General features: G+C 54.4%; 51 protein-coding genes, 1 tRNA gene and 1 pseudogene (1 of these 53 running past the window's edge). 34 read left to right on the plus strand and 19 right to left on the minus strand.

The genetic code is table 11. The features are described 5' to 3' along the window. Position 1: 1 nt before the first annotated feature. A tRNA-Gln gene (locus ACCW76_RS16755) sits at positions 2–76 on the plus strand. Between the two features lie 85 nt (positions 77–161). On the opposite strand, the gene ubiF is transcribed toward ACCW76_RS16755, so the two are convergent. Continuing rightward, positions 162–1,334, minus strand: coding sequence for a 3-demethoxyubiquinol 3-hydroxylase (gene ubiF, locus ACCW76_RS16760; protein ID WP_436339323.1), 1,173 nt, complete (start codon positions 1,332–1,334; stop codon positions 162–164). 169 nt (positions 1,335–1,503) lie between these two features. Here ubiF and miaB point away from each other — a divergent pair, with 169 nt between their 5' ends. The 9 genes from miaB to ACCW76_RS16805 all read left to right on the plus strand — a co-directional run bounded on the left by miaB (position 1,504) and on the right by ACCW76_RS16805 (position 10,939). After that, on the plus strand, positions 1,504–2,928 hold the full coding sequence (gene miaB, locus ACCW76_RS16765; protein ID WP_436339324.1) for a tRNA (N6-isopentenyl adenosine(37)-C2)-methylthiotransferase MiaB: 1,425 nt from the start codon (positions 1,504–1,506) through the stop codon (positions 2,926–2,928). 332 nt (positions 2,929–3,260) lie between these two features. Next, positions 3,261–4,334, plus strand: a complete 1,074-nt coding sequence (locus ACCW76_RS16770) for a PhoH family protein (RefSeq protein WP_058960793.1) — start codon at positions 3,261–3,263, stop codon at positions 4,332–4,334. Next, positions 4,331–4,804 carry an rRNA maturation RNase YbeY gene (gene ybeY, locus ACCW76_RS16775; protein WP_436339325.1) on the plus strand — a complete coding sequence of 158 codons (474 nt, stop codon included), beginning with the start codon at positions 4,331–4,333 and terminating at the stop codon, positions 4,802–4,804. The genes ACCW76_RS16770 and ybeY overlap by 4 nt, the downstream gene beginning before the upstream one ends. 84 nt (positions 4,805–4,888) lie before the next feature. After that, a complete protein-coding gene (gene corC / locus ACCW76_RS16780; RefSeq protein WP_034829075.1) occupies positions 4,889–5,770 on the plus strand; it encodes a CNNM family magnesium/cobalt transport protein CorC in 882 nt (293 codons plus the stop codon). A gap of 4 nt (positions 5,771–5,774) precedes the next feature. Continuing rightward, positions 5,775–7,301 (plus strand): apolipoprotein N-acyltransferase, encoded by a 1,527-nt coding sequence (lnt, locus tag ACCW76_RS16785; RefSeq protein ID WP_436339327.1) that lies wholly within the window; start codon positions 5,775–5,777, stop codon positions 7,299–7,301. Between the two features lie 439 nt (positions 7,302–7,740). Next, a complete protein-coding gene (locus ACCW76_RS16790) occupies positions 7,741–8,634 on the plus strand; it encodes a glutamate/aspartate ABC transporter substrate-binding protein (RefSeq protein WP_200573141.1) in 894 nt (297 codons plus the stop codon). 161 nt (positions 8,635–8,795) lie between these two features. After that, positions 8,796–9,536, plus strand: a complete 741-nt coding sequence (locus ACCW76_RS16795) for an amino acid ABC transporter permease (protein ID WP_034829069.1) — start codon at positions 8,796–8,798, stop codon at positions 9,534–9,536. Further along, positions 9,536–10,213 (plus strand): glutamate/aspartate ABC transporter permease GltK, encoded by a 678-nt coding sequence (gene gltK / locus ACCW76_RS16800; RefSeq protein WP_436339330.1) that lies wholly within the window; start codon positions 9,536–9,538, stop codon positions 10,211–10,213. The genes ACCW76_RS16795 and gltK overlap by 1 nt, the downstream gene beginning before the upstream one ends. Next, the gene (locus ACCW76_RS16805; RefSeq protein WP_038648298.1) at positions 10,214–10,939 is read left to right on the plus strand and encodes an amino acid ABC transporter ATP-binding protein; all 726 of its coding nucleotides are present in this window, start codon (positions 10,214–10,216) and stop codon (positions 10,937–10,939) included. It abuts the gene before it with no gap. Between the two features lie 85 nt (positions 10,940–11,024). Here the strand turns inward: ACCW76_RS16805 and ACCW76_RS16810 are convergent, their stop codons facing one another. Continuing rightward, positions 11,025–11,507 (minus strand): zinc ribbon-containing protein, encoded by a 483-nt coding sequence (locus ACCW76_RS16810; RefSeq protein ID WP_038648301.1) that lies wholly within the window; start codon positions 11,505–11,507, stop codon positions 11,025–11,027. A gap of 343 nt (positions 11,508–11,850) precedes the next feature. On the opposite strand from ACCW76_RS16810, the gene leuS reads away from it, so the two are divergent. From leuS to lipA, 13 genes are all read left to right on the plus strand, one after another. Continuing rightward, on the plus strand, positions 11,851–14,433 hold the full coding sequence (gene leuS / locus ACCW76_RS16815; RefSeq protein WP_436339332.1) for a leucine--tRNA ligase: 2,583 nt from the start codon (positions 11,851–11,853) through the stop codon (positions 14,431–14,433). Positions 14,434–14,447: 14 nt separating this feature from the next. Next, positions 14,448–15,047, plus strand: a complete 600-nt coding sequence (gene lptE / locus ACCW76_RS16820) for an LPS assembly lipoprotein LptE (RefSeq protein ID WP_436339334.1) — start codon at positions 14,448–14,450, stop codon at positions 15,045–15,047. Continuing rightward, the gene (holA, locus tag ACCW76_RS16825) at positions 15,044–16,075 is read left to right on the plus strand and encodes a DNA polymerase III subunit delta (protein ID WP_436339335.1); all 1,032 of its coding nucleotides are present in this window, start codon (positions 15,044–15,046) and stop codon (positions 16,073–16,075) included. The genes lptE and holA overlap by 4 nt, the downstream gene beginning before the upstream one ends. Then, a complete protein-coding gene (nadD, locus tag ACCW76_RS16830; protein ID WP_436339336.1) occupies positions 16,068–16,712 on the plus strand; it encodes a nicotinate-nucleotide adenylyltransferase in 645 nt (214 codons plus the stop codon). Before holA ends, nadD begins: the two co-directional genes overlap by 8 nt. A gap of 91 nt (positions 16,713–16,803) precedes the next feature. Continuing rightward, positions 16,804–17,121, plus strand: coding sequence for a ribosome silencing factor (gene rsfS, locus ACCW76_RS16835; RefSeq protein WP_038648315.1), 318 nt, complete (start codon positions 16,804–16,806; stop codon positions 17,119–17,121). Positions 17,122–17,124: 3 nt separating this feature from the next. Continuing rightward, positions 17,125–17,595 (plus strand): 23S rRNA (pseudouridine(1915)-N(3))-methyltransferase RlmH, encoded by a 471-nt coding sequence (rlmH, locus tag ACCW76_RS16840; RefSeq protein ID WP_038648318.1) that lies wholly within the window; start codon positions 17,125–17,127, stop codon positions 17,593–17,595. Positions 17,596–17,629: 34 nt separating this feature from the next. Beyond that, entirely contained in the window at positions 17,630–19,534 is a 1,905-nt protein-coding gene (gene mrdA / locus ACCW76_RS16845; protein WP_038648321.1) for a peptidoglycan DD-transpeptidase MrdA, read from the plus strand. 8 nt (positions 19,535–19,542) lie between these two features. Then, positions 19,543–20,655, plus strand: coding sequence for a peptidoglycan glycosyltransferase MrdB (gene mrdB, locus ACCW76_RS16850; protein WP_038650220.1), 1,113 nt, complete (start codon positions 19,543–19,545; stop codon positions 20,653–20,655). A 10-nt stretch (positions 20,656–20,665) separates the two neighbouring features. After that, positions 20,666–21,772: an endolytic peptidoglycan transglycosylase RlpA gene (rlpA, locus tag ACCW76_RS16855; protein WP_045833502.1), complete on the plus strand. Its 1,107-nt coding sequence runs from the start codon at positions 20,666–20,668 to the stop codon at positions 21,770–21,772. A gap of 122 nt (positions 21,773–21,894) precedes the next feature. Next, on the plus strand, positions 21,895–23,106 hold the full coding sequence (gene dacA, locus ACCW76_RS16860; protein ID WP_200538786.1) for a D-alanyl-D-alanine carboxypeptidase DacA: 1,212 nt from the start codon (positions 21,895–21,897) through the stop codon (positions 23,104–23,106). 160 nt (positions 23,107–23,266) lie between these two features. Next, the gene (gene ybeD / locus ACCW76_RS16865; RefSeq protein ID WP_034829045.1) at positions 23,267–23,530 is read left to right on the plus strand and encodes a DUF493 family protein YbeD; all 264 of its coding nucleotides are present in this window, start codon (positions 23,267–23,269) and stop codon (positions 23,528–23,530) included. Positions 23,531–23,599: 69 nt separating this feature from the next. Continuing rightward, positions 23,600–24,250, plus strand: a complete 651-nt coding sequence (lipB, locus tag ACCW76_RS16870; RefSeq protein ID WP_436339340.1) for a lipoyl(octanoyl) transferase LipB — start codon at positions 23,600–23,602, stop codon at positions 24,248–24,250. A gap of 176 nt (positions 24,251–24,426) precedes the next feature. Continuing rightward, on the plus strand, positions 24,427–25,392 hold the full coding sequence (gene lipA / locus ACCW76_RS16875) for a lipoyl synthase (RefSeq protein WP_436339341.1): 966 nt from the start codon (positions 24,427–24,429) through the stop codon (positions 25,390–25,392). Positions 25,393–25,524: 132 nt separating this feature from the next. Here the strand turns inward: lipA and tatE are convergent, their stop codons facing one another. The 6 genes from tatE to ACCW76_RS16905 form a co-directional block, all read right to left on the minus strand. Next, positions 25,525–25,728: a twin-arginine translocase subunit TatE gene (tatE, locus tag ACCW76_RS16880; RefSeq protein ID WP_034829040.1), complete on the minus strand. Its 204-nt coding sequence runs from the start codon at positions 25,726–25,728 to the stop codon at positions 25,525–25,527. A 107-nt stretch (positions 25,729–25,835) separates the two neighbouring features. Next, a complete protein-coding gene (locus ACCW76_RS16885; protein ID WP_038648340.1) occupies positions 25,836–26,606 on the minus strand; it encodes an amino acid ABC transporter ATP-binding protein in 771 nt (256 codons plus the stop codon). Further along, the gene (locus tag ACCW76_RS16890) at positions 26,603–27,553 is read right to left on the minus strand and encodes an amino acid ABC transporter permease (RefSeq protein ID WP_436339343.1); all 951 of its coding nucleotides are present in this window, start codon (positions 27,551–27,553) and stop codon (positions 26,603–26,605) included. The genes ACCW76_RS16885 and ACCW76_RS16890 overlap by 4 nt, the downstream gene beginning before the upstream one ends. Further along, positions 27,550–28,437, minus strand: a complete 888-nt coding sequence (locus ACCW76_RS16895; RefSeq protein ID WP_436339344.1) for an ABC transporter substrate-binding protein — start codon at positions 28,435–28,437, stop codon at positions 27,550–27,552. Before ACCW76_RS16895 ends, ACCW76_RS16890 begins: the two co-directional genes overlap by 4 nt. Before the next feature lie 21 nt (positions 28,438–28,458). After that, the gene (locus tag ACCW76_RS16900) at positions 28,459–29,253 is read right to left on the minus strand and encodes a deaminated glutathione amidase (RefSeq protein WP_034829032.1); all 795 of its coding nucleotides are present in this window, start codon (positions 29,251–29,253) and stop codon (positions 28,459–28,461) included. Between the two features lie 2 nt (positions 29,254–29,255). Beyond that, complete coding sequence (locus tag ACCW76_RS16905) at positions 29,256–30,215, minus strand: ABC transporter substrate-binding protein (RefSeq protein ID WP_038648351.1); 960 nt, start codon at positions 30,213–30,215, stop codon at positions 29,256–29,258. A gap of 135 nt (positions 30,216–30,350) precedes the next feature. Here ACCW76_RS16905 and ACCW76_RS16910 point away from each other — a divergent pair, with 135 nt between their 5' ends. Beyond that, positions 30,351–31,706, plus strand: a complete 1,356-nt coding sequence (locus ACCW76_RS16910; protein WP_436339346.1) for a PLP-dependent aminotransferase family protein — start codon at positions 30,351–30,353, stop codon at positions 31,704–31,706. Here ACCW76_RS16910 and ACCW76_RS16915 read toward each other — a convergent pair. From ACCW76_RS16915 to pagP, 3 genes are all read right to left on the minus strand, one after another. After that, entirely contained in the window at positions 31,684–32,115 is a 432-nt protein-coding gene (locus tag ACCW76_RS16915; protein WP_436339347.1) for a GNAT family N-acetyltransferase, read from the minus strand. The genes ACCW76_RS16910 and ACCW76_RS16915 overlap by 23 nt on opposite strands. Before the next feature lie 357 nt (positions 32,116–32,472). After that, positions 32,473–32,682 carry a transcription antiterminator/RNA stability regulator CspE gene (gene cspE, locus ACCW76_RS16920; RefSeq protein WP_034829024.1) on the minus strand — a complete coding sequence of 70 codons (210 nt, stop codon included), beginning with the start codon at positions 32,680–32,682 and terminating at the stop codon, positions 32,473–32,475. A 150-nt stretch (positions 32,683–32,832) separates the two neighbouring features. Further along, positions 32,833–33,354 carry a lipid IV(A) palmitoyltransferase PagP gene (pagP, locus tag ACCW76_RS16925; protein WP_436339415.1) on the minus strand — a complete coding sequence of 174 codons (522 nt, stop codon included), beginning with the start codon at positions 33,352–33,354 and terminating at the stop codon, positions 32,833–32,835. 999 nt (positions 33,355–34,353) lie between these two features. Between pagP and ACCW76_RS16930 the strand changes: the two genes are divergently transcribed. Together ACCW76_RS16930 and ACCW76_RS16935 are read left to right on the plus strand one after the other, a co-directional pair. Next, positions 34,354–34,599, plus strand: coding sequence for a hypothetical protein (locus ACCW76_RS16930; protein ID WP_008103719.1), 246 nt, complete (start codon positions 34,354–34,356; stop codon positions 34,597–34,599). Positions 34,600–34,707: 108 nt separating this feature from the next. Beyond that, complete coding sequence (locus ACCW76_RS16935; protein ID WP_436339349.1) at positions 34,708–35,790, plus strand: malate/lactate/ureidoglycolate dehydrogenase; 1,083 nt, start codon at positions 34,708–34,710, stop codon at positions 35,788–35,790. A 47-nt stretch (positions 35,791–35,837) separates the two neighbouring features. Here ACCW76_RS16935 and gntT read toward each other — a convergent pair whose 3' ends face one another. Further along, entirely contained in the window at positions 35,838–37,154 is a 1,317-nt protein-coding gene (gntT, locus tag ACCW76_RS16940) for a gluconate transporter (RefSeq protein ID WP_436339351.1), read from the minus strand. Positions 37,155–37,279: 125 nt separating this feature from the next. Here gntT and ACCW76_RS16945 point away from each other — a divergent pair. Next, a pseudogene (locus ACCW76_RS16945) lies at positions 37,280–38,592 on the plus strand (iron-containing alcohol dehydrogenase). A 158-nt stretch (positions 38,593–38,750) separates the two neighbouring features. On the opposite strand, the gene ACCW76_RS16950 reads toward ACCW76_RS16945, so the two are convergent. The 4 genes from ACCW76_RS16950 to ACCW76_RS16965 all read right to left on the minus strand — a co-directional run bounded on the left by ACCW76_RS16950 (position 38,751) and on the right by ACCW76_RS16965 (position 41,345). Beyond that, the gene (locus ACCW76_RS16950) at positions 38,751–39,578 is read right to left on the minus strand and encodes a Cof-type HAD-IIB family hydrolase (RefSeq protein WP_436339417.1); all 828 of its coding nucleotides are present in this window, start codon (positions 39,576–39,578) and stop codon (positions 38,751–38,753) included. Between the two features lie 108 nt (positions 39,579–39,686). Further along, entirely contained in the window at positions 39,687–40,160 is a 474-nt protein-coding gene (locus ACCW76_RS16955) for an RcnB family protein (protein WP_038648374.1), read from the minus strand. A gap of 102 nt (positions 40,161–40,262) precedes the next feature. Then, positions 40,263–40,730 (minus strand): hypothetical protein, encoded by a 468-nt coding sequence (locus tag ACCW76_RS16960; RefSeq protein WP_436339354.1) that lies wholly within the window; start codon positions 40,728–40,730, stop codon positions 40,263–40,265. A 375-nt stretch (positions 40,731–41,105) separates the two neighbouring features. Next, entirely contained in the window at positions 41,106–41,345 is a 240-nt protein-coding gene (locus tag ACCW76_RS16965) for a DUF1272 domain-containing protein (protein WP_436339355.1), read from the minus strand. 182 nt (positions 41,346–41,527) lie between these two features. Between ACCW76_RS16965 and ACCW76_RS16970 the strand changes: the two genes are divergently transcribed. Further along, positions 41,528–42,631 carry an AI-2E family transporter gene (locus ACCW76_RS16970; protein WP_436339357.1) on the plus strand — a complete coding sequence of 368 codons (1,104 nt, stop codon included), beginning with the start codon at positions 41,528–41,530 and terminating at the stop codon, positions 42,629–42,631. Positions 42,632–42,694: 63 nt separating this feature from the next. After that, complete coding sequence (locus ACCW76_RS16975; protein WP_436339359.1) at positions 42,695–43,696, plus strand: AI-2E family transporter; 1,002 nt, start codon at positions 42,695–42,697, stop codon at positions 43,694–43,696. A gap of 1 nt (position 43,697) precedes the next feature. Here ACCW76_RS16975 and ACCW76_RS16980 read toward each other — a convergent pair whose 3' ends face one another. Beyond that, positions 43,698–46,397, minus strand: a complete 2,700-nt coding sequence (locus ACCW76_RS16980; RefSeq protein ID WP_436339360.1) for a cation-transporting P-type ATPase — start codon at positions 46,395–46,397, stop codon at positions 43,698–43,700. A gap of 741 nt (positions 46,398–47,138) precedes the next feature. On the opposite strand from ACCW76_RS16980, the gene ACCW76_RS16985 reads away from it, so the two are divergent. Beyond that, positions 47,139–47,762, plus strand: a complete 624-nt coding sequence (locus ACCW76_RS16985; RefSeq protein WP_045816367.1) for a response regulator — start codon at positions 47,139–47,141, stop codon at positions 47,760–47,762. 7 nt (positions 47,763–47,769) lie between these two features. After that, entirely contained in the window at positions 47,770–51,378 is a 3,609-nt protein-coding gene (locus tag ACCW76_RS16990) for an ATP-binding protein (RefSeq protein ID WP_436339361.1), read from the plus strand. A gap of 14 nt (positions 51,379–51,392) precedes the next feature. Here the strand turns inward: ACCW76_RS16990 and ACCW76_RS16995 are convergent, their stop codons facing one another. Further along, the gene (locus ACCW76_RS16995; RefSeq protein WP_436339363.1) at positions 51,393–52,019 is read right to left on the minus strand and encodes a response regulator; all 627 of its coding nucleotides are present in this window, start codon (positions 52,017–52,019) and stop codon (positions 51,393–51,395) included. Positions 52,020–52,269: 250 nt separating this feature from the next. After that, positions 52,270–53,154, minus strand: coding sequence for an alpha/beta hydrolase (locus ACCW76_RS17000; RefSeq protein WP_436339365.1), 885 nt, complete (start codon positions 53,152–53,154; stop codon positions 52,270–52,272). A gap of 101 nt (positions 53,155–53,255) precedes the next feature. Between ACCW76_RS17000 and ACCW76_RS17005 the strand changes: the two genes are divergently transcribed. From ACCW76_RS17005 to ACCW76_RS17015, 3 genes are all read left to right on the plus strand, one after another. After that, entirely contained in the window at positions 53,256–54,185 is a 930-nt protein-coding gene (locus ACCW76_RS17005) for a LysR family transcriptional regulator (protein WP_436339366.1), read from the plus strand. A 383-nt stretch (positions 54,186–54,568) separates the two neighbouring features. Then, entirely contained in the window at positions 54,569–57,106 is a 2,538-nt protein-coding gene (locus ACCW76_RS17010; protein ID WP_436339368.1) for a type VI secretion system Vgr family protein, read from the plus strand. After that, positions 57,103–57,671, plus strand: partial view of a T6SS effector phospholipase Tle3 domain-containing protein gene (locus ACCW76_RS17015; RefSeq protein WP_436339369.1) — the 5' portion only. The gene runs 1,576 nt beyond the window's last position; the window shows 569 of its 2,145 coding nt (coding positions 1–569); the start codon lies at positions 57,103–57,105; its stop codon lies off the right edge, out of view. Before ACCW76_RS17010 ends, ACCW76_RS17015 begins: the two co-directional genes overlap by 4 nt.

Here is a 57,671-nt window from a genome sequence, read left to right on the forward strand (position 1 = left end):
TTGGGGTGTCGCCAAGCGGTAAGGCTCTGGTTTCTGATACCAGCATTCCGGGGTTCGAATCCCTGCACCCCAGCCAAATTGCACAATAAAGCCCGCTTTTGCGGGCTTTATTGTTTTCTGCTTCCGGTTAAAACAAAGAGCGCCTTGCGACGCTCTGACACCTATAAGCCCAACGCGTACTTCAGCGCCTTACGTTTCAGCGCTCCGGCATTCTCCGCTGCAATCAATCCCAGATTACGCACAAAACGCAATGGGGCCAGCGTGTTGCTAAAGGCAAAATAGAACAGATCCATCCCGCCCTGCATCAGCAAATTATCTTTATAACGTTGACGATGATAACGCTGTAACACCGCGTCCGATGACCACAACTGTGCCTGGCTGCGCGCTTCCACCAACGTATTGATTAATGCATCAACGTCACGATAGCCGAGGTTGACGCCCTGTCCCGCGAGGGGATTGATGGTGTGTGCCGCATCGCCCACCAGCGCTAATCCTGGCAAGACATAGCGGGTAGCGTGGCGACGAACCAAAGGGAATGAGGCTGCTTTCTTCACCTGAACCCGCCCAGCGCGTGCCGGGAAATGGGCGTGAATCTCTCTTTCAAGCTGTGACAATGGCAACGCCTGTAGCTGGCGAATACGCGCCGGTGCGTCATACCACACCAGAGAAGCATGGCGATCAAACAGCGGCAGAAAAGCACGTGGCCCCTCCGGCGTAAATTGCTGCCAGGTCGAATCCCCCGCATCATGCTCACATTCGACGCTAATCAGCATGCAGGACTGCGCGTATTGCCAGCCACGCACCCCAATTCCCGCCAGCTGGCGCACGCGGGAGTTGGCGCCATCCGCGCCAACCACCAGCCGCGTATCCAGCGTGGTGCCATTATCCAGCTGAACCTGCCAGCCGCCGCGATGCGATTGAAGCTGTTGCAGGCTGGCGGGGCAGATCAGCGTGATCCCCTCTTCCTGCATCTTTTCCCACAGCGCACGTTGCAGCACGCTGTTTTCCACCATATATCCCAGCTCAGGCAAGCCCAGCGAGGCGGCATCAAAGGTCACATGTGCACTTTGCCACTCCCAGGTTTCGAGCTTGCGATAAGGCGCACAGCGCATCGCCTGCACGCGTTCCCACACATTCAATTGACGCAGCAGTGCTACCGACGAGGCTCCAATCGCGGAAATGCGGACATCGGGCGGGCTTGCGGCGTCAAACGCTGCGGGTTCGGCACGTTCAATCACCGCCACACGAAATTGCTGCTGTGCCAGTCCACAAGCCAGCGCGGCACCGACCATACCGCCGCCCACCACCACCACATCAAAATGTGAATCCTGCATTGACTCTAATCCTTCTGCTTGCCGTGATAGCTCACGTCATCACGTTGATAGATAAAGTGTACCGGAAATTTGCTGCACAATCTCAGGCCCTGCTGTGCTGGTCACAACAGCAGCAAAGCATTACAATACGCGCCCTGCACTTCCCTGCTCTGAATCAATGGCTAGTTCGATGATCAAAAAACTGCATATTAAAACCTGGGGCTGTCAGATGAATGAGTACGATTCATCAAAGATGGCCGATCTGCTGAACAGCACGCACGGTTACACCCTGACCGAGGATGCTGAAGAGGCGGATGTACTGCTGCTCAACACCTGCTCGATCCGTGAGAAGGCGCAGGAGAAGGTTTTCGCCCTGTTAGGACGCTGGAAGAAATTGAAAGCGATAAATCCTGACGTGATTATTGGCGTCGGCGGCTGTGTCGCTTCGCAGGAAGGTGAACGCCTGCGTGAACGCGCCAATTGCGTGGATATTGTGTTTGGTCCACAGACGCTGCATCGCTTGCCAGAGATGCTGAATCAGGTGCGCGGGACGAAAAGCCCGGTGATTGACATCAGCTTCCCGGAAATCGAGAAATTTGACCGTCTGCCAGAACCGCGTGCAGAAGGCCCGACGGCCTTTGTCTCCATTATGGAAGGCTGTAACAAATACTGTACTTTCTGCGTGGTGCCTTACACCCGAGGCGAAGAAGTGAGCCGCCCCTGTGACGATATTCTGTTGGAAATCGCGCAACTGGCTGCGCAGGGCGTGCGAGAAGTGAATTTACTGGGCCAAAACGTCAACGCCTATCGCGGCACGACCTTTGATGACCAGCTTTGCAGCTTCGCGGAACTGTTGCGTCTGGTGGCGGCCATTGATGGCATCGACCGCATCCGCTTTACCACCAGCCATCCGATTGAATTCACTGATGACATTATTGATGTCTACCGTGACACGCCAGAGTTGGCGAGCTTCCTGCACTTACCCGTTCAGAGCGGTGCCGATCGTATCCTGACGCTGATGAAGCGTGCGCATACCGCGCTGGAATATAAAGCCATCGTCCGCAAGCTGCAGAAAGCACGTCCTGATATTCAGATGAGTTCAGATTTCATCATTGGTTTCCCTGGCGAAACGCAGCAGGATTTTGAGCAGACCATGAAACTGGTGGGCGACGTGAATTTCGATGTCAGCTTCAGCTTTATCTACTCGGCCCGTCCGGGTACGCCTGCCGCTGATTTGCCTGACGATGTTTCGGAAGAAGAGAAAAAGCAGCGCCTGTATATTCTGCAGGATCGCCTCAATCAGCAGGCGATGGCGTGGAGTCGTCGCATGCTCGGCACCACGCAGCGTGTGCTGATTGAAGGTATCTCACGTAAAAATGTCATGGAACTCACCGGGCGCACCGACAACAACCGCGTGGTGAACTTCGAAGCGCCTGTTGAAATGATCGGTAAGTTTGTCGACGTGGAAATTGTCGATGTTCATGCCAACTCGCTGCGCGGCAAACTGATCCGCACCGAAGATGAAATGGCCTTGCGTGTCAGCCAAAGCCCCGATGCCGTCATAGCCCGTACGCGCCGTGAAAATGACATCGGTGTCGGTCTCTACCAACCTTGATTTCCCACGCTTTGCGCGGCAGTGCACAAGATGCTGCCGCCCGTTTCATCCCGTGCCCCTTGCATTCCACCTGCAACGCCCAAATATCGCTTTTGCAACTTGCAGCCGGGCCTTGCCCCATAAATAATTCCGTATATACCCTAAATCATTCAAGGTTCAGGAAGGCGGCAAGGGAATGAATCCCCTGGAGCTTACTCCGGTAAGTGACTGGGGTGAATGAGTGCAGCCAACGCACCTGCACCTTGAAATATGACGGGTATAGATGCTTATGTCTGTAATGAAGCATTGGATACACCTTCTTCAACTGGCCCTGAGTGACCCAAAGGATTCATTTGAATATCGAAACTCGTGAAATCGCCCTTGAACCGGCTGATAACCGCCGGCTGATGAGCCTGTGCGGTCCGTTTGATGACAATGTGAAGCAGCTGGAAAAACGCCTCGGTGTCGAAATCAACCGTCGGGACAACCATTTCAAACTGGTGGGCCGATCGCTCAGCGTTGATGCGGCCATCAACATTCTGCGTGACCTGTACGTGAGCACCGCCCCTGTGCGTGGCCAAATCCCGGATATTGAACCGGACCAGGTGCATCTGGCGATCAAAGAGAGCCGTGTACTGGAGCAAACCGCCGAAAGCGTGCCGGAGTTTGGTAAGGCGATACACATCAAAACCAAGCGCGGTGTGATTAAACCTCGTACGCCAAACCAGGCACAGTATGTGGCGAATATCCTCGACCATGACATCACCTTCGGTGTGGGCCCAGCCGGTACCGGTAAAACCTATCTGGCGGTGGCCGCTGCTGTTGATGCCCTCGAACGTCAGGAAATCCGCCGTATTCTGCTGACGCGCCCTGCGGTAGAGGCCGGTGAGAAACTGGGCTTCCTGCCGGGTGACCTGAGCCAGAAAGTCGATCCTTATCTGCGTCCGCTCTACGATGCCTTGTTTGAAATGCTCGGCTTTGAGCGCGTGGAAAAGCTGATGGAGCGCAATGTCATTGAAGTGGCCCCGCTCGCTTACATGCGCGGCCGCACACTCAATGACGCCTTCGTGATTCTCGATGAGAGTCAGAACACCACTATCGAGCAGATGAAGATGTTCCTGACACGTATCGGTTTCAACTCCAAAGCGGTGATCACCGGTGACGTCACACAGATTGACCTGCCGCGCAGCACCAAATCCGGCCTGCGTCATGCCATTGAGGTTTTGGCGGAAGTCGATGAAATCAGTTTTAACTTTTTCCACAGCGAAGACGTGGTGCGTCATCCGGTTGTCGCACGCATCGTGAATGCTTATGAAGCGTGGGAGGAAGCCGATCAGAAACGCCGTGACAAACTGGCAGAAGAGCGCAAGCGAGAAACGCTGGCGTCTCAACTTGCCGCCCCATCCAGCCCGCAGGAGCCTTCATGAGCGCGGTGATTTTAGATTTACAGTTGGCCTGTGCCGATGAAAATGGCCTGCCAGCCGAACCTGCTTTCCAGCGCTGGCTCGAAGCCGCCGTTACGCCTTTCCAGCCGGAAAGCGAAGTCACCATCCGTCTGGTGGATGAAGCGGAGAGTCATGAGCTTAATCTGACTTATCGCGGTAAGGATAAGCCGACCAACGTGCTCTCTTTCCCGTTTGAAGCGCCACCCGGGATTGAGTTGCCACTGCTGGGCGACCTGATTATTTGTCGTCAGGTTGTTGAGCAAGAAGCGGAAGAACAAGGCAAAACCGTTGAATCCCACTGGGCTCATATGGTGGTCCACGGTACGCTACATCTGCTGGGCTATGACCATATTGAAGACGAAGAAGCCGAAGAAATGGAGGCGCTGGAGACCGAGATAATGCTTGCTCTTGGTTATCCTGACCCGTACATTTCGGAGAAAGAAGACGCCTGATCCCCTTAGGTTCAGGTTATTGCGCTGCTGGCGCGGATGCCAGCAGTTCCTTTCCCTCACCAGAGAGAACGAAATAAAAACGCCATGAGCGACGACCATTCTCAAAACAGCGACGCACCCAGTAGTAAAAAGGGATTTTTCTCCCTGTTAATTAACCAACTTTTTCACGGTGAACCTAAAAACCGTGATGAGCTACTGGGACTGATCCGCGATTCTGAGCAAAAAGAGCTGATCGATCAGGACACCCGCGACATGCTCGAAGGGGTTCTGGATATTGCCGAACAGCGTGTGCGTGACATCATGATCCCGCGCTCCCAGATGATCACCCTTAAACGCAACCAAAGCCTTGAAGAGTGTCTCGCGGTCATTATTGATTCCGCTCACTCACGCTTCCCGGTGATCAGCGAAGATAAAGACCACGTCGAAGGCATTTTGATGGCCAAAGACCTGCTGCCGTTTATGAGCAGCGCGTCTGAACCTTTCAGCATTGAGAAAGTGCTGCGCACCGCCGTTGTCGTGCCTGAAAGTAAGCGTGTCGACCGCATGCTGAAAGAGTTCCGTTCCCAGCGCTATCATATGGCGATCGTCATTGACGAATTCGGTGGCGTTTCCGGGCTGGTCACGATTGAAGATATCCTCGAATTGATTGTCGGTGAAATTGAAGATGAATATGACGATGAAGAAGATCGTGATATCCGTCAGTTAAACCGCCATACCTATACCGTACGTGCGCTTGCGCCTATCGAGGATTTTAACGAGGTATTTGGTACCAGCTTCAGTGATGATGAAGTGGATACCATTGGCGGTCTGGTGATGCAGGGATTCGGCCACCTTCCCGCGCGCGGTGAGAGCATCGACATTGATGGTTACCAATTCAAAGTCGCGATGGCCGACAGCCGCCGTATCATCCAGGTGCATGTGAAAATTCCGGAAGACTCTCCACAACCGCAACTGGAAGACGAATAATTTTATGGCTTTAGCCTCTCTATACTCGCAGCAGCGGGTTCGCCTGCTGCTGGCTTTGATTACGGGTGCCGTTGGCACCCTTTCCTTTTCTCCCTACGATTTTTGGCCTGCCGCATTAGTTTCCCTGGCGGGACTGCAGTTGCTGCTACTGGATCGCCGCAGCCCACAAGCCGCCGCGATTGGCTTCGTCTGGGGCTTTGGTCTGTTCGGCAGTGGCATTAATTGGGTTTACGTCAGCATCGCCACCTTCGGCGGTATGCCCGGCCCGGTTAACGTCTTCCTGGTGATATTGCTGGCCGCTTATCTCGCCATCTATCCGATGCTGTTTGCGGCGGTACTTAATCGCCTGTGGCCCCGCGCGACCTTGTGGCGTCTGGTGTTAGCTGCACCGGCATTGTGGCAAATCAGCGAATTCCTGCGTGGCTGGATTCTGACCGGATTCCCCTGGCTGCAGTTCGGCTATAGCCAGATCGACGGTCCGCTCAAAGGCCTTGCGCCGCTGGCAGGCGTCGAAACCATCACTTTCCTGTTAATGATGATCGCCGGTCTGCTGGTGCATGCGCTTTATCATCGCACGGTGAAGAGCCTGGTGGCCGCCGCAGTCTTGTTGCTGCTGCCATGGCCACTGCGCATGTTGCAATGGTATCAGCCGTTGCCGGAACGCAGCGTGGATGTGGCGATGGTGCAAGGCAACATTCCACAGTCGATGAAGTGGGATCCGCAGCAGTTGCTGAATACGTTGCGCGTGTACACCTCTTACAGCCAGCCTTTTATGGGCAAAGCACCCATCATTATCTGGCCTGAATCGGCGATTACCGACCTGGAAAGCAATCAGCAGCCATTCCTCAAAGCGCTGGACGCAGAACTGCGCGAGCGCGGCAGCTCGTTAATTACCGGGATTGTCGATTCACGCGTTGAAGGGGATAACCGCTACCACGATTACAACTCCGTGATTGTGCTGGGCGGCGAGCAACCTTACAGCTACCAAAGCCATAACCGTTATCAGAAAAACCATCTGGTGCCGTTCGGGGAGTTTGTGCCGCTTGAAGACTTGCTGCGTCCGCTGGCGCCGTTCTTCGATCTGCCAATGTCGTCGTTCAGCCGTGGCGCCTATGTGCAGCCGCAGTTGAAGGTGGCGGGTTATGACCTCACCAGTGCCATCTGCTACGAGATTGTGTTGGGCGAGCAGGTACGCGCTAACTTCCGCCCCAATACCAACTTCCTGCTGACGGTCTCTAACGATGCCTGGTTTGGTCACTCCATCGGCCCATGGCAGCACTTCCAGATGGCGCGTATGCGTGCACTGGAACTGGGCCGTCCGCTGTTGCGATCCACCAATAACGGTGTTACGGCGGTGGTGAATGCCAACGGCGAGGTTGAAAAAGAGATCCCGCAGTTCACGCGTGACGTGCTGGAAGCCAGGGTGACACCCACCACCGGTGAGACCCCTTATGCCAAAGCAGGAATCTGGCCGGTATGGATTCTGACGTTGATCGGCATCGTCCTGGCGATTATTCGTCGCCGCCACTGACACCCCGATCACATTCTGACAGGCGAAGTGCTCACTTCGCCTTTTTTTTGCGCTGTTTTCCGCTCCCATCGGCTACGCTTTACCAGATTCTCTGCTGGCTTTTTCGCGCATTTCACCGTGCTGGCACGATCATTGCTAATTATTTCAGTGATTTTATCAACATCAGCGTTTTGTCAGCGTAATGCCATGTTCACGCACTATTATTTGGCACTGACACGCACCGAAACGGCGCAATGGCTTTTCATTGCCTCTTAATGGTGCGGAGCGGCTCGCAAAAAACAAACTTTTTTGTTTCATTGCGTTAACAATTCGCTATGTTAATCACTATCCTGCGCGCAGTTGCGCTAAGGGATAACTAAAAAAGCAGCACGAAATACACACAACATCACAATCTGCGCAGTTTATGTTCTGCGCGACATCCATTCAAAGGAGTAGGAACATGCAGACACGCAAAGTGGCATTATCTCTTCTGCTGTTGGGAGCAGCAGCGGGAGCGGCCCAGGCGGAAGATCTCACCGGCACCCTGAAAAAAATTAATGATAGCGGCGTGATCGTCGTTGGGCATCGTGAGTCATCAGTTCCCTTTTCTTACTACGACAACCAGCAAAAAGTGGTTGGCTATTCACAAGACTACTCAAACGCCATCGTAGCGGCGATCAAAGCCAAGCTGAACAAGCCTGATCTGCAGGTGAAAATGCTGCCGATCACCTCTCAGAACCGTATCCCACTGCTGCAGAACGGCACTTACGATTTTGAATGTGGTTCTACCACCAACAACCTGGAGCGTCAGCAGCAAGCCGCCTTCTCCGATACCGTATTTATCATCGGTACGCGTCTGCTGGTGAAGAAAGGTGGCGACATCAAAGATTTCGCGGACCTGAAAGGCAAAACCGTTGTCGTGACCTCTGGTACCACTTCTGAAGTTCTGCTGCACAAGCTGAACGATGAGAAGAAAATGGACATGCGCATCATCAGCGCCAAAGACCATGGCGATTCTTTCCGTACGCTGGAAACCGGTCGTGCCGTGGCCTTTATGATGGATGATGCTCTGCTGGCGGGTGAACGTGCTAAAGCGAAGAAACCAGACGACTGGCAGATCACTGGCACACCTCAGTCGAAAGAAGCATACGGCTGTATGCTGCGTAAAGAAGACCCGCAGTTCAAACAGCTGATGGATGAAACCATCGCGAAAGCGCAGACATCGGGTGAAGCCGCTAAGTGGTTCGATACCTGGTTCAAACAGCCGATTCCACCGAAGAATCTGAACATGAACTTCGAACTGTCTCCAGATATGCAGGCGCTGTTCAAAGCACCAAACGACAAAGCACTCTGAATTAACAATGAAAACAAGGGCAGTTAGGCTGCCCTCTCGATTGCTGAACACGCGGTGCGGACAGACAGACTGCAACAGGTCGTTCCCCTGAAGCAGGACGCAAGACACCGCTCAACAATCTTATGGGTAGCCTCGCTACCCTTTTTTTACCGGAGCTCGTTATGGGTATCGATTGGAACTGGGGCATCTTTTTACAACAGGCCCCGTTCGGCAATACGACTTACCTCGGCTGGCTGTGGTCCGGATTTCAGGTTACCGTTGCGGTTTCCTGCTGCGCCTGGATTATCGCCTTCCTGGTAGGTTCCTTCTTTGGCATTCTGCGTACCGTGCCCAATCGACTGCTGTCGACCATTGGTACCTGCTACGTGGAACTGTTTCGTAATATCCCGCTGATCGTCCAGTTCTTCTTCTGGTATCTGGTGGCACCAGAACTGGTTGGCGAAAAACTGGGGATGTGGTTTAAAGCAGAACTGGACCCCAATATTCAGTTCTTTGTTTCCTCAACTATTTGCCTCGGCTTGTTCACTGCTGCCCGTGTTTGCGAACAGGTACGTGCCGCGATTCAATCACTGCCACGCGGTCAGAAAAACGCAGGGTTGGCGATGGGACTGACGCTGCCGCAAACTTATCGCTACGTGCTGCTGCCTAATGCCTATCGCGTGATAGTGCCGCCGATGACCTCGGAAATGCTGAACCTGGTGAAAAACTCTGCCATCGCTTCGACCATTGGTCTGGTGGATATGGCGGCGCAGGCCGGTAAGTTGCTCGACTACTCGGCGCACGCCTATGAATCCTTCACCGCCATTACCCTGGCTTACGTGGGTATTAACCTGGTGATCATGCTGATTATGAGTTTGGTAGAACGTAAAATTCGCCTGCCCGGCAATCTGGGAGGCAAATAATGTACGATTTTGACTGGAGTTCGATTCTTCCCAGCCTGCCCTATTTGTGGAATGGCTTGATCATCACCTTCAAGATTACCGCCGTCGCCGTGGTGTTCGGCATTATCTGGGGCACGATTCTGGCCGTGATGCGTCTGTCACCGTTCGCGCCGATTCGCTGGTTCGCTAAGCTGTACGTCAACCTGTTCCGCTCCGTGCCGCTGGTGATGGTGCTGCTGTGGTTCTATCTGGTGGTGCCTGCATTACTGCAACAGGTATTGGGACTTTCCCCCAAAACTGACATTCGCCTGATTTCCGCCATGATCGCTTTTGCCCTGTTTGAAGCGGCCTACTATTCGGAAATCATTCGTGCGGGTATCCAGAGCATCTCACGTGGACAGTCGAATGCTGCGCTGGCGTTGGGTATGACGCACTGGCAATCAATGAAATTGATCATCCTGCCGCAGGCGTTCCGCGCCATGGTGCCACTGCTGCTGACGCAGGGCATTGTGTTGTTCCAGGATACGTCGCTGGTGTATGTGTTAAGCCTGGCTGACTTCTTCCGTACCGCCTCGACGATTGGCGAACGTGACGGTACCCAGGTTGAAATGGTTCTGTTTGCCGGTCTGGTCTATTTTGTGATCAGCCTGAGCGCTTCGCTGTTGGTTAGCTATCTGAAAAGAAAGAGGACGGTTTAAATGATTAGCCTGAAAAATGTTTCTAAGTGGTATGGTCACTTTCAGGTGCTGACCAACTGCTCCACCGAAGTGAAAAAAGGTGAAGTGGTGGTGGTCTGTGGACCGTCCGGCTCAGGTAAGTCAACCTTGATTAAAACGGTGAATGGTCTGGAACCGGTGCAGGAAGGCAGCATTCAGGTTAACGGTACCGAAGTGAACAACAAGAAAACCAACCTGGCGCAACTGCGCAGCAAGGTCGGTATGGTGTTCCAGCACTTCGAACTGTTCCCGCACCTCAGCATTGTCGATAACCTGGTGCTGGCGCAGGTCAAAGTGTTAAAGCGTGATAAAGCCGCTGCGCGTGAGAAGGGTCTCAAGCTGCTGACGCGTGTTGGTCTGGCTGCGCATGCGGAGAAGTTCCCTGGACAGCTCTCGGGTGGCCAGCAACAGCGTGTGGCGATTGCCCGTGCGCTGTGTATGGACCCCATCGCGATGCTGTTTGACGAACCGACATCTGCGCTCGACCCAGAGATGATCAACGAAGTGCTGGACGTCATGGTGGAACTGGCGAACGAAGGCATGACCATGATGGTGGTGACGCACGAGATGGGCTTTGCGCGCAAAGTTGCCAATCGCGTGATCTTTATGGATGAAGGGAAAATTGTCGAAGACACTAACAAAGATGACTTCTTTAATAACCCGCAGTCCGACCGCGCAAAAGACTTCCTCGCGAAGATCCTGCATTAATTAGTGCCATCCATCGCGCCGCTGCATGGCTGTGATTTTCCATCACGCACGCAGCGGCGCGATTCATCTTAGGGTTTTCTGCTCATTAAGGTTCAAAAGGCTGACGCTGGAAATGATCGTGCCCACACTCCGGGCAGCGCGTTAAGCTCTCCGGTGTATAGATCGCCCGGGTAAAACCGCACTTCTCACACACCAGGTTGCCCAATCCCACCACTTCACCGCTTTGATAAACACCGTGATGTCGTAGATCCTGAAACACCTCGCGCCACTCTAGCTGGCTTTTGTCCGTGATATCCGCCAGTTCTTTCCACACGCTCTCGCGAATGACGCGCAAAAATACGGAGTCACCGAGCACATCTGAAGATTCCTGATAGCTGAGCGCGAACTCGTGTAGATCGCGCCTGACTGCCCGCATCACCTCATTCACTTCAGAAGAGGTCAGCGTCTTTTTCGCTAATAAATCCTGCCGTGCCTCAGCAACCAGGGCATCAACATCACGCTCGCCCTGCTCCAGCCGCTGGGTTAATGCCGCTATCGTTGCACGATACTCCTGCGCCACGTTATTCATTTTGTTCTCCTTTCCGCGGGAATAGCTGATAGTAAGTTTAGCTGTTCTGTCATATTTGCCGTGACGAAAGCGGAGTAAATCGCAAAAGGGTGAAAGCGGCGGCGCAATGAGTAGAAATCCGCTCTGCCGGGGCGTGAAATGTTGTTGAGGAAGAGCCTTATGGGTATGCTATGCGGATCTAAATGTATGCGAACCCGTCATACTTCAAGTCGCAGGTGCGTTGGCTGCATGTGTTCACGCCGTCGCTTACTTCGTTAAGCGCGAGTGTATTCACACCTTTGCCGCCTTCCTGTGACGCGAACTATTCAGGGTTAACGATTTTCATAAAGGACCACAGGCAGCCATGCAAGAGCAATACCGCCCGGAAGAGATAGAATCCCGCGTCCAACAGCACTGGGACGAAAACGAAACCTTTAAAGTGACCGAGCAGGAAGGCAAAGAGAAATACTACTGCCTTTCTATGCTGCCCTATCCTTCTGGCCGCCTACACATGGGCCACGTGCGTAACTACACCATCGGCGATGTGATTGCGCGCTATCAGCGCATGCTGGGTAAAAATGTCCTGCAGCCGATTGGCTGGGATGCGTTTGGTCTGCCAGCCGAAGGCGCTGCGGTAAAAAACAACACCGCGCCCGCACCATGGACTTATGACAACATCGAATACATGAAGAACCAGCTCAAACTGCTGGGCTTTGGCTATGACTGGAGCCGTGAATTGGCGACCTGCCAGCCAGAATACTATCGCTGGGAACAGTGGTTCTTCACCAAGCTCTATGAAAAAGGCATGGTCTACAAAAAGACCTCAGCGGTGAACTGGTGCCCACATGACCAAACCGTGCTGGCTAACGAACAAGTTATCGACGGCTGCTGCTGGCGCTGTGACACCAAAGTTGAGCGCAAAGAGATCCCTCAGTGGTTCGTGAAAATCACCGCTTATGCGGAAGAGCTGCTCAACGATCTGGATAAGCTGGAAGACTGGCCTGAAACGGTCAAGACCATGCAGCGTAACTGGATTGGTCGTTCTGAAGGCGTGGAAATCACCTTTGATGTGGCGTACAGCGAAGAGAAATTGACCGTGTATACCACGCGTCCTGACACCTTCCTCGGTGCGACCTACGTTGCGGTGGCAGCCGGCCACCCGCTGGCGCGTCAGGCTGCGGCCAGCAACCCTGCGCTGTCTGACTTCATCGCTGAATGCAGCACCACCAAAGTGGCTGAAGCGGATATGGCGACGATGGAGAAGAAAGGCATGGCCACCGGCCTGTTTGCTATCCATCCGCTGACGGGCGAAGAGATCCCGGTCTGGGTCGCTAACTTTGTCCTGATGGAATACGGCACCGGCGCAGTCATGGCAGTTCCAGGGCATGACCAGCGTGACTGGGAGTTCGCCACCAAGTACAACCTGAACATCAAGCCAGTGATCCTGAATCTGGATGGTTCAACGCCTGACCTGAGCGAAGCGGCGATGACCGATAAAGGCGCGCTGTTCAACTCGGGTGAGTTCAACGGTCTGGATCATCAGGCAGGCTTCAACGCCATTGCTGATGCATTGGCGGCGAAAGGCGTTGGCGTGCGTAAAGTCAACTATCGTCTGCGCGACTGGGGTGTGTCCCGTCAGCGTTACTGGGGTGCGCCAATCCCAATGGTGACACTGGAAGACGGCACGGTGATGCCAACGCCAGAAGATCAGCTGCCAGTGATTCTGCCAGAAGATGTGGTGATGGACGGTATCACCAGCCCGATCAAAGCCGATCCTGAGTGGGCAAAAACCACGGTTAACGGCCAGCCAGCGCTGCGCGAAACCGATACCTTTGACACCTTTATGGAGTCATCCTGGTATTACGCGCGTTACACCTGTGCCAACTACAACGAAGGCATGCTGGATCCTGCCGCCGCGAACTACTGGCTGCCAGTGGATCAGTATGTCGGTGGTATCGAACACGCCATCATGCACCTGATGTACTTCCGCTTCTACCACAAGCTGCTGCGTGACGCGGGCCTGGTGAACTCTGATGAGCCAGCCAAACGTCTGCTGTGTCAGGGCATGGTACTGGCCGATGCATTCTATTACACCGGCGCAAGCGGCGAGCGTAACTGGGTTTCTCCGGTTGATGTTAGCGTCGAGCGCGATGAAAAAGGTCGTATTGTTAAGGCTGTCGACAACGCAGGCCGCGAAGTGGTTTATGCCGGCATGAGCAAGATGTCCAAGTCGAAAAACAACGGCATCGATCCACAGCTGATGGTTGAACGTTACGGTGCCGATACCGTGCGTCTGTTCATGATGTTTGCTTCACCAGCAGAAATGACGCTGGAATGGCAGGAATCGGGTGTCGAAGGTGCGAACCGCTTCCTGAAGCGCGTGTGGAAACTGGCCTACGAACACGTGGCGAAGGGTGCCACCGTGGCGCTGGACCTCAATGCACTGAACGACGATCAGAAAGCGCTGCGTCGCGATCTGCACAAAACCATCGCCAAGGTGGCCGATGACGTGGGTCGTCGCCAGACGTTCAACACCGCTATCGCTGCCATCATGGAGTTGATGAACAAGCTGACTCGTGCCCCGCAGGAGAGCGAGCAAGATCGCGCACTGATGCAGGAAGCGCTGGTGGCGGTCGTTCGTCTGCTCTATCCGTTCACGCCGCACGCCAGCTATGTGCTGTGGCAGGCGCTGGGTGGAGAAGGTAGTGTCGATGAAGCCAGCTGGCCGGTTGCGGATGAATCCGCGATGGTGGAAGATTCACTGCTGGTCGTTGTACAGGTGAATGGCAAAGTGCGCGGCAAGATTACCGTTGCGCCGGATGCTACGCAGGAGCAGGTTCAGGCGCGTGCTGCGCAGGAGCACATTGTGGCGAAATATCTGGAAGGCGTCACACTTCGTAAAGTGATTTATGTCCCTGGCAAACTGCTTAACCTGGTCGTAGGTTAAGTTCAGGAGGAACTGTGCGACAACTGATTATCAGGCTGTTTGTCCTGCTTGCGGTGATGATCACCGCAGGCTGTGGTTTTCACCCGCGCGGCACCACCATGGTGCCAACCGAGATGAAAACGCTGATCGTCCAGAGTGGCGACCCGTATGGTCCAATGGCGCGCACCGTGCGCCAACAGCTGCGTATCAATGATGTCACCATTGTTGATGACAGCAAACAGGCCAGTGCCAAATACCCGACTCTGCGCTTAGGCGCAGAAGTGCTGGGACGTGATACCGCGTCAGTGTTTATCAGCGGCACCACTGCTGAGTATTCACTGGTGATGACAGTGACCGCGCAGGTTCTGATCCCGGGCAAAGGCATCTACCCGATCAGCACCACCGTGTACCGTTCTTTCTTCGACAACCCGAATGCCGCACTGGCGAAGGATGCCGAGCAAGACATGATCGTGCAGGAGATGCGTCAGCGTGCCGCCGAGCAACTGGTGCGTAAACTGTTAACGGTTCATGCCGCGCAGGAAAGCAACAAAGACACATTGCCACAGCCGGAGATCATCGCACCAGGTGAGAATTCACCAGAAGTGCCCTCTTCGTCAGCAACCAGTCTGCAATGATCAGGATTTATCCTGAACAACTGAGCGCGCAGCTTCGTGAGGGGCTGCGCGCCTGTTATTTTCTGACCGGCAATGAGCCGCTGCTGATTCAGGAAAGTGCCGACGCCATTCGCGCGGCCTCCTCTTCTCAAGGCTTTGAAGAACACTTCAGTGTCACTCTCGATGCGCAAACCGACTGGGATGCGATCTTTGCCAGCTGTCAGGCACTCAGCCTGTTCACACAACGCCAGACATTAACGCTGCAACTGCCAGAAAACGGTGCCAATGCAGCGATGTCCGAGCAACTGGTCAAACTCGCCAGCCTGCTGCACAGCGATATCCTGCTGGTGCTGCGCATGGCAAAACTGACCAAAGCGCAGGAAAACAGCGCCTGGTTTAAAGCGCTGAGCGCCCATGCCGTGCTGGTTCCCTGCCAGACGCCCGAACAAGCACAGCTGCCACGTTGGGTCGCGAGCCGCGCCAAAGCCATGAAGCTGAGTGTTGATGACGCGGCGATTCAACTGCTGTGCTACTGCTATGAAGGCAACCTGCTGGCGCTGGCGCAGGCGCTGGAGCGCTTGTCACTGCTGTGGCCGGATGGCAAGCTCACTCTGCCCCGGGTAGAGGACGCGGTGAATGACGCTGCGCACTTTACCCCATTCCACTGGGTGGATGCCCTGCTGGCGGGAAAAAGCAAACGTGCCCTGCATATCCTGCATCAGCTGGAAAAAGAGGATGCTGAAGGGGTGATTTTGCTGCGTTCTCTGCAACGTGATTTATTGACGCTGCTGCATTTGCAACGCAATCAGGGCAAACAGGGTCTGCGAGCGCTGATGGATCAACAACGCATCTGGCAGAACCGCCGCGCGCTGTTTACCGATGCGCTGCAACGCCTTGATGCACGTCGTCTGCAACGTGCTGTGCATCTGCTCGCCGAACTGGAGCTGACCATGAAGCAGGATTACGGTCAAAACCTCTGGCCGCAGCTTGAAACCTTGTCGCTGCTGCTGTGTCACCGCGATTTTCCCCTAAGCTTTACGGATGTCTAAACTTTACGCGCTGTTTGGCGGCACCTTCGATCCTATCCACTTTGGCCACCTGCGCCCGGTGGAAGCGCTGGCGCAACAGGTAGGGTTGAAAAAGGTCACGCTGCTGCCCAACAACGTGCCACCGCATCGGCCACAGCCTGAAGCCAGTGCTCGGCAGCGCGTGGAAATGCTGTGCTGCGCGATTGCGACCCGCCCCCTGTTTGATATTGATACGCGCGAGCTGGAACGGGATACGCCGTCATGGACGGTCGCAACGCTTGAAGCACTCCGTGCGGAACGCGGAGCAGAACAGCCCCTCGGGTTTATCATCGGACAAGATTCTCTGCTAACGTTAGCCAAATGGCATCGCTGGCAGGATCTCCTCTCTCTGTGCCATCTGTTGGTGTGCCAGCGACCGGGCTATGCGACGCAGATGGAAACACCTGAGATGCAGCAGTGGCTGGATGCGCATCGTGCACAGCACGCAGAACAGTTGCATCATGCACCGGCAGGCCATATCTGGCTGGCTGATACGCCGCTGTTCGACATCTCCGCCACGGAAATACGCCAGCGTCGTCACCTGGGGCAATCCTGCACCGATCTGCTGCCCGACGCGGTTATCGACTACATCGATCGCGCTGGCTTATATCGCGGTTGATCGTTGCGTGCTATACTGCGCCGCTTCATTTTAGGCTATGTTTTCCGGGCATTCAGCCTTCTCGTAATCACCTGTTTTTAAGGGGAACCTTTTGCAAGGTAAAGCACTCCAAGATTTCGTTATTGATAAGATTGACGATATTAAAGGCCAGGACATCATTGCTGTTGATGTTCAGGGCAAATCGAGCATCACCGATTGCATGATCATCTGCACCGGCACGTCGACGCGTCATGTGGTTTCGATCGCCGATCACGTGGTTCAGGAATCCCGTGCCGCGGGTTTAAAACCGCTGGGCGTTGATGGTAAAGCTGCCGCTGATTGGGTCGTCGTTGATCTTGGCGAAGTGATCGTACACGTGATGCAGGAAGAGAGCCGCCAGCTGTATGAGCTGGAAAAGCTCTGGAGCTAAGCCTTGAAACTGCAGCTTGTGGCCGTCGGCACCAAAATGCCTGACTGGGTTCAGACCGGTTTCATGGAGTATCTGCGCCGCTTCCCCAAGGATATGCCGTTTGAACTGACCGAAGTGCCTGCGGGTAAACGCGGCAAGAACGCGGACATCAAGCGCATCCTGGAAAAAGAGGGTGAAGCGATGTTAGCGGCCGTCGGCAAAGGCAACCGCATCGTCACGCTGGATATTCCAGGGCAGCCGTGGGAAACCCCACAGCTGGCGCAACAGCTTGAGCGCTGGAAACAAGATGGCCGCGATGTCAGCTTGTTGATTGGCGGTCCGGAAGGACTGGCGCCGGCCTGTAAAGCCGCTGCCGAGCAAAGCTGGTCGCTGTCCACGTTGACGTTGCCTCACCCGCTGGTGCGTGTGCTGGTAGCCGAAAGCCTGTATCGTGCCTGGAGCATCACCACGAATCATCCTTATCACCGTGAATAAACGCCTGACAACCTCCAGACAATAAACGCAGCGGATGAAATTACAGAGCAACGCCTTTCGCGATTACACTGCCGAACAGAAACTCTTTGTCCGCCGGGCTTTGGTGGCTTTTGTTGGTATTTTCCTGCTCTCCAGCGTGCTGGTGGTCAACCTCTATCATCTGCAAATTCTGCGTTTTGACGATTACAGCACCCGTTCCAATGAGAACCGCATCAAGCTGGTGCCCGTCGCGCCCAGCCGCGGCATCATCTTTGATCGCAACGGCGTCCCGCTGGCGCTGAACCGCACCATTTACCAGGCTGAACTGGTGCCCGAAAAAGTCGATGACCTGAAGCAGACGCTGCAGGATCTGCGCCCGGTGCTGGATCTGACGGACGACGATCTCGACGCCTTTGAAAAAGAGCGTAAGCGCTCACGTCGTTTCACCTCCATTCCGATTAAAATCGCACTCAACGAAGTGCAGGTGGCGCGCTTTGCCGTCAATCAGTACCGCTTCCCCGGTGTGGAAGTGAAAGGTTATCAGCGCCGCTATTATCCCTACGGTCAGACGCTGACGCATGTGGTGGGCTACGTCTCTAAAATTAACGATCGTGACGTTAAACGCCTTGATGATGAAGGTAAATGGCCTAACTATGCCGCAACGCATGATATCGGCAAGCTCGGTATCGAAAACTATTACGAAGATGTGCTGCATGGCAAAACCGGCTATGAAGAAGTTGAAGTTAACAACCGTGGCCGGGTTATCCGTCAGCTGCATGAGCAATCTCCACAGGCCGGCCGTGATATCTATCTGACCGTTGACCTGAAACTGCAACAGTATATCGAAACCCTGTTGACCGGTAGCCGTGCCGCCGTTGTGGTCAGCGATCCACGCACTGGTGAAATTCTGGCGCTGGTGTCCACACCCAGCTACGACCCCAATCTGTTTGTTGATGGCATTTCCAGCAAGGATTACAAAGCCCTGTTGAGCGATGAGAACCGTCCGCTGTATAACCGCGCGCTGCAGGCTTCTTACCCACCCGCGTCAACGGTGAAACCTTATGTTGCCGTCTCTGCGCTGAGTGCAGGGGTGATTAACCGCAATACCAGCCTGTTTGACCCCGGCTGGTGGCAATTGCCCGGTTCGGAAAAGCGCTACCGCGACTGGAAAAAATGGGGACACGGCCGTCTGAATGTCACCAAATCGCTGGAAGAATCTGCCGATACCTTCTTCTATCAGGTCGCCTACGATATGGGTATTGATCGCCTGTCAGAGTGGATGACCAAATTTGGCTATGGCCATCGCACCGGTATCGATTTGCCGCAGGAAAGTCCCGGCAACATGCCAACGCGTGAGTGGAAGCTGAAGCGCTTTAAGAAGCCCTGGTATCAGGGTGACACCATTCCGGTGGGCATTGGTCAGGGTTACTGGACGGCAACGCCGGTGCAGATGAACAAAGCCATGATGATTCTGATCAATGACGGCATTATCAAAGTGCCGCATTTACTGCGCGCCACCCGTGAAGGCCAAACCATGGTGCCGTATCGTCAGCCGCCGGATGCGCCGATTGGCGATATCCACTCGGGATACTGGGAAATTGCCAAAGATGGCATGTACGGCGTGGCCAACCGCGCGAACGGGACGGCGCACAAGAGTTTTGCCGATGCACCTTACAAAATCGCAGCGAAATCCGGTACTGCGCAGGTATTCGGTCTGAAAGAGAACGAAACCTATAACGCGCACAAAATTGCTGAACGCTTGCGTGACCATAAGTTAATGACGGCATTCGCGCCTTACGATAAACCGCGCGTTGCCGTGACCATGATTCTGGAGAACGGCGGTGCCGGCCCGGCAGTGGGTACGGTGATGCGTCAGATTCTCGACCACATAATGTTAGGCGACAACAATACCGTGCTGCCTGAAGCCGCACCGACGCCGCCTGGCTACGAAGGTGAATAAAGATGTCCATGAACGATAGCCCGCAGAAAAGATCGATCTGGACGCGTATCCATATCGATCCCCTGTTTATGCTGATCATCCTTGCGCTACTGGCTTACAGCGCCATCGTCATCTGGAGCGCCAGCGGTCAGGATCCCGGCATGATGGAGCGTAAACTCGGTCAGATCGCCATGGGCGTGATCATCATGCTGGTCATGGCGCAGGTGCCGCCGCGCGTATATGAAAGTTGGGCGCCCTATCTCTACATTGTCTGCGTGATATTACTGGTGGCGGTGGATGCCTTTGGCCATATCAGTAAAGGGGCTCAGCGCTGGCTCGATCTCGGCTTTGTGCGTTTCCAGCCCTCCGAGATAGCCAAGATTGCGGTTCCGCTGATGGTGGCGCGATTTATTAACCGCGATGTCTGTCCACCCACGCTGAAAAACACCGGTATCGCGCTGGTGCTGATCTTCATGCCGACGCTGCTGGTAGCGGCACAGCCTGACCTCGGTACCTCGATTCTGATCGCCGCATCCGGCCTGTTTGTGCTGTTCCTGTCGGGCATGAGCTGGAAGCTGATCGCCGTGGCGGTGCTACTGGTGGCGGCCTTTATCCCGGTGCTGTGGTTCTTCCTGATGCATGATTATCAGCGCGACCGCGTGATGATGCTGCTCGATCCTGAGAGTGACCCGCTCGGTGCCGGTTATCACATTATTCAGTCCAAGATTGCGATTGGATCCGGGGGTTTACGTGGCAAAGGCTGGCTACATGGCACCCAGTCACAACTGGAATTTTTGCCCGAGCGCCACACCGACTTTATCTTTGCGGTACTGGCAGAGGAACTCGGCCTGGTCGGCGTATTAGTGTTACTGGTACTGTATCTGCTGCTGATTTTGCGCGGCCTGATTGTTGCGGCGCGCGCGCAAACCACGTTCGGTCGCGTAATGGCCGGCGGTTTGATGTTGATTTTATTCGTCTATGTTTTCGTTAACATTGGTATGGTAAGTGGTATCTTACCCGTGGTCGGTGTTCCGCTGCCGCTGGTGAGCTACGGCGGGTCGGCGTTGATCGTGTTAATGGCCGGATTTGGCATCGTGATGTCGATCCATACTCATCGAAAAATGTTATCTAAAAGCGTTTAAGAGGCTGCACATGCGTAAGGATTGGCTTGGGGTTGCACTGGCATCATTGGTACTGGCTGCCTGTTCCGCACCGGAACAGCAGAGTAATACTGCGCCACCGCAGCCGGCCTATAATGGCCCGGTGGTGGAAATCCCAGGCGTTGAACCGCGCTATGAACCCATCAATCCTTCTACCAGCCAGGATTACAGCGTTAATGGCAAAAATTATCGCGTGATTAAAGATCCTTCGAACTACAGCGAAGTCGGACTGGCCACCTGGTACGGTGCAGAAGCGCAAGGTAATCGCACGGCGATCGGCGAAGCTTACGACCCGGATGCCTTAACTGCAGCACACCCAACGCTGCCATTGCCAAGTTATGTGCGCGTCACTAACCTCGCTAATGGCCGCCAGATTGTGGTGCGTGTTAATGACCGTGGCCCGTATACGCCCGGCCGCATCATTGACCTGTCTCGTGCGGCAGGCGACCGTTTGAATATCTCCAATAATTCGCGTGTGCGTGTGGATTATATCAAAGTCGCCCCGGATGGTTCCGTTTCCGGCCCGGGTACCATTGGCACCACCGTGGCGAAGCAGAGCTACGCCCTGCCCGCCCGTCCGGATCTTAACGGCGGCATGGTGATGATGGGTGGCAGCGCCAATACAACGCCAGCGCCTGCGCCGCAGGATGTTCGCGCAGTCGATAACAGTACCCTGCAGAGCAACGGCGGCCTGGGTGCCCCGGTACAGAGCAGCGGCTTCCTCGGCGCACCACAGCCTTTAGCCAACGGCGTACTGGAAGGCAGTGAACCGGCCGCCACGCCTGCGCAATCAACGTCCGCTGCACCGGCTGCGGCATCGGTTTCTGCTCCAGCCAGCACTGCACCCGTGAACCAGAGTACGCGTACCGCCGGTGGATATGTGGTACAGGTCGGGGCAGTCAATGATGCAGCGCGCGCCCGTCAATTGGCGACCAGCCTGGGTAAACGTTTTGGCGTCCCCGGCAATGTGGAAGCCAATGGCAACGTTTATCGTATTCAACTCGGCGGGTACAGCAGCCGGGCGGAAGCCGCTGCGTTACAACAGCGACTGACCACTGAAGCACAGATGAGCTCATTTATTACAACTGCCCGCCCGTAATGTTACGGGCAGTTACCTTTACTGCTGAAACTGATTTGCAAAGCAAGATGTCGCTCGATCGGGCGTTTGCTATAGTAAGGCACTTTTTTCACTCTTAGCCCACGGATGTTGTAGTCCTTAACATGAATACGCTGAAACCCTCTCGTTTTCTGAAACGCCTGACAGTGGGATCACTGGTCGCCCTTTCTCTCAGCCATGCCGTCTTTGCGGACGATGTTAACCTTAAGACGATGATCCCGGGCGTCCCGGAAATCGATGCTGAAGCTTATGTGCTGATCGATGCCAACTCAGGCAAAGTCCTGGCAGAAAAGAACGCCGATGCGCGCCGCGATCCCGCCAGTCTGACCAAAATGATGACCAGCTATGTGATTGGTCAGGCGGTCAAAGCAGGCAAAATCCATAACGATGATATCGTCACCGTCGGTAAAGATGCATGGGCCACCGGTAATCCGGTGTTCAAAGGCTCGTCACTGATGTTCCTGAAGCCAGGCGATCGCGTACCGGTTTCTCAACTGACGCGCGGCATCGTGTTGCAGTCAGGGAATGATGCCTGTGTGGCGATGGCTGATTACGTTGCCGGCAGCCAGGATGCGTTTGTTAGCCTGATGAATAACTACGTTGGCGCGTTGGGTCTGAAAAACACCCACTTCCAGACCGTGCACGGCCTGGATGCAGAAGGCCAGTACAGCTCAGCGCGTGATATGGCACTGATCGGCCAGGCATTGATTCGTGATGTGCCGGACGAATACTCGGTCTACCGTGAAAAAGAGTTCACCTTCAACAATATCAAACAGATGAACCGTAATGGTCTGCTGTGGGATACCAGCCTGAACGTGGACGGCATCAAAACCGGTCACACTGATGCGGCAGGTTACAACCTGGTGGCTTCTGCCACTGAAGGCCAGATGCGTCTGATCTCTGCGGTTATGGGCGGTCACACCTACAAAGGTCGCGAAACCGAAAGCAAAAAGCTGCTGACCTGGGGCTTCCGTTTCTTCGAGACCGTGGCACCACTGAAAGCAGGCAAAGAGTTTGCTTCTGAGCCGGTCTGGTTTGGTAACAGCGATCGTGTCCAGCTGGGCGTTGAAAAAGATGCCTACCTGACCATTCCACGCGGCCGTATGAAAGACCTGAAAGCCAGCTATGTGCTGACCAATACCGAACTGCATGCGCCGCTGCAGAAAAATCAGGTTGTAGGCAGTATCAACTTCCAGCTGGATGGCAAAACCATTGAACAGCGTCCACTGGTGGTCCTGAACGAAGTGCAGGAAGGCGGTTTCTTCAGCCGTATCATTGATTACATCAAACTGATGTTCCATCACTGGTTTGGCTAAGACGCTTGAAAAATCGTCTGTCTGATACCATATAATTAGAAACCCCCGTTTCAAACGTATAGGGGAGGCTGGAAAGCCTCCCTTATCGATTTTTTATGCATCACCTGTTGTAGGGGCGGCCTGCGGGCTTCTCTTCTCAATTTTAAGCACCGGAGCCAACATGAAAACCAAACTGAATGAACTGCTCGAATTCCCTACCCCCTTCACCTATAAAGTAATGGGTCTGGCGCAACCGGAGCTGGTTGATCAAGTGGTTGAAGTGGTACAGCGCCACGCCCCCGGCGACTATACCCCGGCGGTGAAACCCAGCAGCAAAGGTAACTACCATTCGGTTTCTATCACCATCACCGCAACGCATATCGAACAGGTAGAAACCCTGTATGAAGAACTGGGTAACATCGATATCGTGCGCATGGTTCTGTAATACCCACGCTGGCAAAGGCGGCTTTGCCAGCGTTATACTCAGCCCTCCACTCTTTACCGGATCTCCGCTTTGTCAGCTAACACGCTTCTTGTTCGTCAACTGGGCCAGCGCGACTGGCAATCTGTCTCCGATGCAATGCATCAGTTTACCGATCAACGTGACAGCAGCACCGCCGATGAAATCTGGCTGGTGGAACATCATCCGGTGTTTACCCAGGGCCAGGCAGGCAAAGCCGAACATCTGCTGATGCCGGGAGATATTCCGGTAGTGCAGAGCGATCGTGGCGGTCAGGTGACATATCACGGGCCTGGGCAACAGGTGATGTACGTGCTGATTGATATTAAACGTCACAAAATCGGTGTCCGGGATCTGGTCACTGCGCTGGAGGAAACCGTGATCGCCACCCTGGCGGATTATGGTATCGCTGCGCGTGCGCGTGCCGACGCACCCGGCGTCTATATCGGCGATGACAAAGTGTGCTCGTTAGGCCTTCGTATTCGTAAAGGGTGCTCTTTCCATGGTCTGGCGTTGAATGTGGCGATGGACCTGGCGCCTTTCCTGCGCATCAATCCCTGCGGTTATGCCGGTATGCGTATGACGCAGTTAAGTGAAAAACAGCCGGGCGTCACAACCGCCGATGTACAACCCCGTTTGGTACAACATTTCGCCCGTTTGACTGGTTTCACCCAACTGGAATGGCAAAATGATGCAGCGGTCTGACCTTGACTGTCTGTGCTCATTTACAAAATTGTAACTTTAGCGCTCGCATATCGGCTGCTTATGCGCAGACGAAATGATATAATTTTTGCCATATTTTCAAATAAAGTTGAAAGCCTGGTTCTCAGTTTGAGTGAGGAAGCTTTCAAATCGCAATCCCGACCGGAACCTGCAGATTTATGAGTAAACCAATTCAGATGGAACGTGGCGTCAAGTATCGCGATGCCGACAAAATGGCGCTGATTCCGGTGAAAACCGTGATGGTCGAGCGTGAAGAGATTCTGCGTAAGCCGGAGTGGATGAAGATCAAACTGCCTGCGGATTCCAGCCGCATTCAGGGTATCAAAGCCGCCATGCGCAAAAATGGTCTGCACTCGGTGTGTGAAGAGGCCTCCTGCCCTAACCTCGCTGAATGTTTTAACCACGGCACCGCCACCTTTATGATCCTCGGTGCGATTTGTACGCGTCGTTGCCCATTCTGCGACGTCGCCCACGGCCGTCCAAATATGCCTGACGCCAACGAACCGCTGAAACTGGCACAAACCATTGCCGATATGGCGCTGCGTTATGTGGTGATCACCTCGGTTGACCGCGACGATCTGCGCGACGGCGGGGCCCAGCACTTTGCTGATTGCATCACTGCCATTCGCGAAAAAAGCCCTACCATCAAAATTGAAACCCTGGTGCCTGACTTCCGTGGTCGTATGGATCGTGCGCTGGAAATCCTCACCGCCACGCCGCCAGATGTGTTCAACCACAATTTGGAAAACGTGCCGCGCGTATATCGTCAGGTGCGTCCAGGTGCCAACTACGACTGGTCACTGAAGCTGCTGGAGCGTTTTAAAGAAGCGCATCCGGATGTGCCGACCAAGTCTGGCCTGATGGTCGGATTGGGCGAAACCAATGCGGAAATCATTGAAGTCATGCGTGATCTGCGTCGTCATGGCGTCACCATGCTCACACTCGGCCAGTATTTGCAGCCAAGCCGCCATCACCTGCCGGTACAGCGCTATGTTAGCCCGGCAGAGTTTGATGAGATGAAAGAAGAAGCCATGGCAATGGGCTTTACCCACGCGGCCTGTGGCCCGTTCGTCCGCTCTTCTTATCATGCGGATATGCAGGCTAAAGGGCTGGAAGTGAAATAATCGGTGCTGCGGGTGTGATGCCCGCACTCAGGCTGTTTTAACCTGCGCCCAAAAACAAAAACCAGACTGGAAGCAGTCTGGTTTTTTTATCAACGTCATAAATATTTACACTTATTGACGTTTGAAGTCGGATTACTCTTTGTGGCTCACGCGTTCAGCCGGCGCTTCTTCAGCGGTGCTTTTGGTTGCGGTGGATTCATCGTCTTTCATGGCTTTCTTGAAGCCTTTAATGGCGGAACCCAGATCACCACCCAGTGAACGTAACTTGTTGGTACCAAACAGCAGTACAATAAGTGCACCGATGATCAGCAGTTTGGCAATGCTGAAACCTTCCATACTTTACCTTTCAACCTTAGCGAAAAACAGACATGACTATTAACGCGCAGTTTATCAGCTGTCACAACTGGAATCTGTAACAGATTACGATCAACATCCGCGCAACATTAAATAAAGCGGCTCAAAAATGCCTGCGTTCGCGGGTGCTGTGGATTACCGATTACCTGCTCCGGTGTCCCCTGCTCCACCACCACGCCGCCATCCATAAATACCACCCGGTCCGCCGCCTCACGTGCAAAGCCAATCTCATGTGTCACCACGATCATGGTCAGACCACGATCGGCCAGCGTGCGCATCGTCGCCAACACCTCCCCCACGAGTTCGGGATCCAGCGCGGAAGTTGGCTCATCAAACAGCATCAACGCCGGTTTGATGGCTAAAGCGCGAGCAATCGCCACGCGCTGCTGCTGGCCGCCGGAAAGGTGGCGTGGCCACGCATCGGCTTTGTCACTCAATCCCACCGTCGTCAGCAGTTCGCGCGCATGCTGCAACGCTTCCTGGCGAGGAAACTTATGCACACCAATGGGCGCTTCAATGATGTTTTGCAGCACGGTCATGTGTGGATAGAGGTTGAATTGCTGAAACACCATGCCGATCTTCTGACGCTGGTGAGCAATCCGCCGTGCCGACAGGCGATGCAGAATCCCACGCTTCAATTCGTAGCCAATCTGCTCTTCACCCACCATGATCGAGCCGGCATTCATATCTTCCAGATGGTTAATACAGCGCAGGAAGGTCGATTTTCCCGAGCCTGATGGCCCGAGAATCACCACCACTTCACCGGGAAACACATCCAGATCGATCCCTTTCAATACTTCGTTATCGCCATAACTCTTCTGGACATTGCGCGCAGATACCAGCGGCTGAATCTCACTCATACATCCTCCTTCAGCTGATGTGTGGCTGCTACAGCCGTGTCTGCCCGGCGCTTGTTCACCACGGTACGTTTGGTGCCGCGTGCGTAGTAGCGTTCGATAGCGGACTGCCCAATATTCAGGATCGAAGTGATGAGCAGATACCAAATTACGGCGACCATCAGCATCGGAATAATTTCAAAGGTGCGGTTATAAACGGCCTGCACCGAGTAAAGCAGATCGCCCATGGCTATCACGCTCACCAGCGAGGTCGCTTTAATCATACTGATCAGCTGATTACCGGTCGGCGGAATGATGGATCGCATCGCCTGCGGAATGATAATGCGGCGCAGCGCACGGCTGCGGCTCATGCCAAACGCCTGTGTGGTTTCCACCTGCCCTTGATCCACCGACAACAGCCCGGCGCGGATAATCTCGGCCATGTACGCCGCTTCATTCAACGCCAGACCAGCAAACGCAGCAGTCAGCGGTGTAATCAGATCGTTGGTATTCCAGCTGGCGAAGGTGATGTCCGTCCAGGGTACGGTTATCGAAAGGGTTGGAAACAGCGTCGACAGGTTGTACCAAAAGATCAGCTGCACCAGCAGTGGCGTACCCCGGAAAAACCAGATATAGAGCGACGAGATGCCGCTCAGCAGTTTGTTTTCCGAAAGACGCCATACCGCCAGCAGCAGGCCCAGCAGCGTACCGAGGATCATGGAGACCACCGTCAGCCCGAGCGTCACCTGCAGCCCTTTCATCACCGAGCCTTCAGTAAACCACTGCAACACCACTTTCCATTCAAAATTGGGATTGGTCGCCACCAGCCAGAGAAAGTTGGCTGCGACCACCAGTACCACAATCCATGAGATCCAGCGTCCATAAGTGGGCGCACTGCGGGCGAAAGCGACATCGCGCTGTTGCACGTTGGCCTTATCCCTGGCTCGCGTATTGTGGGTGACCGGATTCATTTTGCTGTCCCCTGCGCCAGATTACGACCCGGCTGCTGCAAGATATTGCCGTCGAGTTTCCACTTTTTCATGATCGCCGCGTAGGTGCCGTTCGCGAACAGCTCTTTGTAAGCATCCAGTACCACGTTGCCCAGATCAGAACCTTTTGGTACGACCGTGCCCTGGAAAATGTCGCCAAAGCCGTTTTTCTGTCCTTTACCGGAAAGCTCCAGTTGGCCATTGGCCTGCTCGATAAAGTAGGTCAGCGGCGCCTGAGAAGAGAAGAATGCATCAGAACGCTTAGAGCGCACCGCCAGAATCGATGAAGGCTGATCGGTAAAGGATTGCACCACCACCGCAGGCTTGCCCGCTGCGACGCAGGCATCCGACTGCTTACGAATCACCTGCTCAGCTGAACCGGCTGCCATCACGGCAATACGCTTGCCGCAGGTGTCTTCCAGACCGTTAATTTTCGCTGGATTGCCCTTCTGCACGCCGAACACCACGAACTCCTGCACAAAATCGATGAAGTCGACTTTCTGCTGACGATCGGGATAGTCGCCAATCGGCCCAATCGCCATCTGATAACGGCCCGAGTTAATGCCAGCTAAAACGCCCGACAAACCGCTGACCGTGGCATGTTCAATTTTCACACCCAGCAATTGAGCCAAAGCATTCGTCAGGTCAGCAGAGGCGCCGTCCATCGAATGTGGACCGTTAACGATCTCATAAGGAGGAAACGATCCGTTGTTTACCGAAATCATTTTTCCGGCGCTTTTAATCTCTGCTGGCAGGCGGTCATGCAGCGCCTGATCAACTTTCTGCGTTGGGATAGTTTCCGCTGCCTGCACCGCGCTGACCGTCAGCCCCAGCGCCAACGCTATTGCTGTTGTTAGTTTATTCATGAGCCAGTTCCCCAAAATCTATCAAAGTGGTTTCAGTTCAGGACGAGCAAAACGGCGGTTTTCCAGCACCGGCAGTACGCTACGTGCGTAGGCAATACGTTGTGGGTCGAGGTCGGCGAAGACCAGTGCCGCCGACTCTGGCGCTTTGGCTATCGCCACGCCAAGAGGATCGATGACCAGACTGTTGCCGATATTGCGCGGGCCACATTCGCCCACCGCCACCATGTAACAGGTGTTCTCCAGTGCGCGTGCAGTACACAGCAGTTCCCAGTGCATCTCTTTCAGCGGGCCTTTCACCCAGGCGGCAGGCAGCACCAGCACATCCGCACCGTCCAGTACCAGACGGCGCGCCAGCTCCGGGAAGCGCACGTCGTAGCAGGTCATCAGGCCCACTTTCATCCCCGCCACTTCCACCAGCGGTGGGATTTCGTTGCCTGGATTTACGCGCTGCGACTCCTGCATCGCAAACGCATCATAAAGATGCAGCTTTTCGTAAGCGGCGATGAGTTCACCGTTGCGAATGGCAATCAGCACGTTGAGCGCTTTGTTGCCCTCTGTCGGCACGTGCACGCTCATCATGGTGGTTAAATCGTTGCCCTTACTGACCGCCAGCAACTGTGTGATGAAAGGGCCATCCAACGGCTGTGCGGCTTTCAGTACCAAATCAGGGTCGGCAATATCACGCGCCAGCACGCCTTCTGGCAGGACCAGTAAATCCGCGCCTCCAGCCAGTGCATTGTTCATTAAACCGATGCAGATATCGGTGTTTTCCTGCCATTCGCGGCTGACAGCAAACTGCCCCATTGCAACTTTCATCTTTACTCCCCTTGCACTGCTGCCGGGAAAATCGCTTCCGGCGTCAGTAATGTTTTGGTTAAGCCTTGCTGGAACAGCTCGTTAGCAAAATCGGCGATCATCTTTTTGTTAGCGGAGAATCCGTTTTGATTCCAGTCCGCCGGTAATTCCTGCGCGGTACGTCGCAAATCATCCAGCAGCCACGGTGTGGTGTCGGCGTATTTCTCACGTTTCTGCATCCACATCTGGTACGAACGATCGATGATTTCGCTCAACGCCTGCGGCAGCCAGGGATGCATTTCCGCCAGTGCCGGTTTCATCGCCAGCAGATGGATGCCCGGCACGTAGCCGACGCGGTTAAAGTAGTCGCGCTCGGCGGTCACAAAGTCGTTTTGCAATTGGCGCAGGCCAGAATTCTTCAGGAAGAAACCTTCCGGCATAAAGGGCGTGAACACCGCATCCAGTTCACCGGCCTTGAGCAGATCGATCAGCGGGCGCTCACCCGGTGCCGGCTCAATGCGGCCCGGACGACCAAAGCCCGCGAGGCGATCAACAATCGGATGTTCTTCAGTCAAACGTCCGGCAAACCAGTACGCATCATCGATCTCCACGCCAGCCTCACGCAGCACGGTGCGCGTCCAGGTGTTGCCAGAATCCTGCCAGCCGGTCACCCCGATTTTCTTGCCTTTCAGCTGTGCAGGCGTGGTAATTGGGCTGTCAGCGGTAGTGATGATGCAGCGCTGGCGGAAGCCGCGCATCAGGAAGTGCGGCAGGCCGAGCAGTGCGTTATCACCTCTGGCGCATGCCTGGGCATAGCGGCTGAATGACACTTCACCCGCATCGTATTTGTCGCTGGTCGCGAGGTTATCAACCAGCGTGCCCACGCGGTCAATCTCCAGCGTGAAGCCTTCTGGTTTGATGTCGCCGAGTGCCAGCGGGGTGAAATAATCCCAGTCACGCACCGCCAGTCTGATGGTTACCATAATTGTGCTTTCCCCGTTTTCGGCCAGAGATCTGGCGCTGTTTATTTATTCAGCAAATAGTGCTTGAATTTGAGTCTAAAACGCGAATACTAATCTGAACAATCAATTCTTTGTTACTGAACAAATGATTTTCTTATGACGCAAACGGTAGATGTCGAGTGGCTTAGCCAACAAATAGATGATGCTTCGGTAAAGGGAATAACGCTTACCGCCTCAACGTTAATTCGGGACGGCCAAATCGCTGTGGGTATGCAAATGCCTGCGGTGCGCGAACTGGCGGAGCGGCTGGGCGTCAGTCCGGCAACCGTTTCTGCTGCCTGGGCGCAGCTGAAGAAGCAGAAAGTACTGGCGGGTAAAGGACGCAGTGGCGTTTGGGTGTGTGGCAACAGCGTGCTGCCACGCCCCATCCGCTTTGAGAAGATTGGCAACTATGGCGAGAACATCCGTGCCTCACTGGCCATGGCTTCACCCGATCCGGCGCTGCTCCCCGATCTCCAGCGGGCGATCCTCGCCGGCATTGCCTCGCCTGAGCTAAACAGCTATCAACGCGAAGCGATCTCCCCGCAATTGCAAGCGGCCATCAGACCACGCTGGCCCTATCCGGCGGAAGCCTGGTTGGCTACAGATGGCGGCTTTGATGCCATGAATTTGATTGTGCAAACGCTGCTGTCACCGGGCGATCGGGTGGTGATTGAAAACCCCACCGCTACGCGTTTGCTGGATATGCTGGAGAATATCGGCGCAGAAATTTTGCCGCTACCCTGTGATGATCAGGGGCCGATCCCCACGGCGCTGGCCGCACATCTGCAAAAATCACCGGCGATGTTTATCTATCAGCCGCGCACGCATTCGGCCACCGGCTACAGCGTGACACAGCGTCGCAGTGCCGAGTTGGCACGGGTGCTGGCGAACAGTACCACGATGATTGTCGAGGATGATGGCATTGGCGATCTGTCGCGCTGGCCGGCCTGGAGCCTGGGTTTCCACTTCCCGGAGCGGGTCATTCACGTTCACTCTTTTTCCAAAGCTTATGGTCCCGATCTGCGCCTGGCGGCGTTATCCGCGACGGCAGACATGGTGAAACGGCTGCAGTCGTGGCGTAACTTCGGCGTCAGCTGGACCAGCCGTATCTTGCAGGATGCGGTGGCGTGGATGCTCACCGATGAGGCCACACAGCAGAGCATTCAACAGGCGAAGACCGTTTACGCGCAGCGTCGCCAGCAGTTACTGGCGGCACTGGCGAAACGTGGAGTGGTGCTGGAAGAACGAGATGGATTGAGCGTGCAAATCCCGGTGGAATCAGAGCAGTACGCCATGATCACCCTGGCAGCTCGCGGCATCGCCGTACTGCCGGGAGAACGCTGCTGCCTCAACGGCGAGCCGTTTATTCGCGTCAGTGCTTCACTGCTCCCGTTCGATCAGCTTGACAGCATTGCTGACGCGCTGGTCATCGCCACCGGGCGTGAACTTAAAGCGAGCCCAGATCTTTGATGTGATAACACGGAGATTCCACATAGCCTTCACGCGAGTAGAACTGGTTGGCTTTAAGGCGGGAAGCGTGACAATGCACTTCCATGCGATCGCAACCCCGCTCACGCGCTAACTGCTCGGCATGGCTGAGAAGCTGTTGGCCACTGCCTTTACTGCGCTCGCCTTCCGCAATGCAAAAATAGCTGATGCGGGCGAAATCACCGGGCAGCGCCAGTTGGGGGATAAAGTGCAAAGAGAGAAACCCCAGAACCTGATTACCGTGTTCTGCCACCAATAAAATTTCGTCGGGATGGCTGCATAACTGCGCCAGACGCGTATCAATAAACTTTTCTGTGCCGCTGTAACCCAGTTCGGTTAACAGCGCACTCAGGGCAAAACTGTCTTTTGCCAGTGCCTGACGTATATTCATCCTGCCTCCTCATGAGTCCTTGCATGCAGTTATATAGCGTTGTTGCGTAAAAAGCTGCAAGTAAGGATTGTTATGAGAATGTTACTGCCAGGTTCTGTGAAATACGCCGCAGAATGTGCCCTGTCATCAGACTGTCATCACGGCTTAAGGTTGGCTTAACCTGGCTTTGCGATGCTGAATGAAATACATCTCTGGGGCGCGCACATGAAAAACCTGATTCCACGTAGCTACAATGAAGTGATGGCGCTTTTCGTCGCCATGGCGGCCGTATTGGGCTATTCCCTGACCTGGTGGCACATGTAAAAAGGACAAAAAAAACCCGCCATTAGGCGGGTTTTCAAAATTCTAACTGTTAACTTACAGAGCGATAACGTTAGCAGCAGATGGGCCTTTAGCGCCGTCAGTGATTTCGAACTCTACACGCTGACCTTCAGCCAGAGTTTTGAAACCATTGCTCATGATTGCAGAGAAGTGTACGAATACATCTTTGCTGCCATCTTCTGGAGTAATGAAACCGAAGCCTTTCGACTCATTAAACCACTTAACGTTACCTTTGATCTTGGACATCTATATTACCTTTACATGAAAAATGGACACTAAACTGTGTCGGCATCTAGTACAGCAATTGCGGTGACATTTGTCCAGTGAGAATTGATGAAAAAGTGATAAATATTGATTTTTTGCATCCCCTTCACACTTTTTGACGCATTTCACCCGCTAAAACTGGAATCTCAGCCAGGCAAAATAGACGTTACCGTTATTATAAGTCCCTGGAATATAAGTCATTTGGAACGTGGCTGGACCATATCCTATTGATGCTAATGGCAAAACCAGTGGAACCGGGATATAACGCCAGTTATCTCTCGCCGTTACGCCCGCGGTGTAGCCTGCACCGATGTGGAAATTCTGATCGTTCAATGGCCGCCAGGTCGCTTCCCAGCCATAGCCGGCGATAGGCTCCCATTTGTTGAACGAGTCTTTGAACACCATGGCATACAGCCCATGCCAGTTGCCTTTCTCATCCCAACGAGATACACCGCCACCAGCGCCCCACGGCCGCTCGTTGTACTTTTCGATATGCTCGTCATCATAGGTCCAGCGGTTATGCCAGGTGATAGCGGGCAGATAAAAGTCATAATGCTGTGGCTGCGACCAGGTTTGCTCAACATTTGTACTAAATGTATTCCATCCCGCTTCAATGGCTTGCGATGTCGTGGCTGCTGATGCCGAAAACGTCATGGGTAACGTCAAAATTCCGCCTAAAAGTGCGGAGAAAATGTGCCGGTTCACAAAAAAATCCTATTAAATCATCTCTTAAATTCGCCCCACCCTGTTAAAAAAACGCATTCGTTGAGTGGGCGATTATTAGCGCAACGAGTTAAAAGGATATTTAAAAAAGCGGCTAAAAACTCCAGGTATTGTCTGTGTTACAACATTATTTTCCGATGATTTAGATTAGGTTGTGGTTTATCTGTGGAAAGAAATACCTCGGTCGTCAGGAAAAATGCACATTAAGTGCACTTGATACGTGATAATCACTCCACTATATAACTTAATTTTCAGCAACTTAACGCCGATCATTTACATCAGAAATAAATTAATTAAATTTATGAATTGAACTCTGCAGGCGAATAAGATAAATCTCATCTTTCCAGGACGGAGAGGGAGGAAGATTGAAATGACGATTCGCTGTCGACGCTGCGGCTGCGCTAAATTTTATTTCACATTGCCAAAAGTGGAAGAGGAGAGAAATAACTCTCACCACGGTGCGTGTTGCGCGGGTTGTGATAAACCCATTGACTGGCGTGACCTTATTCCGGCAATGCTAACTTTTAGCGAATTTGCCGCGTTCCGGGCAGAATAACGAATTCAGGCACCTCAGGTGCCTGTTCGTGTCAGAAAATCAGTTTAAATACACCCGTAATCGTCAGTAATCCCACGATAAAAATGATGGCAATAATCCACAGAATTATTTTCATTGTTCGCTCCTTCAGTGATGAAAAATAACGCGCCTTTTATCCAGTATAGATGATCATTCTGTGTTCGCTGTGCAGTGCGAGCACTGTCACGCATCGTGATGAGCGTTGCCTTGCCTTCAGTTTTATTTCTGCGAGACGGGTCGCATGTCGCAATTTTATCCCCCGCTCGCGCTGCGCACCGCCAGCCTGTGCTGTCTAAACTTACAGCGCCTCTAGCAGGCCTCAATTGTTATCACTGCCTACGTAACAAGGAGATCATATGAGCACGATTAATACCAGCATGGGGCGTTACAGCCTGAAGGCAAAGGATTACGGCAACCACATCAGTGGCAGCATTGCCATTAATGATGAAGGTGGCACCCAACTCACCATGCAAGAGTTTGAAGAGCATTACCTTGACGATGTCGTCAACAATGTCATTTATCCGGTCACGGGTGGGAACCGTGAAATTACCCGCGCGTTGCGCGATCAGATGGTAAAAGCGGGCTTTGAACAGCCGCATTGAGTTTTTGGGCCACAGATTGTGGCCCTTTGCTTTTGATAACCCTCACTTGCGGTAATGATAGTTTTAAGCGCAGGATGCAATATCGAACATGACAAGGAGATTGACCGCGTGAGTACCCTTTACCGACTTCCCCCTTCCCAGCTCCATCAATTTGTTCAGGCCATTTGGTTACATGCCGGCAGCAGCGCCGAAGAGTCACGTTTAGTGGCTGACCATCTGGTGGCCGCCAATCTGGCCGGTCACGATTCCCACGGCGTGGGAATGATCCCGAGCTATATGAGTTCACTGAAGCAGGGCTTCCTGCAACTGAACCAGCACACCACCATTGAAAAGGATGCCGGTGCGGTGCTCACCCTGCACGGCCATAACGGCTTTGGTCAGGTGGCTGCACATCAGGCGATGCAGTTGGGTATTGAGCGGGCAGCGAAGCTGGGCATCGCTGCGGTCGGCTTACACCATTCCCACCATATTGGTCGTATCGGTCATTGGGCGGAACAGTGCGCAGCTGCGGGATTTGTCTCTTTCCATTTCGTCAACGTGATGGGCGATCCGATGGTTGCGCCCTTTAACGGCAGCGACCGTCGTTTTGGCACCAACCCCTTCTGTGCCATCTTCCCGCGCCAAAATGCCAAACCGCTGTTGCTCGATTTCGCCACCAGCGGCATTGCCTACGGCAAAACGCGCGTGGCATGGAACAAAGGGCAACAGGTCGCACCCGGTTATCTGATCGATCATCAGGGGCAGCCCACCACCGAGCCCGGCGTGATGCATCAGGCACCTTATGGCTCGCTGATGCCGTTTGGCCTGCACAAAGGTTATGCGCTGGCCACGATGTGCGAAATTCTTGGCGGTGCGCTGTCCGGCGGACGCACCACGCACGATGCCACGCTGGTCAGCACCCATGACGCCATCTTCAACTGCATGACCACTATCATCGTCAACCCCGAAGCATTTGATGCCCCTGCGATGCAAGAAGAAGCAGAATCGTTCCTCGAATGGGTAAAACGCTCGCCACAAAGCGGCGATGCACCGATTCAGGTGCCGGGTGAATGGGAAGAACAGAATCGTACCGAACGCGATCGTGAGGGTATTCCGCTCGACAGCAACAGCTGGGAACAGATTTGTGCAGCGGCATTACAAGCGGGCATGCCCGATGAAGAGCTGGCGGCCTTCCGCGCGCTGGCGCAGTAGACCGCAGCAGTGAAGATGCTGAGGCACATCGCCTCAGCTGAATTCCGTCAGATAACGTTAGCCAGCAGCAAACAGCCGACCAAACCACACACCGAAATAATGGTTTCCAGCGCGGACCAGGAGCGGATAGTTTCGCCAATGGTCAGGTTGAAATATTCCTTGAACAGCCAGAAGCCCGGATCGTTGACGTGAGAGAAGATCACGCTGCCGGAACCCACGGCAATCACCATCAGTTCCGGGCTGGCACCGCTGGTAGCAATCAGTGGCGTAACGATCCCGCCGGCGGTAATCGCCGCCACGGTGGCTGAACCCAATGCGATACGCAACACCGCCGCGATAGACCACGCCATAAAGATCGGCGATACATTGGTCTCGTGCATCATACTCGCGATGTATTTATCGACGCCGCTGTCCACCAGCACCTGCTTGAACGCCCCGCCGCCGCCAATGATCAACAGCATCATGGCGATGATTTTGATCGAGTCGGTAATGGTACCCATCACTTCATCCATACTCCGTCCACGGTTCAGACCAAAGGTGAAGATGGCGATCAGTACCGCAATCAGCGTTGCCATAATCGGGTCACCAAAGAACTCCGCATACGGCAACAACAGATGCCCTTTCGGCAACACCATCTCCGCGACGGCGCGCAAGGCCATCAGCACTACCGGCACTAACGCCGTCCAGACGCTGACGCCAAAGCCCGGCATTTCTGCTTCGGTAAAGGTTTTTGGGTTCCACAAACCTTCCGGGATCGGTTTGTCGATGCCTTTCAGGAAGCGCGCATACACCGGGCCCGCCAGAATCACGGTCGGAATACCCAGCAGCGTGCCATACAGCAGCGTTTTACCCATATCGGCGTTGAACAGCGTCGCAATCGCTGTTGGGCCTGGATGCGGAGGCAGGAAACCGTGCGTCACCGACAGTGCCGCAGCCATCGGCACACCGACGTACAACAGTGGCACACGCGCCGACGCCGCGATGCTGAACACCAGCGGCAGCATCAACACAAAGCCCACTTCATAGAACAGGGCGAAGCCCACCGTGAATCCGGTTAAGACCAGCGCCCACTGAATGTGTTTTTGACCAAATTTAGCAATCAGCGTGGTGGCAATACGCTGGGCACCGCCGCAGTCGGCCAGCAGTTTCCCCAGCATCGCGCCGAAGCCCATGATCAGCGCCAGGCTACCCAGCGTGCCGCCCACTCCGGTTTTGATCGATCCAATCACTTTGTTGACGGGCATGCCCTGCATCATACCCACCGCCAGCGCGACCAGGATCAGCGCAATAAATCCGTTCAGCTTGAAGCGAATCATTAACAGCAGCAGTAAGGCTACGCCAATCGCCACATAGAGTAATGGCATAATTTTTCTCCACTTTTGCGCACGACAGCATGTCGGCAGCGGTTTGTTTTGTTTATCCCAAAGGACAGTCGATTCGGTGACATCGCTGAGAGGCACGCGGTCTGTCGCACAATGTTACGGGTATCATGTTAAGGGTAACATTGCGCACAAAGCATCAGCCGCGCGGGGGGAATTTCTGTTTTGCGAAGGTGATCAACTTTTTGCCAGGCAGTTATCAGAATGTTTGCAGCGGGGGCGTCACCGCTTTTGGTTACACTAAGGTCTTTATGCCCTTCAAAAAAAGGATCTGCAGGTGAGTGAGAATCTGATCGAGTTGTACAGTAATCAACAAACCCTGTTTGGACGTGGCAGCATTGACCGATTATTGCCGCTGCTGGCTGCCCATCCCCAACCGACATTGCTGTTTTGTGGCCGATCTTTCCTTAACGGTCCCGCCTGGCAGAGACTCGGTGCGGCACTCAATGACCAGATTCTGGGCTATGAGATTGTCAGCCATGAAGCCTCGCCTGATGAAATCGATGCCTGGGTCAATCGCTGGCGCGGTCATGTGGATCGCGTAGTGGCGATCGGCGGCGGCAGCGTGCTGGATGCCGCTAAAGCCTTCAGCGCCATGATGCAGCATCCGCTGAACACCGCACGCTACCTGGAGAAAGTGGGCGATACGCCAGTTCAGGCAATCACTCTGCCGCTGATCGCCATTCCCACCACAGCGGGAACAGGCAGTGAGGCGACGCAAAACGCCGTGGTGACCGATCAGCAGCATATTCAGGTGAAAGCGTCGCTGCGCCATCCGGTGTTTGTGCCACAGGTGGCCATTCTGGATGCCGATTTGCTCAAGGGCACGCCAGATAGCGTACTGGCAACCTGCGCCATTGATGCCTTTACCCATCTGTTTGAAGCGTATCTGTCGCGCAAAGGCAATCTGTTTACCCAACAAACGGCGCTGAATGGGCTGCGGCTGTTCTTTCAGGCGTGGCCAAACCTGAATCGTGACGATGCGCAAGGTGATGAAGCGCGAGAAGCGATGATGATGGCTTCCTGGCTGGGCGGCGTATGCCTGAGCAGTGCGGGATTGGGCGTGATTCATGGGATTGCCGGTGAACTGGGCGCTATCAAACCTTTCCATCACGGAGAAGTGTGTGGGCGTTTGCTGTTCCCATTCCTCGATGTGCTGGCGGAAACCGAACACGCTGAACAGCAGCGTTTGATGACACAGTTGGGACAAGCATTGTTACCGGACGATCCGGCGCCGCCCGCGCTGGCGCTCAAAGCCTGGTTGCAGCAGCATGCGATTGTACCGTTCTGGCAGGATGGGCCGACCTTGAGCGCCACCGACGTTGACTGGATTGTCGCGCGCGCCAACAGTAAAAACGGCTGGGTCAGTTACGATGCCCCCACCCTCACCGAGATGATTACTGCGGCCTGGCACGTTGCATAACATCGGTTGATTTAAACGGTGCGGGCGCGCCAAAGCACGCCCGCACCACATGACTCTCCCGCCACTTTACCGCGCCATGTCTTGCGGCTTCATCTCGCCGCGTCTGGGTATGCTCAGCGCATCGATAAGGCAACGCAAAAATGAGTGTCAGATGACGCTCAGAGGTCAAACGGCGGTTTGCCCGCCAGCATCTGTTCGATCACCTGCAGCACACCCTCTTCATTGTTGCTGGGCGCTTCATAGCGTGCGGCGTCTTTCACTTTTTGCGGGGCATTCGCCATGGCGAAGCTGAAGCCCGATTGCTGCAACATCTCCAGATCGTTACCGCCATCGCCAAACACCAAAATCTCGCTACGATCGATGCCCCAGCGTTTGCCGAGCAGATCGAGCCCATGGCCTTTGTGATTGCCAGGCACAATCAGATCCACTGAGCCGTGGCCGCTGGAGGTCGCTGCGGCCGAACCCTGATGCAGGCGTTCGATATCGGCCATTAACGGTTCAACATAATCATCGGAAAGATTGAGGGCGAACTTGAAGAGTTTGTCATCCGCGACCTCATCGAGGCTGCGAATCGGCTTCAGACGATGGCAGTAGTGGCGCATCTTCACCAGCCAGCTCTCGTCGAGACCATCGAAGTAGTAGGCACTTTCGCGTCCGCAGAGGATATAACGCAGTTCCGGGTAGTGCCCGTTGTGCAGGGTATCGAGTACCGCATCGATATCGTCACGGCTGAACGCGCCGCAGAACAGCTCTTCATCGCGATCGATGATCCATGCACCGTTTTCGGCGACGAAGGCAATTTCGCTGGAGATATCGGGGAAGAAAGATTTGAGTTGGTAATACTGGTTGCCACTGGCGACCACAAATTTGATGCCGTGCCGTTTCATTTCCTGATAACAAGCCTGAAAACGAGCCCGGTTGTACTGCTTTTTATCGTCGAGAAAGGTGCCGTCCTTGTCTACTGCCACCATTTTTACCACGGTCATCATGACTCCTTAGCGCGTTGTAGGGAAAAAAGGGTCGCATAGAGAATAACCTGGTGAAGGCAGAAAGCAGAGAGAAACACGGATGGCCGTAGTCATCCGTGGGAGAGATTAGTTAAATGCGCCGTTCAGCAACAGCGAGGTGATCACGCCAGTGGCGGCAGCAATCAGGACGTAATTGCCGTCAACGTAAGACCAGTACTCACCGCGCGGCGGCTCTGGCAGACGGCGTTCACGCCAGTCATCTACGCGATAGTGCGGGCCGCGGAATTCTGGCGGCATCGGGTGTCCGCGACGGAAATCGTGGCCGTTCCAGGCGAAGTGATCGCCGTCATGGTGTCCATCTGGGCCACGATGGTCGGCATAACGGTCATGATGATCCGGGCCACGGTCCGGGCCATGGTTGTAGCCATGATCGGGGCCGCGATCGCCACCATGGTCAGGGCCACGTCCATGATCCTGATGCTGGTCGCCGCCGTGCTGCTGCCAGCGCTGGTCGCCCGGGCCATCTGCCCAGGAAACGGAAGAGAACAGTGTGCTGCATGCAATAAGTGACGCAATAAGACTTAATGTTGTTTTTTTCATGATGTTGCCTCCAATGATAACGGCAGTTACTGCGCCGTCGAGAGACACTATTCATCAATTAAAAACAAAAGAGGATTTCCAAAACTCTTAAAAACCGCAGACTTACATTAAATTACTACAAATTAGCGATTTCTTAACGGTTGTGTCTTTTCTGACATTATCTGGTCTTAAAGTCAGCGGATTCATGCTACAGCGGGGAGGAAAGAAACCCGATCGCGAGGATCGGGTGGAGAATGCTATTTCCATAAATTGCATAAAGCGGGTAAACCCTAAAATTGAGGGTAAAACTGAAGCACACAACGCCACATCACTAGCATTGCGGATAAACAATACCATTTTAAAATGCAAAATTCTTTTAAAAACCCCTGCTTTTCGGAAAAAACCGTAAAAATAAAACGGTGCAGAAAAATAATCTGCTGTGCGACGGTTCTGAAGTACAAATAAGGTCTGTGCTCTGACCAGAATAGCGGTTTGATAAATTTCGTGCTCGCGCAGTTGAATGAAATGAACCGACCATCCGCGATAACCCCACAGCCACCAGGCGATAAAACACTGCCAAATCAATGCCATTTCGTTAAAAATGCTTCAACAAAGCGTTTCCCCCACCAGACTTCAGCGTTATTCATCAATTCACCAGGCATTAATTAGCGAAAATAGCGACGCATCCCGATTAATTCACAATCGTGATTAATATCGCGCTAAATATAGTTCAGGTTCTATATCGATTATCGGATGTTTATTTCAACTTCGCTGTCAGCGTAAGAATATTACGTTACCGCTACTGTTTATTTCCGCGGGAAGAAATCGTGGAAAGAATAATAGTCAGTGCCAGCCTGAGGGGGATCGCGGTTGGTTAAAACGGCTACGCTAAGTCCCCATCTCCCGCACGTTGCTGCGCCAGTACGGCATTAAACACCTGAGCGAGGCGCAACGGTGCCAGTGGATTCAGCGCGTCGGGGAAGCCGATAAATGACGCGTGGTCGAAGCCGGATGGCGCGCCAACGCCGCCGCCGGACGCACCGGACGGCGCACCAGCTCACCCTCACAGTTCGGACAACGGTAGTTCAGCGTCGTTTCCACGCACCCGACACAAAAGGTGCATTCGAACGAGCAGATACGCGCATCCGGTGAGTCTGGCGGTAAGTCTTTATCACAGCATTCACAGTTGGGGCGTAATTCCAGCATCGCTCATCTCCCGTCAGATTTTTCATCATCATCACCGTGATTCAATCTTTGCGCCAGCCCGCTGACAGACATCAGCAGGACAGATCGGGACATCCGATGTCCGCACGCGTGGCCTAAAAGCATTACATTCCACGTTTCACGTTCTATAGTTCAATCGCCACGTTTACTAACGAGACTATTGAATGCGTATTAAAGGACTTAACTTCGGCTTCTTTATTGTGATTTTGGCGATAGTCACCTACGCCTTTTTTGATGTGCTGACACCTTACTTTTCTGCCATTTTTTGGGCAGCCATTCTGGCGGTGATCTTCCATCCGCTGAAGTCGCTGCTGCGCCGTAAAATGGGCGATCGTAACGGGCTCGCTGCCTTTGCCACTCTGGCGATCATCTGCCTGATGGTGTTCACGCCATTAGCGATTATCACCTCGTCGATGGTAGTTGAAGTCAATACTGTGTACACCAAACTGCAGAACAGTTCGTCACAGTTCCCGACGGTGTTTGCCGAATTAATGCAGCACTTACCGAACTGGGCGCAGAGTTATCTCGCGGAGCACAACCTGAACAATGCCGGCCAGATTCAGCAGAAACTGTCTGAGTTTGCCCTCAAAGGCGGCCAATACATGGCAGGTAGCGTGTTCATGATCGGTAAAGGGACATTCACCTTTACGGTTGGCTTCGGCGTGATGCTGTATCTGCTGTTCTTCCTGTTGAAGGATGGCCCATGGCTGGTGAATCTGATACTGGAAGCATTGCCGCTCTCTACCTATGTGAAGCATCACCTGATGGTGAAATTTGCCGCCGTCTCACGCGCTACCGTCAAAGGCACGGTGGTGGTCGCGGTGGTTCAGGGCGTGTTGGGCGGTCTTGCCTTCTGGTTCACCGGCATTGACGGCAGCTTGCTGTGGGGTGCATTGATGGCGTTCCTGTCGCTGATTCCGGCGGTCGGTTCTGCCATCGTTTGGGTGCCAGCCGCCATCTTCTTCTTCGCCACCAGCGCGGTGTGGAAAGGCCTGTTCCTGGTCGGCTTCTTTGTGGTGATTGTGGGTCTGGTGGACAACATTTTGCGTCCGCTGCTGGTCGGAAAAGACACCAAAATGCCTGACTACTTGATCCTGATCTCGACGCTGGGCGGCATGGAAGTCTATGGTATTAATGGCTTTGTTATCGGCCCGTTGATTGCCGCGCTGTTTATCGCCTGCTGGAACCTGCTCTCCGGGCGCGACAACCGCGAAAACGTTGAGGAAATCGACGAAGAAGTGATTGAAGAGGGGAAATCGCGCGAGTAAGGCGTTTCCCTGTCAGGCGGTTGCTGCGCACAGCAGCCGCCGGTTTACCGGAGAACTGCATCGATGTACCAGGGTTGGTTAAAATCTTTCGCGCCGCTGGCGCAGACGCTTATTCTGCTCGCGAGTCTGACCCTCGTGTTATTTGGGCTGCGACTTGGCGCGCCACTGATCAACCAGGTACTGCTGGCGATATTTCTTGCTGTGATGCTGGATCCGCTGATTAGCCGTCTGGCACGACGCGGCATCCCGCGTACGCTCTCTTCTCTGCTGGTGATTGCCATCCTGCTGCTGCTGATCGTTATCACCATCATGTCACTGAGCGCCTCCGCTCCGGATCTGATCAAACTGAGCCGACAAGCACCCAATCTGGTGGCAGCCAAACTGCAATACCTGACGCTTTCCCTGAGCCAGATGGGTATCGTGCTTACCGCCGATGAGATGCTGAATTTTGTCGATGCCGGTGCCGTGGTGCGCTTTGTCACGACGCAACTGTCTTTAATCCCCGGCCTGCTTTCGTGGTGGCTGATGGTGTTCCTGATGCTGCTGTTTATGCTGATTGAACTGCCGCTGCTGAAACGCACGCTGCGCGCCAGCAAACAGCACTCCGCACTGTTTATCGCGCTGGAAGAAGGGATTCAGAGTGTGATTGTCTATGCGCGAGTGAAAACGTTGACCGGCCTGCTGGGCGGCGTGATTGTCTGGGGCGTTGCGCATCTGCTGGGGTTGAAGTTCGCCTTTTTATGGGGCGTGCTGATGTTTATCTTCAACTATATTCCGGTGCTCGGGTCGTTTCTGGCGGCGATTCCGCCAGTGATCCAGACCTTTATCCTGTTCGATACCCAAACCAGCCTGATGATGGTGGGATTCTTTGTGGTGCTAAACCTGCTGCTCAGTTCGGTGCTGGAGCCGCTGATGCTCGGCAAGCGCCTCAATCTCACCCTGACCGTGCAACTGCTCGCCTTCCTGTTCTGGCAAGCGCTGCTCGGTATGACCGGCGCGATACTGGCGATCCCCCTCACCTTCCTGCTGAAAAAAGTCTGGCTGGCACTGCGCCAGCCAGAGTGAGCTATCGGGCGACGCGCCAGCCGCGCGTTAGCTGCTTCTCGATTTCCACCAGCACGAAAATCCCGGCGCTGGCCGCCAGCGAGATAAACCAATATTTAATTGGCAGCGGCTCGGTGCCAAACAGCGTGTTCATCAGTGGCAGATAGATAATCATCGCCTGCAACGCCACCAGCACCAGCGTCACCAGCCAGATTCCGCGGTTTTTAAGCAAACCGGCATCCAGCGAGAAGCCATCGCTGTTGCGGCAGTTGAGCATATACACCCACTGGGCAGTGACCAGCATCTGCAACAGCACGGTACGAATGAACTCCGGCGAATAACCGCGCGGCTGCAGCCAGGCTTCCAGCACAAAGGCGCTAATCGAGATCAGCAGGCCGACGAAAACCACTCGCCAAATGGCGTAACCGTCCATCACATGACTGCGCACATTACGCGGCGGCCGACGCATGATATTGCGCTCGGCGGCTTCAAACGCCAGTCCAAATGAGAGCGTTGCCGAGGTCGCCATATTCATCCAGAGAATCTGCACCGGTGTCAGCGGCAATAGATTGCCCATCAGAATCGCGATGATGATCAACAGCCCCTGCGCGAGGTTGGTCGGCATCACAAACAGGATAGTTTTCTTCAGGTTATCGTAAACACGACGCCCCTCTTTCACCGCCGCCGCGATAGTCGCGAAGTTATCATCCGCCAGAATCATGTCCGCCGACTCTTTGGTCACTTCAGTGCCTTTGATGCCCATGGCGATGCCGACATTGGCCTGTTTCAGCGCAGGCGCATCATTCACGCCATCACCGGTCATGCCGACGATCTCCCCGCTCTCCGCCAGCGCTTTCACCAGACGCAGCTTATGTTCCGGGCTGGTACGCGCGAAAATATCGTACTCGCGCGCCGCTTTGCTCAGTTCCGCATCATCCATGTGCTCCAGCTGATAACCGGTGATGGCGCTGTCACTGTTGCCGATCCCCAACATTTGCCCGATGGCCATCGCCGTTTCCGGGTGATCGCCAGTGATCATTTTGACGCGAATCCCCGCCTGCTGGCAGTCACGTATGGCGGTAATCGCTTCGGGACGTGGCGGATCCATCATGCACGCCAGACCCAGCATCATCATGCCCTCACGCAGATCGGCATGATCGATCTGCTGCTGCCCCTCCGGCAGCCAACGCCAGGCCGCGGCCACAGTGCGCAGCCCTTCGCTGGCATAAGTGGTGATCGCGGCGTTCCAGTAGTCGCGATCCAGCGCTTCGGCACCCTGCGCGCCCTGCTGCTGCTGACACAGCGCGAGCAACACATCCGGTGCGCCGGTCAGCAACAGGCACGCATTGCCATCGATCAGGCAACTCACAGCCATATATTTGTAGGCCGAATCAAACGGCAGCTTGCTCAGCACCTGCACTCTTGCCGAATTGATACCCGCTTTCGCCGCCAGCACCTTGAGCGCGCCCTCGGTGGGGCCACCAACAATCCCCCAATGGCCCTGTTGATCCTGCCTCAACTGGCTCTCGTTGCAGATATTCACCGTCTGTAAAAAGCCGTTGAGCAGTGCCTCATCGCGCTGTCCGCTCTCCAGCTGAAACTCCCCTTTCGGCTCGTAGCTGTTGCCACTGATACGCCAGTGGCTGTTCGCCAGCACCAGCGCTTTCACCGTCATTTCGTTCATGGTCAGCGTGCCGGTCTTATCCGAGCAGATCACTGACATGGCACCGAGGGTTTCTACCGTCGGCAGCTTACGAATGATGGCGTGATTGCGCGCCATTGACTGCACGCCTAGTGAGAGAATGATCGAGATGATCGCCGGTAACCCCTCTGGCACCGCCGCAACCGCCAGGCTGATCACCGCCAGCAGCAGTTCCGCCAGCGGGATGTCGCGCAGCAGAAAACCGAACACGAACAGCGCGGCCATCATCAGCAGAATGATGTAGAAAATCGCTTTGCCGAGTTTTTCAATCTGCACCAGCAGTGGGGTTTTAGCCTCTTCGATGGAGGAGATCATCGCGTTGATGTGCCCCAACTCGGTATCACCGCCAGTGGCGATCACCACACCTGCGGCAGTGCCAGAACTCACCGTGGTACCGGAATAAGCCAGATTCAGCCGATCGCCCAGCGACTTTTCACCCTCCAGCGCGTCGCTCAACTTGGATACCACCGTGGATTCCCCGGTGAGGATGGCTTCTTCCACCCGTAAATTGTGCACGTCGAACAAACGCAGATCGGCAGGGATCTTGTCGCCGGGCCGCAGCAGCACTACGTCACCGACCACCAGCTCTTCGGTCGGCACAGCAATCTGCCGTCCATCCCGCAATACCATTGCTTCGTTCGAGAGCATGTTCTGAATGCTTTTCAATGACTTCTCGGCGTTACTTTCCTGGATAAATCCAATCAGTGCGTTGATGACAGCAACGCCGAGAATGACAAAGGTATCCACCCAATGGCCCATCACCGCGGTGATCAGCGCTGCCGCCAACAGGATGTAGATCAGCACATCTTTAAAGTGCGCCAGAAAACGCATCAGTATCGATTTCCCGGCTTTCTGTGGCAGCACATTGCGGCCATGGGTCGCAAGACGCGACTGCGCCTCCTCGCTCTGCAATCCGCTGGGCGAACTGTTTAGGCGGGCAAAGGCCCTGGCACTCTCGAGCTGATATAAGGGCCGATCAGATGAATCTGATGGCTCTGGACGGAAAGGAACAACGGTCATATTTCACCCCGTGCGGTTGGCAATAAACTGAAAAAAGGAGAATAAAAACAAAAACCCAGTTTAATATTGTTAATTTGTACCGAGATGACCGGGGTCATGTTTTAGTTGAAAAGAGCGTTAATTAATATCGCTAATCACCATTCAATATCGAATTAATCACAATCTGGGAAGCAGAGGTGATGACGCTTTATTTTCCGATTAAAACCCACAGTGAAAATCACCAGTTAAATCAATTAAATCAGAAGTTTAACTTCATAAACCCCTTTATTTATGCAAGATTACTTACTGTGATGACTATCAGTGCAGTGACATTTTATGACGTTACTCTTAGGGCCACATAAGTCACTTTACCTTCAGGTGAAAATTAAACCCAATCTAAACAAAGTCACACTTCGCCTTTTCGTCGAAACACCTTCATTCCTCGTTTCGCCCCGTTAAGATCACTACCTGCTCAACTTAACCTTTATCTACAGCGATAATGTTCTTACTACTTACATAGCGAAATCATCAGCTCAACGCCCAATGACTTCGCTTACTTTAAACGACTCATCGCATAAATATAAAAATGAGTAAAAACCATAGTAAATATATAAATAATACGTCAGGTCATGATATTTATTGCATCAGGAAAGCCTTACAAAATAATTATTTGCGCCATTTAAACTTTACTCTTAAAATCCGCTAACCAATAAAACCAATCCTTATTAATATTCCATTCACCGCAATAAACAGGACAGCTATATGAAGGAAGTTCTCATCGTTGATGACCATCCCGTCGTTCGGATGGCATTAAGACTGCTGCTTGAAACGGACAACATGAATGTGGTGGGCGAAACGGATGACGGGTTTGAAGCATTAGCCTTAACCAAAAAACTGTCACCGGATTTGATCATCGTGGATATCGATATGCCCTCTTACAACGGCATCGATCTGGTGCAAAGGCTGCGCCACAACGGCTTTAGCGGCGGCATTCTGGTGCTGACTGGCAAAGACGTTGACCACTACATCAAGCGCAGCGCCACCGCCGGTGCCGATGGCTTTATTAGCAAACGCAATAACATGACCGAATTGCACGACGCCATTCGCGCGATTAATGCCGGATATGGCTTCTTTCCTTTAAATCGCCGACGTCAGGGTTTACCGGATGATATTCAGGAAGACAAAAATAAAATTGCTAATCTCTCCAGTAAAGAATTGCAGGTGCTGGTGTATTTATCCAAAGGCATGAAAGTGGTGGAAATGGCACAACGGATGAAGATCAGCGATAAAACCGTCAGCACTTATAAACGCCGATTAATGGAAAAGCTCGATATTCAAAATATGGTCGGCCTTTACGAGTTTGCTAAACGAAATAATATCGCCTGACCTCATCATGGTTAAATTACTCTGCCTGATGGGTTTGATGTTCTGCCTGCTGAGTCAGCCAATCAGGGCTGAAGATCCGCGCACCATGCAGTTGGTCAGTCGTGAACAAAATGTCCTGCTGACCTTTGATCTGCCCGACAACGACTGGCGCTGGCTGGGCGAAAAACGCGAAGTCAGCGTCGCCCTCTACGCGCCAGAAAATCCGCCTTTCGATATGGTCATCGATGCCAACACGCTGGAAGGGATCTCGGCTGACTACACGGCTCTGGTCCTGCATTACCTCGGTTTGCACATCAACACGCACTATTACAGCAGCCGCAGTGCTGCGCTCGATGCCTTGCAGCAAGGCAAGGTGGATATACTGGTGGACAGTGCCGGCAGCCCGGAACCCTCTGCCGCAGACCTGTTGTTGAGTACGTCGTTTACCTCGGATTACCCTGCGATGGTGTCACGCGATAACATCATGTCTGAAATGAGTGATGACAACTCCCCGATGCAGATCGCCATGCCGCGAGGCTACCTGAGCGATGCCTGGATTGAGGCGCGCTATCCGGAAGCGAAAATCACCCGCTATCCTTCTGCGCTCAGCGCTTTGGCGTCATTAGCCTTTGGCGAAAACGACTACTTTATTGGCAATCTCAACACCGCCAACTACCTGATTGAGCGCAACTACGCCTCGACGCTTTCCGTAATACGCATTTTTGAGCCCACCGATGCCGGACCGCGCTTTGTCTTGCCCATCCGCAATGCACCACTGTTTCGGGGCGTCAATGCGGTGCTGAATGCTATTCCCTTGCAGCAGCACAAAGCCATCTTCCATCAATGGGTGCAAAGCATGCCGCCAATGATGGCGGCGCCGCCTCTGCAACTCACTGACCGTGAGCGACGCTGGCTGGCTCAGCACCAGACGCTGCGCGTGGTGATGAACCCGCTCGATGCGCCTTTCACGCTGAAAGATCGGCACAACAAATTTAACGGTATGACCGCAGACTTACTGCGCCTGATCCATCTGCGTACCGGCATCGACTTCACCATGGTGGAGGCCTCCTCCGTCAACGCGATGATCGATCAACTGAGCCGCCATGACGTTGAGCTGGTTGGCTCGCTGGCCCACAGCCCGCAGCGTGAAGCACGCGCCCTTTTCTCTCATCCTTATGTGCTGCCGCCGTATGTGCTAGTGAGCAAAAACACGCTGGGCGCCCCCAAAACACTGAATGACACCGACACGCTGGCGATCACACCCCAGCACGAACTTACCAGTTGGCTGACGGAAAATTTTCCCCACATCAAATTGATCACCGTTGAGAACGCCAGTATTGCATTGCAGATGGTGAATGAAGGTCGGGTAGATAGCGCGGTGAATAACCTTATTGCCGCGCGCTATATGATCGATCGCTACTTCAGTAATCGGCTGCAGATTGTCTCGCGCCTCGGGGAAAATCCGGCGCGAATCGCCTTTGCCGTAGGACGCGATAACCCGGAGTTGCTGAGTATTCTGAACAAGGTACTGGCCACCATCCCGCCGCGCGACATCTCCCTGCTGGCGATGAAATGGCAAGGCACGCCCGATGTCAAACTCGATACCTGGATGGCCTATCGTCACGAATTCTACTGGCTCGCCGGGATCTTCGCAGTGCTGGTGATCACCTCACTGTTCTGGAACTACCATCTGCATCGTGCGGTGCGACAGCGCAAAGAGGCACAGGCGCGGCTGCAGGAGCAAGCCACCTTCCAGAAAACCCTGTTCAATGGTACGCCAGTGCCGATCTACGTCATCAATCACAAAGGGGAAATGACCAACAAGAATCCGGCCTGGAGCCAGTTCTTCAACGATCCACACACCAATATCAGCCAGCTGCCGCTCAGCGACAGCGCGCACCCGTTGCACGCCCTCTGCCAGGCGCAAATGGCCTCACTGGCCGAGCAAACCTCACTGGAGATGGCACCGCAACGCGGCCAAATCGATAACGGCCACGAACTGCGTGATGTTATCCACCGGGCGGTGGCGTTTCGCGATAATCACGGCAACATCGCCGGTATGATTTGCAGCTGGCAGGACGTGACGGAACATGAACAGCTGACCCGCGATCTGCTGCAGGCCAGCGAACGCGCCGAGCAGGCCAACCGCACCAAAAGTACCTTCCTCGCCACTATGAGCCATGAAATCCGCACGCCGATCAGCGCGATCATTGGCCTGCTGGAGCTGGCAGTCGCCAATCGCCTGCAACAGCCGTGCGATAAAGAGTCGGTGCGCGTCGCCTATGAATCCGCGCAATCATTGATGGGGCTGATTGGCGATATCCTCGACATGGCAAAAATCGAATCGGGCAAGCTGGAACTGTCACCGGAATGGGTACGCTTCGATACGCTGGCCGAACCGGTAGTGCGCGTTTTCGAAGGGCTGGCGCGTCAGAAAGGATTGCTGCTGCACTATCAGGTTGACGTACTGCATCCGGACGAGCTGCTGCTGGACCCGATGCGTCTGCGGCAAATCCTCTCCAACCTGATCAGCAATGCCATCAAATTCACCGAGCGCGGCACGGTGGAAGTCCAGGTGCGCAGCAAACCGGGCGAAGGCGATCGCGCCACGCTGGAACTCACGGTGCAGGATACCGGCATCGGTATCAGTGAAGAGGATCAGCAGCTGATATTCAATCCTTACGAACAGTCCGCATCGGGCAAAAAACAGCGCGGCACCGGCCTCGGATTGGCGATTTGCGAGCAAATGGTGGCAATGATGGCAGGCAGCCTGACGCTACACAGCCAGACAGGGCGCGGCACCCGCATCTGCGTGCGCATCCCGGTGGATTGCCGTGAGGCGGTCAGCGCACCGGTTGAACCGATACGCCAGCAAGATGCCTGCGGCCTGCCGTTAACCATCCTCACGGTGGATGATCATCCCGCTAACCGCCTGCTGCTGAAACGCCAACTTACTCGCCTTGGACACAAAGTGATCGAAGCCGAGGATGGCGAACAGGCGCTGTGGCTGTGGCAGGAAAACCAGATTGATTTGGTGATCACCGATTGCAGCATGCCGGTGATGGATGGCTTCACTCTGACGCGCGAACTGCGTAAGAAGCAGCGTGAACCACTCACCATCATGGGACTGACCGCCAACGCCCAGCCAGAAGAGCGATCGCGCTGCCTGGAAGCAGGTATGGATGACTGCCTGTTCAAACCGTTGCGCCTGCCGCAGCTGGAAGCATTGCTGCAAAAAGTGCCGCGCCCGGCGGTTGTGCCCTATCCCGGCCATATCGCGCTGAATCACCTGCTCGATCTCAACGCCCTGCGCGAACTGGCTCATCAGGACAACGAAATGTTGCAGCGCCTGCTCAACGCCACCCGTGATGAAAATCTGCAGGATATGCAGGTGGCCTGCGCCTGTTACGACAATCGCGACTGGCCGGCGCTGGAACGCAGCCTGCATCGCCTGGCGGGATCGGTGCAGATCATTGGCGCACTCTCGATTGCCGATCAATGCCGCGAATTAGAGCAAGCCTGTGGCGCCCCAGCCGATGAACGCCATCTCGGCCAGATGCTCGATGAAACGCTGGGCTGCGTGGATGTGTTGAATCAGGCTATCGAAAGCTTTCTGACAGAAGAGTTCAGCGCATAAACTGCCGCTGCGCCTTAATCCAGATTGTGCCGCTGGGCAAAATCGAGCACATCCACCAGATTCTTTAACTCCAGCTTCATCATCAGCCGGCTTTTATAGGTGCTGACGGTCTTATCGCTGATGTTCATAACTCGCGCGATATCCACCACCTTCTCCCCGCGCGCCAGCAGACGTAACACATCCAGCTCTTTGGGTGACAGCTCGTCAATCTTGCGCTGGTCACTGTTTTCATCCTCAAGATGCAAGCCCTGACGCGCATAATTCATCGGGAAAAAGACGTATCCTTTGCTGATGGCGCGAATCGCATCTCTCAGCTCGTTTAACTCTTTGCACTTACTGATAAATCCGTTGGCACCCGCCGTGGCACAGCGGCGGATATAATGCTCGCTGTCTTTGGCGGAGAGCACCAGAATGCCTCTCTTGTGCCCGCTCTGGCGCACGCGCTTAATGACATCGATACCGTTGAGCACCGGAATGTCGATATCAATAATCACTAAATCCGGCTGCAGTTTTTTCACCCACTGGATGGCCTGAATGCCATCGCCCACTTCCCCTACGACTACTCGATTGTCTTGTTCAATGACTAGCTTGAGCGCTAATCGTGTGATTGGATGATCATCAACAATCAGTACCTTTTCCATTTTTCACCCCGTCCCGCGCCTTGACCGATAAAGTAGAGCGGCTGGGTGAGTTGACGTGCGCCGTCAACTGTCAGGCATCAGCGCCAAGTTGACTCGCCATTGCCTCACCAGCCCCCCTCTCCGGAAACGATCCCTTAACGGTTATATCGGTGGATGTGGCGGTTGCTAAAATAAATGTGATGGGGGGATGAGAGGAGGAGATTTGTGCCCGGCCTGCGTTGCGGAAATCTCTGGCCGGGCTCGCGAAGTGTTACTGATGCTGGCGAATAAAACTGGCGGCGATATCCAGTGCGTGACGTGCGGCATCCAGGCGGATGTCCCGCTGAAACACATGGTGCACGCCCTGATAGATATCCAACTGCACTTCACCGCCCTGCTCAGCTAATTGCGCCGCTAAGCGCGTGGCGTCATCCAGCAGCAGTTCTTCAGTGCCGACCTGAATCGCCAGTGGTGGCAAGAGGCTGTACTGGGCAAACAGCGGTGAGGCGCGTTGATCTTCCGCCGATATGTCCTGCAAATAAGCCGCAGCGGCATCGCGCAGGATCGATGGCTGGAAAATCGGATCACGCGTATTGGGATCGTTAAACGAAGCGCCGCTGAAGGTCAGATCGGTCCACGGCGAAAACAGTACCGCAGCACGGACTTTCTTAACCAGCTGCGGATGTTGCAGCGCCACCAGTGACAGCGCAGCACCGGCTGAATCTCCCACCAGCGCGATATGTTCAATGCCGCTGTCGACGAGACTCTTCAGTAGCTCAATCACTCTATCCGGCGCAGCCGGGAATGGATGTTCTGGTGCCATCGGATAGTCGAGCACAAAAGTTGAATAGCCCGTGCGCACCGCCAACTGGCTGGCGAACCCGCGATAAGCCTGCGCGCTGCCGAGCATATACGCCCCGCCATGGATAAACACGATAACCTGTTCGGTGCGTGTCTCCTGCGGATGCAACCACCAGCCAGAATCGGAGGCTTGCTCACTGCGCACACCTGCTGCCAACGGTGTTTCCGCGGTCATCTCGTCATAATACGCGCGCATTGAGCCAGTAAAGTTCGCGCGATGAGTTTGCTGCTCGACCAGTGATTGCTGCACTTGCAAACGATCGTGATCGGTTAAGGAGTGCTGTGTCTTGTTCATGAGTTGCTCCGGTAAAAGGGTGTGGAGCCACCTTATGCCATTCCAATTTTCGCAACTAGCTGGCTTAATGGAATACCAACTATTCCCAGCAGGACTACTGAATGGATCGACTTGATGCTATCCGGCTGTTTCTGCGCGTGGTCGAATGCGGCAGTTTCTCCGCCGCCGCCAAAGAAGCCGGTATCGGGCAATCTGCGGTCAGCAAACAGATCGCCGCGCTGGAGAAGCAGTTCAATCACCCGTTACTGAAACGCTCCTCACGCGGTATCGCCTTAACCGACGCGGGCCGAACCTTTTATGACGGCGCGCTGCGCCTGCGCGATGAATTCGACCAACTTGAATTAAACGTCAAATATGGCGCAGATGAACCGGCAGGCACGCTGCGTATCTCAGTGGCACCGGTGTTCGGCCGTTTCTACATCGTGCCGCGACTGCCCGCGCTGCTGGCGCGCTATCCGGCGCTGAATGTAGAGTTGCGCGTCTCCGAGCGACATGTGGATTTGATTGAAGAGAATATCGATGTCGCCATCCGCCACGGCGAACTGCTGGATTCGGCGCTAACACAGCGCAAGCTGGCCGACAGCCCGTTGATCACGGTGGCGAGCCCGGATTATCTGGCCAAGTATGGCATGCCCGCTTCCCCTGCTGAACTGAGCGAGCATCAGTGCATTGCATTTAATGCTGGTCGTGGCATGCATCCGTGGCGGTTTGTGGATGGGCACGGTAAGGCGATTACGCTGATGCCTCAAGGACGGTTTCAAAGCAATGATGGTGAGCAGCAACGTGCCGCTGCACTGGCGGGATTGGGCATTACGCAATTTCCGGCCTGGCTGGCGGGACCGGATTTGGCTTCAGGGGTATTGGTGCCGGTGCTGAGGGAGTTTGCCGTGGGATCGATGCCGGTGAGTGCGGTGTTCGCAACCAAGCAGACGGCGAACAGTAAGGTAAGGGTTTTTGTTGAGTATTTGCTGGGGACGTTGGGGGAAGATTTACCGTTGGGGGCTGGGGGTGAATCTGGGAGGTTAGTGTGAAGCCAGGTTTGGAAGAGGTGATTGAGTTTGTGCGTGAGTTTTCGGGGGATAATGAGTATTTGTTTCATGCCGAAGGGCTGGATTTGTTGGGGATTGGGCGGTTGGTGAGTTGGTTAAGGCAGAAGCAACTCCCGTTTTGCCAGACAGTTTCAATCACCGATTCGGCTCATCTACCCAACACAGCTGGATGTATGCCTTCGGCTTGACGCAGTCGAGGTTGTGGCCCTGTTCAGCCATTTGATGGTGTACATCGAGGAAATCGACTGCCGGAATCCTGCCAAATATTAGGTCCAAAATTAAGTCAAATTTTACGGTATACTAACAAAGGTAAATTATTTACACTTATCCTTATTATTTGTGGTGTCATTTCAATAAGGATATTTATGACCCTGACAGGGAGTTCGGGCTATTCCGCCCATGTAAATTCGCTCAACCGCTATCTTCTCGTCTTTAAAAACAACGAAGTGGTTGCAGACGTCGAATCATTTGAAGGGCGTGAATCCCTCAGCCAGCCTTATCGATTTACCATCCGCTTCACCTCGTCCGTTCAGGACATTCCACCTGAAAAAGTCATGATGCAGCCCGCTGCATTTATGATGCGGGCCCCCTCCAAAAATGGATCCCGATTTCGGCCTGACCTGGATCCCTGGAGCTCATTACGTAAGGTTCACGGGGTAATCACGCGCTTTTCCCGCATTTCAACCAGCGCTGACGAATCGACGTATGAAGTTATGCTGGAACATCCTTTGGCCCTACTGACCAGCACGCGCCGATACGCTATCTATCAACGTACGTCCGTTCCCGAGCTCGTCAACTCTTTGCTGAAGTCGCACGGCTTTCAAGGCTATGAAATTGACATGAGCCTGCTGAAGTGGCGCTACCCCGACCGTGAAATGATTGTTCAGTGGGGGGAAAGTGACCTGTGCTTCATCCGGCGTCTGCTTTCTGAAGTCGGGATCTGGTTCCGCTTCCGTAAACACGAAACTGCTGAAGAAATAACCGTGATTGTGTTTGGCGATCATCAGGCCGGCTATGTTAGTGGCACGAAAATTCAATCGCTGCCAGAAGCGGGTTTAACGGGCGATACCCTGACAATCCGGCAGATGCGTTGCCATTCAGTTGTCGTACCCGCATCAGTACGTGCGCGTGATTATGACTATAGACAGAGCAGGTATATTCCTCCGGAACACGACGCGGACATGGGCGACGAAGCCCCTTACACCACAGGAAGGGATTACCACTACGCTGACATTCAGCACAGCGCTGGCGACCAGTGGAGCAGCATGCAGGGCGGTGAAGCGGAAACATCCTGGCACTATGCCCGCATCCGCCATGAGCGCCATTTATCCGGCCGGACGTGTCTGGAAGCCATTGCTGACGATCCCGCGCTGCAGCCAGGCATGGTGGCTGAAATTGTGGGTGAGCAGTCTGAAGCATTCGTGCCCGGCTTTCTCATTCTTGAGAGCATCTGCCGCGCAGGCCGAGCGGCTGGGTACCAGGCTGAACTCAGCGGCATTCCCTACAGTGAGCGCGCCGCTTTCAGACCAGAGCGCCTGCCGAGGCCGGTTATCTCAGGGACGGTTCCCGCACGCGTCTCAGGATCCGTCATGAACGACCGCCTTGCCCGTCCCGACAGTGAGGGACGATATCGAGTGAAGTTCTGTTTTGATCTCGATAGCTGGGAGAAAGGCAGGGAAAGTATGCCTGTTCGTCTGGCCCGCATCTATGCAGGTGATAAGTTCGGCGTGCACTTCCCGCTGCTGGACAACATGGAGGTGGCGATCGCGTTTGAAGGTGGCGATCCTGAGCGGCCCTATATTGCGCACGTCCTGCACGATGCGCTCAATCCTGACGTGGTGAACGACCTCAACAGCACGCGCAACGTTATCCGGACGATGGGAAAGAACAAGATCCGGATGGAGGATGCGGCAGGCAGTGAGCACGTCAAGGTATCAACCGAGTTCGGCAAAACGCAGCTCAACCTCGGCCACCTGGTAGATGCCGATCGTAAAGAACGCGGCGAAGGGGCAGAGCTGCGTACCGACCATCACGCCACCGTACGTGCCGCAGAGGGGATTTACCTGACAACCTCGGCGCAGACGGGCGCACGTGGAAAGCAGCTCGATATGGCTGAGACCATCACGCATCTGGAGCAGGCGCTCAGTATTGCTTACAGCCTGCAGTCTGCTGCCACCGGTGCCGGCGCTGAGGGCTTAGACACTGCACCACAGCAGGCGCTTCAGCAAGCTGTATCCGGGCTGGCGAAGCCCGGCATCCTGTCCTGGGGTGAAGCGGGCATTGCGCAGGCGACGCCCGAGAGCCTCCACCTGGCCGCCGGTAAGGATGCGGTGATCACGGCTGGCAGCAACGGCAGCGTCAACATATTTAAGGCCCTTTCCGTGGCAGCGGGTCAGGGAATCTCCGCGTTTGTCCGCAGGATCGGCATCAAACTGATTGCCGCATCTGGCGATATCACCCTTCAGGCCCAACGCGGGCAGTTTGCGGCACTTGCCGATCAGAACATGCAGATTACCAGCGTCAACGGTGAGCTGCAGATAAGCGCGAAAAAGGGCCTGTATCTGCACTGCGGTGGCGGCGGGATCCGCCTGCACCCGAATGGTGGCGTGGAAATATTCTCCCCGGCGCGCATCGAGCAGAAAGCCCCGACCCTCATCTATCAGAAGGGTGAATCGGCGAAAATTGTCGATCCGGTGTTTAAGGATAACCCGCTGGCGCGCGGTGTGCGCCTGTTCAGAAACGGCGACAGGAAGCATCCACTTGCCAGTCAGCCCTTCCGGGTGACCCGGCCGGACGGCAGCACCGAGGACGGTATCACCGATGATAACGGCCATTCCCCGCTGCTGGATCTCGCAGAAACCGAACAGCTTGTCGTCACGCTCATCAGGGAAGCAAAGCAATGACCAGTGAAAAGCCAAAGAACAGCGCCTTTAACAATCCGGAGCTGGGAAGCTTCATCGGCCTCAACCGCGATACCGCCGGTGGCATGCTGATGCAGGAGTTTCCAGTAAGCAGTCCGCTGCCCTGCATTGTTATCCTCGTGCACGGTGTTAACGACATCGGTGAAGCTTACGAAACGCAGGAAAAAGGCATTATCGCCGGGCTGAACGCTCGTCTGGCGCGTGACGACATGTACCCGCATCAGTGGAGTGAAATTGAGGGGCTGACCGATCTGAAGGGCGCGCCAAAGCGCGTGACGGCCAGCGGTCGGTCACCGATCATCCCGTTCTATTGGGGCTATCGCCCCGTCGATCATGAAACCTACAACGAAGACCAGCGACGCTACCGCGATGAGATCGCCCGGCTCGGTCTGGAAACCGTCCTGCCCTACGACGCGTTCCAGGAAGATGATCCTAAGCGACTGAAAAAGCTGAACTCAGAAGGTCGCGGCTTCTGCAATGATAATTACGGCAACGTGCTCAACCTGGCTGCGGCGAAGAACGGCGGCACCTTCGCCAACGCGACCAC

It is taken from the genome of Pantoea sp. C8B4 (genome assembly GCF_051336905.1).
Classification (GTDB): Bacteria; Pseudomonadota; Gammaproteobacteria; order Enterobacterales; family Enterobacteriaceae; genus Pantoea; species Pantoea rwandensis_B.

Bases quoted from the DNA above. Each gene is read 5' to 3' on its own strand.
- ACCW76_RS16790 (WP_200573141.1), top strand. From the start codon at position 7,741: ATGCAGACACGCAAAGTGGCATTATCTCTTCTGCTGTTGGGAGCAGCA.
- ACCW76_RS16905 (WP_038648351.1), bottom strand. From the start codon at position 30,215: ATGGTAACCATCAGACTGGCGGTGCGTGACTGGGATTATTTCACCCCG.
- cspE (WP_034829024.1), bottom strand. From the start codon at position 32,682: ATGTCCAAGATCAAAGGTAACGTTAAGTGGTTTAATGAGTCGAAAGGC.
- ACCW76_RS16795 (WP_034829069.1), top strand. From the start codon at position 8,796: ATGGGTATCGATTGGAACTGGGGCATCTTTTTACAACAGGCCCCGTTC.
- ybeD (WP_034829045.1), top strand. From the start codon at position 23,267: ATGAAAACCAAACTGAATGAACTGCTCGAATTCCCTACCCCCTTCACC.
- ACCW76_RS16810 (WP_038648301.1), bottom strand. From the start codon at position 11,507: ATGAATAACGTGGCGCAGGAGTATCGTGCAACGATAGCGGCATTAACC.
- ACCW76_RS16955 (WP_038648374.1), bottom strand. From the start codon at position 40,160: ATGAAAAAAACAACATTAAGTCTTATTGCGTCACTTATTGCATGCAGC.
- pagP (WP_436339415.1), bottom strand. From the start codon at position 33,354: ATGACGTTTTCGGCATCAGCAGCCACGACATCGCAAGCCATTGAAGCG.
- ACCW76_RS16805 (WP_038648298.1), top strand. From the start codon at position 10,214: ATGATTAGCCTGAAAAATGTTTCTAAGTGGTATGGTCACTTTCAGGTG.
- miaB (WP_436339324.1), top strand. From the start codon at position 1,504: ATGATCAAAAAACTGCATATTAAAACCTGGGGCTGTCAGATGAATGAG.
- ACCW76_RS16885 (WP_038648340.1), bottom strand. From the start codon at position 26,606: ATGAGTGAGATTCAGCCGCTGGTATCTGCGCGCAATGTCCAGAAGAGT.
- ACCW76_RS16910 (WP_436339346.1), top strand. From the start codon at position 30,351: ATGACGCAAACGGTAGATGTCGAGTGGCTTAGCCAACAAATAGATGAT.
- ACCW76_RS16985 (WP_045816367.1), top strand. From the start codon at position 47,139: ATGAAGGAAGTTCTCATCGTTGATGACCATCCCGTCGTTCGGATGGCA.
- ACCW76_RS16900 (WP_034829032.1), bottom strand. From the start codon at position 29,253: ATGAAAGTTGCAATGGGGCAGTTTGCTGTCAGCCGCGAATGGCAGGAA.
- gntT (WP_436339351.1), bottom strand. From the start codon at position 37,154: ATGCCATTACTCTATGTGGCGATTGGCGTAGCCTTACTGCTGCTGTTA.
- ubiF (WP_436339323.1), bottom strand. From the start codon at position 1,334: ATGCAGGATTCACATTTTGATGTGGTGGTGGTGGGCGGCGGTATGGTC.
- holA (WP_436339335.1), top strand. From the start codon at position 15,044: ATGATCAGGATTTATCCTGAACAACTGAGCGCGCAGCTTCGTGAGGGG.
- ACCW76_RS16895 (WP_436339344.1), bottom strand. From the start codon at position 28,437: ATGAATAAACTAACAACAGCAATAGCGTTGGCGCTGGGGCTGACGGTC.
- ACCW76_RS17005 (WP_436339366.1), top strand. From the start codon at position 53,256: ATGGATCGACTTGATGCTATCCGGCTGTTTCTGCGCGTGGTCGAATGC.
- ACCW76_RS16915 (WP_436339347.1), bottom strand. From the start codon at position 32,115: ATGAATATACGTCAGGCACTGGCAAAAGACAGTTTTGCCCTGAGTGCG.
- ACCW76_RS16980 (WP_436339360.1), bottom strand. From the start codon at position 46,397: ATGACCGTTGTTCCTTTCCGTCCAGAGCCATCAGATTCATCTGATCGG.
- ACCW76_RS16995 (WP_436339363.1), bottom strand. From the start codon at position 52,019: ATGGAAAAGGTACTGATTGTTGATGATCATCCAATCACACGATTAGCG.
- rlpA (WP_045833502.1), top strand. From the start codon at position 20,666: ATGCGTAAGGATTGGCTTGGGGTTGCACTGGCATCATTGGTACTGGCT.
- mrdA (WP_038648321.1), top strand. From the start codon at position 17,630: ATGAAATTACAGAGCAACGCCTTTCGCGATTACACTGCCGAACAGAAA.
- tatE (WP_034829040.1), bottom strand. From the start codon at position 25,728: ATGGAAGGTTTCAGCATTGCCAAACTGCTGATCATCGGTGCACTTATT.
- ACCW76_RS16990 (WP_436339361.1), top strand. From the start codon at position 47,770: ATGGTTAAATTACTCTGCCTGATGGGTTTGATGTTCTGCCTGCTGAGT.
- ACCW76_RS17010 (WP_436339368.1), top strand. From the start codon at position 54,569: ATGACCCTGACAGGGAGTTCGGGCTATTCCGCCCATGTAAATTCGCTC.
- gltK (WP_436339330.1), top strand. From the start codon at position 9,536: ATGTACGATTTTGACTGGAGTTCGATTCTTCCCAGCCTGCCCTATTTG.
- ybeY (WP_436339325.1), top strand. From the start codon at position 4,331: ATGAGCGCGGTGATTTTAGATTTACAGTTGGCCTGTGCCGATGAAAAT.
- nadD (WP_436339336.1), top strand. From the start codon at position 16,068: ATGTCTAAACTTTACGCGCTGTTTGGCGGCACCTTCGATCCTATCCAC.
- ACCW76_RS17000 (WP_436339365.1), bottom strand. From the start codon at position 53,154: ATGAACAAGACACAGCACTCCTTAACCGATCACGATCGTTTGCAAGTG.
- ACCW76_RS16930 (WP_008103719.1), top strand. From the start codon at position 34,354: ATGAGCACGATTAATACCAGCATGGGGCGTTACAGCCTGAAGGCAAAG.
- ACCW76_RS16960 (WP_436339354.1), bottom strand. From the start codon at position 40,730: ATGGCATTGATTTGGCAGTGTTTTATCGCCTGGTGGCTGTGGGGTTAT.
- lnt (WP_436339327.1), top strand. From the start codon at position 5,775: ATGGCTTTAGCCTCTCTATACTCGCAGCAGCGGGTTCGCCTGCTGCTG.
- ACCW76_RS16975 (WP_436339359.1), top strand. From the start codon at position 42,695: ATGTACCAGGGTTGGTTAAAATCTTTCGCGCCGCTGGCGCAGACGCTT.
- ACCW76_RS16950 (WP_436339417.1), bottom strand. From the start codon at position 39,578: ATGACCGTGGTAAAAATGGTGGCAGTAGACAAGGACGGCACCTTTCTC.
- dacA (WP_200538786.1), top strand. From the start codon at position 21,895: ATGAATACGCTGAAACCCTCTCGTTTTCTGAAACGCCTGACAGTGGGA.
- leuS (WP_436339332.1), top strand. From the start codon at position 11,851: ATGCAAGAGCAATACCGCCCGGAAGAGATAGAATCCCGCGTCCAACAG.
- corC (WP_034829075.1), top strand. From the start codon at position 4,889: ATGAGCGACGACCATTCTCAAAACAGCGACGCACCCAGTAGTAAAAAG.
- lipA (WP_436339341.1), top strand. From the start codon at position 24,427: ATGAGTAAACCAATTCAGATGGAACGTGGCGTCAAGTATCGCGATGCC.
- ACCW76_RS16970 (WP_436339357.1), top strand. From the start codon at position 41,528: ATGCGTATTAAAGGACTTAACTTCGGCTTCTTTATTGTGATTTTGGCG.
- ACCW76_RS16965 (WP_436339355.1), bottom strand. From the start codon at position 41,345: ATGCTGGAATTACGCCCCAACTGTGAATGCTGTGATAAAGACTTACCG.
- ACCW76_RS16890 (WP_436339343.1), bottom strand. From the start codon at position 27,553: ATGAATCCGGTCACCCACAATACGCGAGCCAGGGATAAGGCCAACGTG.
- mrdB (WP_038650220.1), top strand. From the start codon at position 19,543: ATGAACGATAGCCCGCAGAAAAGATCGATCTGGACGCGTATCCATATC.